The organism is Candidatus Planktophila sp. (assembly GCF_036734405.1).
GTDB lineage: Bacteria > Actinomycetota > Actinomycetes > Nanopelagicales > Nanopelagicaceae > Planktophila.
On sequence record NZ_DAIMYR010000001.1, the window covers coordinates 1 to 57,671 of the forward strand.

The 57,671-nt window shown below is 45.6% G+C and carries 52 protein-coding genes, 2 tRNA genes and 1 pseudogene (1 of these 55 running past the window's edge); 17 read left to right on the forward strand and 38 right to left on the reverse strand.

The window, feature by feature from the left end:
- The first annotated feature begins 144 nt into the window (after window positions 1–144).
- On the forward strand, window positions 145–597 hold the full coding sequence (locus tag AC9UC2_RS00005; protein ID WP_509523740.1) for a DinB family protein: 453 nt from the start codon (window positions 145–147) through the stop codon (window positions 595–597).
- On the opposite strand, the gene AC9UC2_RS00010 is transcribed toward AC9UC2_RS00005, so the two are convergent.
- The 8 genes from AC9UC2_RS00010 to mfd form a co-directional block, all read right to left on the reverse strand.
- Window positions 590–1,291, reverse strand: a complete 702-nt coding sequence (locus AC9UC2_RS00010; RefSeq protein WP_509523743.1) for a uracil-DNA glycosylase — start codon at window positions 1,289–1,291, stop codon at window positions 590–592. The genes AC9UC2_RS00005 and AC9UC2_RS00010 overlap by 8 nt on opposite strands.
- The gene (locus AC9UC2_RS00015) at window positions 1,278–2,192 is read right to left on the reverse strand and encodes a Ppx/GppA phosphatase family protein (RefSeq protein WP_509524708.1); all 915 of its coding nucleotides are present in this window, start codon (window positions 2,190–2,192) and stop codon (window positions 1,278–1,280) included. Before AC9UC2_RS00015 ends, AC9UC2_RS00010 begins: the two co-directional genes overlap by 14 nt.
- On the reverse strand, window positions 2,183–2,671 hold the full coding sequence (locus AC9UC2_RS00020; RefSeq protein ID WP_509523746.1) for a DUF501 domain-containing protein: 489 nt from the start codon (window positions 2,669–2,671) through the stop codon (window positions 2,183–2,185). The genes AC9UC2_RS00015 and AC9UC2_RS00020 overlap by 10 nt, the downstream gene beginning before the upstream one ends.
- The gene (locus AC9UC2_RS00025) at window positions 2,671–3,072 is read right to left on the reverse strand and encodes an FtsB family cell division protein (RefSeq protein WP_509523748.1); all 402 of its coding nucleotides are present in this window, start codon (window positions 3,070–3,072) and stop codon (window positions 2,671–2,673) included. The genes AC9UC2_RS00020 and AC9UC2_RS00025 overlap by 1 nt, the downstream gene beginning before the upstream one ends.
- Before the next feature lie 9 nt (window positions 3,073–3,081).
- Window positions 3,082–4,359, reverse strand: a complete 1,278-nt coding sequence (eno, locus tag AC9UC2_RS00030) for a phosphopyruvate hydratase (RefSeq protein WP_509523750.1) — start codon at window positions 4,357–4,359, stop codon at window positions 3,082–3,084.
- A 126-nt stretch (window positions 4,360–4,485) separates the two neighbouring features.
- A complete protein-coding gene (locus AC9UC2_RS00035) occupies window positions 4,486–5,124 on the reverse strand; it encodes a nucleoside triphosphate pyrophosphohydrolase (RefSeq protein ID WP_509523752.1) in 639 nt (212 codons plus the stop codon).
- Window positions 5,125–5,135: 11 nt separating this feature from the next.
- Window positions 5,136–5,741: a SurA N-terminal domain-containing protein gene (locus AC9UC2_RS00040; protein WP_509523754.1), complete on the reverse strand. Its 606-nt coding sequence runs from the start codon at window positions 5,739–5,741 to the stop codon at window positions 5,136–5,138.
- The gene (gene mfd / locus AC9UC2_RS00045; protein WP_509523756.1) at window positions 5,738–9,103 is read right to left on the reverse strand and encodes a transcription-repair coupling factor; all 3,366 of its coding nucleotides are present in this window, start codon (window positions 9,101–9,103) and stop codon (window positions 5,738–5,740) included. The genes AC9UC2_RS00040 and mfd overlap by 4 nt, the downstream gene beginning before the upstream one ends.
- Before the next feature lie 212 nt (window positions 9,104–9,315).
- Here mfd and ppc point away from each other — a divergent pair, with 212 nt between their 5' ends.
- Complete coding sequence (gene ppc / locus AC9UC2_RS00050; protein ID WP_509523759.1) at window positions 9,316–12,024, forward strand: phosphoenolpyruvate carboxylase; 2,709 nt, start codon at window positions 9,316–9,318, stop codon at window positions 12,022–12,024.
- Between the two features lie 15 nt (window positions 12,025–12,039).
- Here ppc and pth read toward each other — a convergent pair whose 3' ends face one another.
- The 10 genes from pth to rsmI all read right to left on the reverse strand — a co-directional run bounded on the left by pth (window position 12,040) and on the right by rsmI (window position 21,029).
- Window positions 12,040–12,609: an aminoacyl-tRNA hydrolase gene (pth, locus tag AC9UC2_RS00055; RefSeq protein WP_509523762.1), complete on the reverse strand. Its 570-nt coding sequence runs from the start codon at window positions 12,607–12,609 to the stop codon at window positions 12,040–12,042.
- A gap of 18 nt (window positions 12,610–12,627) precedes the next feature.
- Entirely contained in the window at window positions 12,628–13,245 is a 618-nt protein-coding gene (locus AC9UC2_RS00060) for a 50S ribosomal protein L25/general stress protein Ctc (protein ID WP_509523764.1), read from the reverse strand.
- A gap of 155 nt (window positions 13,246–13,400) precedes the next feature.
- Window positions 13,401–14,381 (reverse strand): ribose-phosphate diphosphokinase, encoded by a 981-nt coding sequence (locus AC9UC2_RS00065; protein ID WP_509523766.1) that lies wholly within the window; start codon window positions 14,379–14,381, stop codon window positions 13,401–13,403.
- Between the two features lie 4 nt (window positions 14,382–14,385).
- The gene (gene glmU / locus AC9UC2_RS00070) at window positions 14,386–15,795 is read right to left on the reverse strand and encodes a bifunctional UDP-N-acetylglucosamine diphosphorylase/glucosamine-1-phosphate N-acetyltransferase GlmU (RefSeq protein WP_509523768.1); all 1,410 of its coding nucleotides are present in this window, start codon (window positions 15,793–15,795) and stop codon (window positions 14,386–14,388) included.
- A gap of 40 nt (window positions 15,796–15,835) precedes the next feature.
- A tRNA-Gln gene (locus AC9UC2_RS00075) sits at window positions 15,836–15,910 on the reverse strand.
- Window positions 15,911–15,982: 72 nt separating this feature from the next.
- The gene (locus tag AC9UC2_RS00080; RefSeq protein ID WP_509523771.1) at window positions 15,983–16,897 is read right to left on the reverse strand and encodes a 4-(cytidine 5'-diphospho)-2-C-methyl-D-erythritol kinase; all 915 of its coding nucleotides are present in this window, start codon (window positions 16,895–16,897) and stop codon (window positions 15,983–15,985) included.
- 21 nt (window positions 16,898–16,918) lie between these two features.
- On the reverse strand, window positions 16,919–17,761 hold the full coding sequence (rsmA, locus tag AC9UC2_RS00085) for a 16S rRNA (adenine(1518)-N(6)/adenine(1519)-N(6))-dimethyltransferase RsmA (RefSeq protein WP_509523774.1): 843 nt from the start codon (window positions 17,759–17,761) through the stop codon (window positions 16,919–16,921).
- Entirely contained in the window at window positions 17,758–18,618 is an 861-nt protein-coding gene (locus tag AC9UC2_RS00090) for a TatD family hydrolase (RefSeq protein WP_509523777.1), read from the reverse strand. Before AC9UC2_RS00090 ends, rsmA begins: the two co-directional genes overlap by 4 nt.
- Window positions 18,619–18,621: 3 nt before the next feature.
- The gene (gene metG / locus AC9UC2_RS00095; protein WP_509523779.1) at window positions 18,622–20,190 is read right to left on the reverse strand and encodes a methionine--tRNA ligase; all 1,569 of its coding nucleotides are present in this window, start codon (window positions 20,188–20,190) and stop codon (window positions 18,622–18,624) included.
- Complete coding sequence (gene rsmI, locus AC9UC2_RS00100; protein WP_509523781.1) at window positions 20,187–21,029, reverse strand: 16S rRNA (cytidine(1402)-2'-O)-methyltransferase; 843 nt, start codon at window positions 21,027–21,029, stop codon at window positions 20,187–20,189. Before rsmI ends, metG begins: the two co-directional genes overlap by 4 nt.
- Before the next feature lie 48 nt (window positions 21,030–21,077).
- Between rsmI and AC9UC2_RS00105 the strand changes: the two genes are divergently transcribed.
- A complete protein-coding gene (locus AC9UC2_RS00105) occupies window positions 21,078–22,352 on the forward strand; it encodes a dolichyl-phosphate-mannose--protein mannosyltransferase (protein WP_509523783.1) in 1,275 nt (424 codons plus the stop codon).
- Here AC9UC2_RS00105 and AC9UC2_RS00110 read toward each other — a convergent pair whose 3' ends face one another.
- Genes AC9UC2_RS00110 through AC9UC2_RS00120 form a run of 3 tightly spaced genes read right to left on the reverse strand, consistent with a single transcriptional unit; the run spans window position 22,353 to window position 24,666 of the window.
- On the reverse strand, window positions 22,353–23,129 hold the full coding sequence (locus tag AC9UC2_RS00110; RefSeq protein WP_509523786.1) for a SepX/GlpR family protein: 777 nt from the start codon (window positions 23,127–23,129) through the stop codon (window positions 22,353–22,355). It abuts the gene before it with no gap.
- Window positions 23,130–23,177: 48 nt separating this feature from the next.
- Window positions 23,178–23,747 (reverse strand): GNAT family N-acetyltransferase, encoded by a 570-nt coding sequence (locus tag AC9UC2_RS00115; RefSeq protein ID WP_509523788.1) that lies wholly within the window; start codon window positions 23,745–23,747, stop codon window positions 23,178–23,180.
- Between the two features lie 4 nt (window positions 23,748–23,751).
- Complete coding sequence (locus tag AC9UC2_RS00120) at window positions 23,752–24,666, reverse strand: molybdopterin-binding protein (RefSeq protein ID WP_509523790.1); 915 nt, start codon at window positions 24,664–24,666, stop codon at window positions 23,752–23,754.
- A 55-nt stretch (window positions 24,667–24,721) separates the two neighbouring features.
- On the opposite strand from AC9UC2_RS00120, the gene AC9UC2_RS00125 reads away from it, so the two are divergent.
- Window positions 24,722–25,264 carry a 5-formyltetrahydrofolate cyclo-ligase gene (locus AC9UC2_RS00125; protein WP_509523792.1) on the forward strand — a complete coding sequence of 181 codons (543 nt, stop codon included), beginning with the start codon at window positions 24,722–24,724 and terminating at the stop codon, window positions 25,262–25,264.
- A 3-nt stretch (window positions 25,265–25,267) separates the two neighbouring features.
- Here the strand turns inward: AC9UC2_RS00125 and AC9UC2_RS00130 are convergent, their stop codons facing one another.
- Genes AC9UC2_RS00130 through AC9UC2_RS00140 form a run of 3 tightly spaced genes read right to left on the reverse strand, consistent with a single transcriptional unit; the run spans window position 25,268 to window position 28,780 of the window.
- On the reverse strand, window positions 25,268–26,413 hold the full coding sequence (locus AC9UC2_RS00130) for an acyl-CoA dehydrogenase family protein (RefSeq protein WP_509523795.1): 1,146 nt from the start codon (window positions 26,411–26,413) through the stop codon (window positions 25,268–25,270).
- Window positions 26,406–28,259: a bifunctional copper resistance protein CopD/cytochrome c oxidase assembly protein gene (locus tag AC9UC2_RS00135; protein ID WP_509523797.1), complete on the reverse strand. Its 1,854-nt coding sequence runs from the start codon at window positions 28,257–28,259 to the stop codon at window positions 26,406–26,408. Before AC9UC2_RS00135 ends, AC9UC2_RS00130 begins: the two co-directional genes overlap by 8 nt.
- Window positions 28,256–28,780 carry a copper resistance CopC family protein gene (locus AC9UC2_RS00140; RefSeq protein WP_509523799.1) on the reverse strand — a complete coding sequence of 175 codons (525 nt, stop codon included), beginning with the start codon at window positions 28,778–28,780 and terminating at the stop codon, window positions 28,256–28,258. Before AC9UC2_RS00140 ends, AC9UC2_RS00135 begins: the two co-directional genes overlap by 4 nt.
- Window positions 28,781–28,906: 126 nt before the next feature.
- Here AC9UC2_RS00140 and AC9UC2_RS00145 point away from each other — a divergent pair.
- From AC9UC2_RS00145 to purU, 3 genes and pseudogenes are all read left to right on the forward strand, one after another.
- Window positions 28,907–29,131: pseudogene (locus AC9UC2_RS00145) on the forward strand (FmdB family zinc ribbon protein); the annotation flags it as partial.
- A gap of 173 nt (window positions 29,132–29,304) precedes the next feature.
- Window positions 29,305–31,410, forward strand: coding sequence for an MMPL family transporter (locus tag AC9UC2_RS00150; protein ID WP_509523802.1), 2,106 nt, complete (start codon window positions 29,305–29,307; stop codon window positions 31,408–31,410).
- 19 nt (window positions 31,411–31,429) lie between these two features.
- Window positions 31,430–32,269 (forward strand): formyltetrahydrofolate deformylase, encoded by an 840-nt coding sequence (gene purU, locus AC9UC2_RS00155; protein ID WP_509523805.1) that lies wholly within the window; start codon window positions 31,430–31,432, stop codon window positions 32,267–32,269.
- Between the two features lie 13 nt (window positions 32,270–32,282).
- Here the strand turns inward: purU and AC9UC2_RS00160 are convergent.
- A tRNA-Arg gene (locus AC9UC2_RS00160) sits at window positions 32,283–32,355 on the reverse strand.
- Between the two features lie 111 nt (window positions 32,356–32,466).
- On the opposite strand from AC9UC2_RS00160, the gene AC9UC2_RS00165 reads away from it, so the two are divergent.
- The 5 genes from AC9UC2_RS00165 to AC9UC2_RS00185 all read left to right on the forward strand — a co-directional run bounded on the left by AC9UC2_RS00165 (window position 32,467) and on the right by AC9UC2_RS00185 (window position 38,343).
- The gene (locus AC9UC2_RS00165; protein ID WP_509523808.1) at window positions 32,467–33,693 is read left to right on the forward strand and encodes a saccharopine dehydrogenase family protein; all 1,227 of its coding nucleotides are present in this window, start codon (window positions 32,467–32,469) and stop codon (window positions 33,691–33,693) included.
- A gap of 4 nt (window positions 33,694–33,697) precedes the next feature.
- Complete coding sequence (locus AC9UC2_RS00170; RefSeq protein ID WP_509523810.1) at window positions 33,698–35,374, forward strand: GMC family oxidoreductase N-terminal domain-containing protein; 1,677 nt, start codon at window positions 33,698–33,700, stop codon at window positions 35,372–35,374.
- Between the two features lie 8 nt (window positions 35,375–35,382).
- Window positions 35,383–36,150: an SDR family NAD(P)-dependent oxidoreductase gene (locus AC9UC2_RS00175; protein WP_509523813.1), complete on the forward strand. Its 768-nt coding sequence runs from the start codon at window positions 35,383–35,385 to the stop codon at window positions 36,148–36,150.
- Window positions 36,151–36,240: 90 nt separating this feature from the next.
- On the forward strand, window positions 36,241–36,852 hold the full coding sequence (locus tag AC9UC2_RS00180; RefSeq protein WP_509523815.1) for a hypothetical protein: 612 nt from the start codon (window positions 36,241–36,243) through the stop codon (window positions 36,850–36,852).
- Window positions 36,853–36,987: 135 nt separating this feature from the next.
- Window positions 36,988–38,343: a GGDEF domain-containing protein gene (locus AC9UC2_RS00185; RefSeq protein ID WP_509523817.1), complete on the forward strand. Its 1,356-nt coding sequence runs from the start codon at window positions 36,988–36,990 to the stop codon at window positions 38,341–38,343.
- Here the strand turns inward: AC9UC2_RS00185 and AC9UC2_RS00190 are convergent.
- Window positions 38,309–39,679 (reverse strand): cryptochrome/photolyase family protein, encoded by a 1,371-nt coding sequence (locus AC9UC2_RS00190; RefSeq protein WP_509523820.1) that lies wholly within the window; start codon window positions 39,677–39,679, stop codon window positions 38,309–38,311. The two genes, AC9UC2_RS00185 and AC9UC2_RS00190, sit on opposite strands and share 35 nt — an antisense overlap.
- Before the next feature lie 17 nt (window positions 39,680–39,696).
- On the opposite strand from AC9UC2_RS00190, the gene AC9UC2_RS00195 reads away from it, so the two are divergent.
- Window positions 39,697–40,497: an alpha/beta hydrolase gene (locus AC9UC2_RS00195; protein ID WP_509523822.1), complete on the forward strand. Its 801-nt coding sequence runs from the start codon at window positions 39,697–39,699 to the stop codon at window positions 40,495–40,497.
- Here the strand turns inward: AC9UC2_RS00195 and AC9UC2_RS00200 are convergent.
- The 5 genes from AC9UC2_RS00200 to AC9UC2_RS00220 form a co-directional block, all read right to left on the reverse strand.
- Entirely contained in the window at window positions 40,487–42,313 is a 1,827-nt protein-coding gene (locus tag AC9UC2_RS00200; RefSeq protein ID WP_509523825.1) for a glycoside hydrolase family 13 protein, read from the reverse strand. The genes AC9UC2_RS00195 and AC9UC2_RS00200 overlap by 11 nt on opposite strands.
- A complete protein-coding gene (locus AC9UC2_RS00205) occupies window positions 42,273–44,231 on the reverse strand; it encodes an alpha-amylase family glycosyl hydrolase (RefSeq protein WP_509523828.1) in 1,959 nt (652 codons plus the stop codon). The genes AC9UC2_RS00200 and AC9UC2_RS00205 overlap by 41 nt, the downstream gene beginning before the upstream one ends.
- Window positions 44,231–45,082, reverse strand: coding sequence for a sugar ABC transporter permease (locus AC9UC2_RS00210; RefSeq protein WP_509523830.1), 852 nt, complete (start codon window positions 45,080–45,082; stop codon window positions 44,231–44,233). The genes AC9UC2_RS00205 and AC9UC2_RS00210 overlap by 1 nt, the downstream gene beginning before the upstream one ends.
- Window positions 45,079–46,617 carry an ABC transporter permease subunit gene (locus AC9UC2_RS00215; RefSeq protein WP_509523833.1) on the reverse strand — a complete coding sequence of 513 codons (1,539 nt, stop codon included), beginning with the start codon at window positions 46,615–46,617 and terminating at the stop codon, window positions 45,079–45,081. Before AC9UC2_RS00215 ends, AC9UC2_RS00210 begins: the two co-directional genes overlap by 4 nt.
- Window positions 46,618–46,732: 115 nt before the next feature.
- Window positions 46,733–47,992 carry a sugar ABC transporter substrate-binding protein gene (locus AC9UC2_RS00220; RefSeq protein WP_509523835.1) on the reverse strand — a complete coding sequence of 420 codons (1,260 nt, stop codon included), beginning with the start codon at window positions 47,990–47,992 and terminating at the stop codon, window positions 46,733–46,735.
- 214 nt (window positions 47,993–48,206) lie between these two features.
- Between AC9UC2_RS00220 and pdxH the strand changes: the two genes are divergently transcribed.
- From pdxH to AC9UC2_RS00235, 3 genes are read left to right on the forward strand one after another with little or no spacing between them, the layout of a single operon-like run.
- On the forward strand, window positions 48,207–48,872 hold the full coding sequence (gene pdxH, locus AC9UC2_RS00225; RefSeq protein WP_509523837.1) for a pyridoxamine 5'-phosphate oxidase: 666 nt from the start codon (window positions 48,207–48,209) through the stop codon (window positions 48,870–48,872).
- A 9-nt stretch (window positions 48,873–48,881) separates the two neighbouring features.
- On the forward strand, window positions 48,882–49,994 hold the full coding sequence (gene serC, locus AC9UC2_RS00230) for a phosphoserine transaminase (protein ID WP_509523839.1): 1,113 nt from the start codon (window positions 48,882–48,884) through the stop codon (window positions 49,992–49,994).
- A gap of 15 nt (window positions 49,995–50,009) precedes the next feature.
- Entirely contained in the window at window positions 50,010–51,167 is a 1,158-nt protein-coding gene (locus tag AC9UC2_RS00235) for an MFS transporter (protein ID WP_509523841.1), read from the forward strand.
- A gap of 47 nt (window positions 51,168–51,214) precedes the next feature.
- Here the strand turns inward: AC9UC2_RS00235 and AC9UC2_RS00240 are convergent, their stop codons facing one another.
- A complete protein-coding gene (locus tag AC9UC2_RS00240) occupies window positions 51,215–52,489 on the reverse strand; it encodes an MFS transporter (protein ID WP_509523844.1) in 1,275 nt (424 codons plus the stop codon).
- A 12-nt stretch (window positions 52,490–52,501) separates the two neighbouring features.
- Between AC9UC2_RS00240 and AC9UC2_RS00245 the strand changes: the two genes are divergently transcribed.
- Window positions 52,502–52,690 carry a DUF2530 domain-containing protein gene (locus AC9UC2_RS00245; RefSeq protein WP_509523847.1) on the forward strand — a complete coding sequence of 63 codons (189 nt, stop codon included), beginning with the start codon at window positions 52,502–52,504 and terminating at the stop codon, window positions 52,688–52,690.
- A gap of 45 nt (window positions 52,691–52,735) precedes the next feature.
- Here AC9UC2_RS00245 and AC9UC2_RS00250 read toward each other — a convergent pair whose 3' ends face one another.
- The 6 genes from AC9UC2_RS00250 to AC9UC2_RS00275 all read right to left on the reverse strand — a co-directional run.
- On the reverse strand, window positions 52,736–53,119 hold the full coding sequence (locus AC9UC2_RS00250) for a cold-shock protein (protein ID WP_509523851.1): 384 nt from the start codon (window positions 53,117–53,119) through the stop codon (window positions 52,736–52,738).
- A gap of 68 nt (window positions 53,120–53,187) precedes the next feature.
- Window positions 53,188–53,889 (reverse strand): DUF3027 domain-containing protein, encoded by a 702-nt coding sequence (locus AC9UC2_RS00255; protein WP_509523853.1) that lies wholly within the window; start codon window positions 53,887–53,889, stop codon window positions 53,188–53,190.
- A 69-nt stretch (window positions 53,890–53,958) separates the two neighbouring features.
- Window positions 53,959–55,578 carry a chaperonin GroEL gene (gene groL, locus AC9UC2_RS00260; RefSeq protein WP_509523856.1) on the reverse strand — a complete coding sequence of 540 codons (1,620 nt, stop codon included), beginning with the start codon at window positions 55,576–55,578 and terminating at the stop codon, window positions 53,959–53,961.
- 124 nt (window positions 55,579–55,702) lie between these two features.
- Window positions 55,703–55,966, reverse strand: a complete 264-nt coding sequence (locus AC9UC2_RS00265; protein WP_509523859.1) for a DUF3263 domain-containing protein — start codon at window positions 55,964–55,966, stop codon at window positions 55,703–55,705.
- 39 nt (window positions 55,967–56,005) lie between these two features.
- Entirely contained in the window at window positions 56,006–57,352 is a 1,347-nt protein-coding gene (locus AC9UC2_RS00270; RefSeq protein WP_509523861.1) for a pyridoxal phosphate-dependent decarboxylase family protein, read from the reverse strand.
- A protein-coding gene (locus tag AC9UC2_RS00275) for an SDR family oxidoreductase (protein ID WP_509523863.1) crosses the window boundary here: on the reverse strand, window positions 57,345–57,671 show its final stretch. The gene runs 1,155 nt beyond the window's last position; only the last 327 of its 1,482 coding nucleotides appear in the window; its start codon lies off the right edge, out of view; it ends in the stop codon at window positions 57,345–57,347. Before AC9UC2_RS00275 ends, AC9UC2_RS00270 begins: the two co-directional genes overlap by 8 nt.

Sequence of the window (57,671 nt, forward strand, 5' to 3'; positions counted from 1 at the left end):
CCGACACTGGAAGGATTTTAAGTCCTCTGTCTCTGCCATTGGACTACGGGGGCCACAAGCAAGTTCTGCGGAAGTTTACTTGATGAGGGGCTTTTGCTGAAACTGAGCCTTAAATATCGTAAATAACACGGTTACGATAAAGCCATGGACCATAACGAAATTCTTTCGAAGTATCACTCATCTGCAATCTCATTTGTTGAAGAAGGCAAGAAGATTTCAGCTGATGCCCTGAATAAATCAAAGGATGGCGAATGGTCTGCGGCATTTGTTATTCACCATATTGCAGATGCTGAAATTCAATTTGGTGTCAGATATGCAAACGCGCTGTGTGAAGACAATCCCACGATTGTTCCATTTGATGAAGAAAAATTTCCAACTGGGCTGCAGTACGGCAATCGTTCAGTAGCTATTTCGCTTCAATCGCTGGCAGCAACACACGCGATGAATTATGAGATCTTGAAGAACGCATCAGCTGCTGACTGGGATCGAATCTCTACTCATCCCCAACGCGGAGCCGTGACGCTTTTACAACTTGTGACGCTTTCTGCCAATCACATTGAAAGCCACATCGACCAATTAAAGAAAGCTGCTATTTAAAACTCTTTGCCTTCTTAAAAATTGAGTTAAGCATGGGCTCGGTAAGTTTTCCGGTAAATGTGTTTTGCTGACTTGGGTGATAACTACCAATGAATAAGCGCTTGATTCCATCCGGTGCGACCCAAGTAAAGCTTTCGCCATGGCCAAACTTTGGTGTGGGTGAAGTAATTTCATGATCAAGTGCGCGCAGGCTTTTGATAATGGCGCTCCAGGCAAAACTACCCAGGGCAACAAAGGTGCGCGCTGTTGGCAGTAGAAGTTCCAGTTCGTTTACTAGGTAATCAGAGCATTCGATTTTTTCTTCAGTCGATGGTTTGTTATCAGGTGGCGCACATCGAACGGCGCAGGTGATTCGCGTATCGATAAGTTCCTGTCCATCATCTGCTGATGTGCTTGTCGGAATTTTTGCTAGGCCATTCTTATGAAGTGCTTTATAGAGCCAATCCCCCGATGAATCTCCGGTAAAAATTCGACCAGTTCTGTTTGCACCGTGCGCACCTGGTGCCAAACCAACGATCACAATTCGCGCATCAGCTGGGCCAAAGCCAGGTACAGGTTTACCCCAGTACTTTTCATTTTCATAGGATTTGCGCTTTACAACCGCGACTTCTTCACGCCATTGCACCAATCGTGGGCACTTTCTACAAGCAACAATCTTTTGATCAAGCAGCTTTATAGATTTAATTGCGGGCAAGAGAAAATGCCATTCCATCCAAAATATCTGATTCAGATGCCACGAATTCAGTAGCCCCTGTGGCCTTCATGATCTCTGAAAGAACTAGCGATCCGGCTGCAATCACATCAACTCGACCTGGGTGCATATAACCCAAAGCTAAACGTTGTTCGCGTTGGCTTGTGGCAAACATGGTGGCCGCATCATGGGTTTGCTGTGCGCTAATTCTGGACAAGTGAATCGCATATCGATCGTATTCAGGTAGCGCTAATGCTGCGGCGGCAACTGTGGTCGCAGTACCTGCAACTGCAACCAAGGTTTTGGCTTTGGTAATGGGTACAACGGAGGCGGCTTGGGCAATTGCAGCTTGGATATCGCTACGGGCTAATTCGATTTGTTCTGGTGTTGCAGGATCTGAAGCAAAGTGGCGTTCAGTCATACGTACACAACCGATATTGACGCTTCGGGCTGCTTCTACTTTTGATGTTCCAAAGACAAATTCGGTTGATCCGCCACCAATATCAACAACTAAGAATGGGCCATTAGATGGATCTAAATCCTTAATCGCACCTGCAAATGAAAGCGCTGCTTCTTCTTCACCTGTTATTACTTCTAGTTCGATACCTAAACGTTCACGAACCCCATCAACAAACAAGTGGCGATTAGTTGCATCGCGGGTAGCACTAGTTGCACAAAAGCGAATCTTTTCAACGCCGCGCTTGGCAATCTCTAGTGCAAACTTATCGACCGCAGCTAATGTTCGAGCAATTGCATCGGGGTGGAATTGTCCTGTTTGGTCAACACCTTGGCCTAAGCGAACGATTTCCATATCGCGCACAACTTCACGAAAGTTGTTGCCATCAATATCTGCAACAAGTAAACGAATTGAATTAGTTCCACAATCAATTGCTGCTACTCGCATGGGCTGTTTTTCCACCATTCAGGCAGCTTTGCAAGCGCTTCATCTCCTAAGGGATTGACATCTGGGCCAGCCGAAAGTGAATGAGCAACGAGTGAATGTAAGCACTTAACGCGAGTTGGCATTCCTCCTGCTGAAACATCATCAACTTCTGGAACATCTACGCCCAGTGCCGAACGAGATGCAATGTAATCATCATGTGCTGCGTGATATGCCCCAGCTAATTCAGGATCATTTTCTAGACGCTCATTCATCTCGCCCATCAGCCCAGTTGTTTCAAGGGTTGAAATCACGGCAGTTAAGCGGGGGCACGTTGCATAGTAGAAGGTTGGAAAAGGTGTTCCGTCTTCTAATCGTGGTGGAGTTTCAACAACGGCCGGCTTGCCGCATGGGCATCGGTATGCGATTGCATGTACATCTCTCGGAGTCCGACCTAGTTGACTTTGAATGCAATCTAGATCTGCTTGAGTAACTTCACGCATTAATTGCCGGTTTCGCTAATTGATGCAATCAATCGTGAATACCACGGTTGTCCATCAGCTAAAGAGCTTGCAATCTTTGTTGTGCTTTGTTGATTACCTGTTGTATCACCTTCGGTAACGATATATTGACGCTCTCCTGGCAAAACAAAGTGCAGACGTTCACGTGCTTGCGACTTTACAAATTCTGGGTCTCGCCACAGTAACAACTCTTCGCGAGCATTCTGTAAAGCGGTGTTATCTGCAGAAAGCTGTGCCTTGAGTGCACTGATTTGCGCACGTTGCGTGAAGTAATGCTTCACGGGAGGAGCGATTGTCAATGCAAGAATAAAGAAAATAACCGACAGTGCTAAAACACGATTAGAGGTACGGCGGCGACCAAAGCGCAGTTGTCGACGTGCCATGGCTAATTCTTACCCCTTGAAACGTGGGAAAGCGTCACGACCCGCGTAACGACCACCCTCTGCTAGCTCTTCTTCAATACGAAGAAGTTGGTTGTACTTAGCAACTCGTTCTGTACGTGCAGGTGCACCTGTCTTGATCTGACCACAGTTAAGTGCAACAGCTAAATCAGCAATTGTTGTGTCTTCGGTTTCACCTGAACGGTGGCTCATCATGCTGCGGTAGTTTGCACGGTGTGCCATTTCAACAGCATCAATTGTCTCTGTAAGAGTTCCAATCTGATTTACCTTTACAAGAAGTGCATTCGCTGTGTTTCCCGCGATTCCCTTAGCTAAACGCTCTGGGTTAGTAACAAAAAGGTCATCTCCAACGATCTGGATGCGAGAACCAAGTTCCTTAGTCATCTGTGTCCAGCCAGCCCAGTCTTCTTCATTTAAAGGGTCTTCAATAGAAACGATTGGGTAAGCATCAACCAAAGAGGTGTAATACGCGATCATTTCATCAGATGTCTTTAATGCACCTTCAAATTTGTACTTTCCGTTTTCGTGGAATTCAGTTGCAGCAACATCCATGGCAAGCGCGATTTCGCTACCTGGCTTAAATCCTGCAGCTTCAATAGCTTCAAGGATCAAATCAAGTGCGGCACGGTTGCTATCAAGGTTTGGAGCAAATCCACCTTCGTCGCCAACAGATGTAGCAAGACCACGCTTTTTTAGAACTGATTTCAGTGCGTGATAAATTTCTGCACCCCAGCGAACTGATTCGCGGAATGTTGGTGCACCAATTGGTGCGATCATGAATTCTTGAATATCAACATTTGTATCTGCGTGTGCGCCACCATTGAGAATGTTCATCATTGGGACTGGCAGCAGATGCGCATTTGGTCCACCTAAGTAGCGGAACAGTGAAAGATCTGATGAATCTGCAGATGCCTTTGCAACTGCTAGTGATGCACCAAGAATTGCATTTGCACCAAGACGTGACTTGTTCTTTGTGCCATCTAGTTCAATCATTGCAACATCGATTAGGCGCTGATCCTGTGAATCAAAACCAATAATTTCAGGTGCGATTTCATCATTTACAAAAGCAACTGCTTTTTCAACACCTTTACCTAAGTAGCGCTTGCCACCATCGCGAAGTTCAGCGGCTTCAAAAGCACCAGTAGAGGCACCGCTTGGAACTGCTGCGCGTGCTTGTGTGCCATCTTCTAATTGGATTTCAACTTCAACCGTTGGATTTCCACGGGAGTCAAGAATTTCACGGGCACCTAATGCTTCGATAATCGCCATTGCGTTTCTCCTCAAACTAATTAAAGGTCTGGTGTATTAAAGGTCTGGCTCTTAAGTTGTTGCCGACCTCAACGCTGAAATGGCACCTTCTTCAATAATCACAGTCTACCGCGAACCTAAAGAAGACTATGCGGGCTTAATTTCTTGGCTAATCCGCATGGCTTCCTTGCGCAGGGCAGCTTCTGCATCGATTCCGTTGGCATGGGCCCACGCAATAACGGCCACAAGGGCTTGTCCTACAGCGCTTTCATCGGCGGGCCCATCAATCGATACCGAGTCCGGAGTTTTCACTTCGACATTGTATTTTTCAGCGCGATACAACAGCTTTTCAATCAATGGAAGTGCTGGTTGCGACATTGCAACCCCATCTAATGGTGAGGTGCGACCTTTTTCCTTTTTCTTAAGCTCTTCCCAATTTTCAAGAACTTCTTGCGAATCGCGGACTTCGACACCTGCAAACACATGCGGGTGTCTGCGAATTAACTTATCCGCAATTCCTTGCGCAACATCTTCGATTGAAAATGGATCTGTTGGATGCTCCTGCGCCATCCGTGCATGGAAGTAAACCTGTAGCAGGACATCGCCAAGTTCTTCGCGCATATCAATGCGATTGTCGGCTTGAACAGCATCAACAAATTCGTATGACTCTTCCAGCAAATACTTTAAGAGGGACTCATGGGTTTGTTCTGCATCCCATGGGCAGCCACCAGGCGAACGCAAAGTATTCATGACTTCAACAAGTCGTTGAAGCTGAGATCCTTGCATATTCTTAAATGCTATTTTTCTGTAGGAGTTACAGCTGATTCAGCAGAATCTGCAGGAACTACATCAGCAGTGGTTGGATCCCACTTGCCGTAGCGAGGGTTAACAGTTACGCCGATTTCTTTAGACTTAGCAACAACGAGCTTTTGAATCTCTGTGCCAAGTTGGTCTTCGGCAACACCTGCTGCAACTAGCTTCTGACTGATTTTGTCAGAGTACGCAATTGCTTCGATGTAGCGATCTAGATCCTGAGGCGCGATTCCGGCATTAACGAGAGCGCTAGGAAGAGCTGCTTCGCCACCAACTTGTTCCAGAATACTTGCACGACGTGAATCAATTTCAGCCTTTGTGACGTTTAGCTTTAGCTCTTGACCAAGTTCGCGTAGCAAAGTTCCTAGAAGATGGAAACGAAGCTGTGAAACATTAAGAGTTGCACCAGTTTCAAGCTGCATCTGTGAGGTATCGACCTTTGAGCGCTCAGAAAGAATTGCGTCAACACTGTCTTGAACAAGGGCTTGCGTGATCTTTGTATCGCCAACCGTTGCTGCTGCACCTATTTGAGAGCATCCCGCCAATAGAAAGGTTGCTGCTACTACGGTGATTGCCAGGATCTTCTTCATTCTGTACTCGCTTTCGGTGCATCGCTTAATTGATGTACGGCCTCAATGACCCAGGCCAGAAGAGAAGTATCCACTATTTCAGGCGCATTCTGTGACGGATTCCAAGAGGTGGCCTTCGGTAGAGCCACCAAAACCGTGCTTGCTGCACCCTTATACAGAGAGCCTGGGTATAAACGTGTCAAACGTAACTGACGTGATTCAGGTAAAACTAACGGTGCAAGACGAAGGAACTTTCCTTGAACTACAACTTCAGTCAACTTCGCAGCCTTTGCTTGTGCTCGTAACGCTGCAACGCCTAATAACGCTTTAGCTTCTTCAGGTAAATCACCAAATCGATCAAGTAATTCTGCCTCGATTGATGCAACATCACTTGGTGCCTTTACATCAGCCAGACGTCGATAAAGATCTAACCGCAGGCGCTCGCCTGGAACATATTCGGCAGACAAGTGAGCGTTGATTGGTAATTCGACTTTGCATTCCGAAACCTTTTCTTCGGTTTCGATGATTCCAGATTTGTACTCTTGAACCGCTTCACCAACCATGCGCATGTACAAATCAAATCCCACATCTGCAATGTGTCCTGATTGTTCCCCGCCCAAGAGATTGCCGGCACCACGTATTTCTAGATCTTTCAGCGCAACCCGCATACCTGAACCTAAATCAGTGTTGGTCGCAATTGTCTTTAACCTTTCGTGGGCAAGTTCAGATAATGGTTCATCACTTGAATACAAGAAGTATGCATATGCTCTTTCTCGCCCACGTCCAACACGACCTCGCAACTGATGAAGTTGTGACAAACCGAAGCGATCTGCTCGTTCAACAATTAATGTGTTGGCATTTTGAATATCTAAACCACTTTCAACAATTGTCGTGCAAACCAGCACATCAAAATCACGGTTCCAAAAAGCCAGAATTACATCTTCTAGTTCACCCTCTGACATTTGCCCATGGGCAATTCGAATTCTTGCTTCGGGTACTAATTCTTTAAGCCGGATTGCCGTCTTATCAATTGTGTCGACCCGATTGTGTAAGTAAAAGATCTGCCCATCTCGTAATAATTCACGGTGAATAGCGGCGGTAATTTGTGCCTCTTCTGCCGGGCCCACGTAGGTAAGAATTGGATGGCGCTCTTCTGGTGGTGTTGTGATGGTCGACATTTCGCGAATGCCCGTCACTGCCATTTCAAGGGTGCGTGGAATAGGTGTTGCAGACATAGCAAGTACATCAACTGTTGTGCGTAACTTCTTGAGTGACTCCTTCTGTTCAACACCAAATCGCTGTTCCTCATCGACAACAACTAGGCCAAGATCCTTGAACTGAACATCGTTAGACAAGATTCTGTGGGTACCAATAACGACATCAACGCTTCCTGCAGCTAATTGCTCAAGGATTTCCTTGCTCTCTTTTGCTGTATTAAATCGCGACAAACCCGCAACCTTCAGGGGAAATCCGGCATAGCGTTCTGCAAAAGTCTTTGTGTGTTGTTGCACCAAGAGCGTTGTCGGAACCAACACCGCCACTTGTTTTCCATCTTGAACCGCTTTAAATGCGGCGCGAATCGCGATCTCAGTTTTTCCATAACCGACATCGCCACAAATGATTCGATCCATCGGGTAAGGGCGTTCCATATCTTGCTTAACGTCATTGATTGTTGAAAGCTGATCTGGCGTTTCGATGTAGGAAAAAGAATCTTCTAGTTCGCGTTGCCATGGAGTATCTGGCGAGAAAGCAAAACCTGGCGAACTTGTGCGCGCTGCATAAAGGCGAATCAGTTCTCCAGCAATTTGGCGAACCGCTTTACGTGCTCGACCTTTTGCCTTTTGCCATTCACCGCTACCGATTCGGTGCACGGTAGGTGTTTCGCCACCAACATATTTGGATACTTGTTCCAAGGTATCGGTAGGGACAAAAATTCTATCTCCGGGTTGACCACGCTTTGCTGGTGCGTATTCAATGATTAAGTATTCGCGAGTAAGACCTGCAACTGTTCGTTGCAATAACTCTACGTATCGACCGATTCCGTGTTGCTCGTGGACAACATAATCACCTGCAGTAAGTTCTAAAGGATCAATGGCTTGTTTTCGCTTTGAAGGTAAACGCTCAGTATCTTTCACGCTTCCCTTGCTGCCGGTTAAGTCGCGCTCGGTCATGAAGAAAATCTGATCGGTAGCGCTTTCAAAACCATGAGCAATAACCGAGATTGTTAAGTGAATACTTCCCTTTGCGGCAATGTCAGAGAGTTGTTCTGATACGTGAACCGGTAAATCTGCCCCGCGCAGAATCCCTGCATACCGTTCCAACATTCCATGCCCATGTGTTGCAAAGACAACGGTGCGATGTTCTTGAAGTGCATGTCGCAGCGCATCAATTGCACGTTCAACATCACCACGCATGGGATCGATTGCTGCAAAATCTAAGAATGTTGTTTCAGGATCGAGATCGGTACCAAATGGACTGAGCTCTTTAGCGCTCATGCCGGCCTTGGCTATCTCTTCAAAAAGTTCTTCCCAGTCCATGTATGTGCCGGCACCATCATGAATAGGCGCACTTGCACCCAGTGCGGCATTAGACCAAGAGGCGTTAAGAAATTCCTCATTGGTTGCCAGTAAATCTGCCGCCCGAGACTTAATCCGCTGCTCATCTATAAAAATGATTTGAGTGTTTTTCGGCATTCGGGTCAGCAGGCTTTCCGTCTCATCAATTAACAACGGAATCAGCGACTCCATACCGTCAAAAGTCATTCCTTCAGCAATCTTGTTTAACATTTCAGCTGCAGCAGGATATTGATCAGTAATTTCAAGTGCGCGATGTTTGGTTTCATTTGTTAGCAATAGTTCTCGGCATGGATAGATATCAACGCTGCCAACAACTGTTTGAAAAGTTCGTTGATCTGAAACTTCAAAGTAACTTAAATCTTCTATCTCGTCGCCAAAGAAATCAATACGAATTGGATGATGACTAAGTGGTAAAAACAAATCAACGATTCCACCACGAACAGCAAATTCGCCGCGGCGTTCAACTAAGTCGGTTCTGATGTAAGCCAATGATGAAAGGTGTCGTACTAATTCATCTAGTGATTGTTCTTGGCCGATCTGTAATTGAAGAAGTGGCAACTTTCCAAGCTGACTAATTATTCGATGGATAGCACCACGAACCGGTGTAACCACAATTGGATTAACACTGTGATTTTGTTTGAGTGCATAGAGCGTTTGAATTCTTCGAGCGACAGTGTCGCTTCTGGGGCTTAAGCGCTCATGGGGCAGAGTTTCCCAAGCCGGAAATTCAAGAACATTGTCATAGAGCTCTCGTAACTCATTGACGAGATCTTCAGAGCTGCGACTAGAACTTGTGACGACTAACAAAGGGTGATTCTGCGCTCTGGCCGCCACAAGAAAGGGGTAGAGCGATTGGGGTGCCACGATATGAGATGCATCGGAATTAAGTGGCAAGGCCGGAATTAACCCGCGCATAATTACTCTCCAATGCAGTTAGGCCCCAACTCCAAAGGAGGGGGGCTGAATGCGATGAGTGTAATTTAGTTTTGGAACAAGGTGTTACCTGAGAGGATTGCCCAATGAGCCAGAGCCCGATAGCTGCAGATGATGCAGAACTTCGTAGCGATGTGCGTCGTCTTGGCGATCTTTTGGGACAAACCCTTGTCCGTCAAGAAGGTCCAGAACTTTTAGCCCTTGTTGAAGAGGTTCGTAAAGCAGTTCGTGAAGGTAGCGGCGAAGAAATTCTTGGGCAGCTATCGGTTGAAGACTCAGTTCAACTTGTTCGTGCATTTAGTACATATTTCCACTTAGCAAATGTGGCAGAGCAGGTACACCGTGCACGCGTTTTGGCAGATGCACGTGCCACCGGTGGTTCATGGCTTGCTCGCGCAGTAGATCGAATCGAAGCTGCGCTGAAAGCCCAAACACCTGGACATGAATTAACTAAAGAAGAAATTACCCAATGGGTGAGTGCAATGTCGGTACGTCCTGTCTTTACTGCGCACCCAACCGAAGCTGCACGTAGATCAGTTCTAAACAAACTGGGCAGCATTGCAGATTTACTTGATGATCCGCGTAATCCTTCGCAACAGGAACGACTTGCCGAAACCGTTGATTTGTTATGGCAAACCGATGAGCTGCGTTTAGGACGGCCTGAACCGCTAGATGAAGCACTTAATGCTTTGTATTACTTAGATGATTTGTTTACGGAAACTGTTCCTGAAGTGTTAAATGATTTTGCTAAAGAGATGAAGCGAATCGATGTTGAGGTTCCAATTACCGCTCGTCCGCTTTCTTTTGGTAACTGGATCGGTGGCGATCGAGATGGAAATCCAAACATCACAGCTCAGGTAACAACCGATGCGATGGTGCTTCAGGTTGGACATGCAATCCGTGTGACTATCGCAGCCATGAACGCATTACGTCAGATGTTGTCAGTTTCCACCAAGATTGTTGGCGCAACTCCTGAACTGTCTGCTTCAGTTGAGAAAGATTTGAAGCATATTCCAGAGTTTGAACCACGATTCTTACGTCTTAATGCTGAAGAGCCTTACCGCCTAAAGGCGACTGCAATAGTTCACCGCTTAGCCTTTACTCGCGATCGCCATGCAAAGAGTGCGCCACACGTTCCAAACCGCGATTATGCAAACACTGCAGAGCTATTAGCCGACTTAGTTTTGATGCGTGATTCACTATTGGCTCACCGCGGTGAACTGATTGCCACAGGCTTGCTTGAGCGCACTATCCGCACGGTCGCAGCCTTTGGAATCACACACGCAACAATGGATGTTCGCGAGCATTCCGATGCCCACCACAATGTTTTGAATCAGATCATCGGTGTTGATGGATATTTAGCAAAGTCCCACGATGAAAAGTTTGAGCTACTAACCAAAGCACTTGCTGACACAACAATGTATAACACATCAAAATTGGACTCTTTAGGCAAGAAAACCCTAGCTACCTTTGGTGCAATCAATGACCTAGTAGATCGATTTGGACCAGAAGCAATTGAAACCTATATCGTTTCAATGACTAAGGGTGCAGATGATCTAGTTGCAGCAGTTGTCATCGCACAGCATGCTGGCCTTGTTTCACTGAAAGAAAAGAAAGCTGTCATCGGGTTTGCGCCTTTGCTTGAAACTGTTGCTGAACTGCGTTCGGCGGGTGAAATTCTTGAAAAACTATTGAGCAACCCTGCCTATCGTTCTGTTGTTGCACTGCGTGGTGATGTGCAAGAGGTAATGCTTGGATATTCAGATTCCAATAAAGATGCCGGCATTGCGACGAGCCAATGGGAGATTCATAGAGCTCAACGCTCGTTGCGCGATGTTGCTCTCAAGCATGGCGTGAAGTTGTGTTTATTCCATGGTCGCGGTGGCTCAGTTGGCCGCGGTGGTGGACCAACATATGAAGCATTAATTGCCTTGCCATGGGGTTCTGTTGACGGGCAAATCAAGATGACTGAACAAGGTGAAGTAATCAGTGATAAGTACGCCCTCGCATCTCTTGCTCGCGAAAACGTTGAGTTAACTCTGGCTGCATCTTTAGAAGCCACGGTTTTGAATCGTGGTCCACGACAGACTCCTGCAGAACTTAAATCCTGGGGCGATTGCATGCAACTACTCAGCGACGCTTCATTCAAGCAATACCGATCATTGATTGATCAACCAGATTTGCCGGCCTACTTCTATGCATCTACTCCAGTTGAGCAACTGGGAGATATGTTCCTGGGCTCACGTCCATCACGTCGCCCAGATGCTGCAAGTGGTCTTGATTCATTACGTGCGATTCCATGGGTATTTGGCTGGACTCAATCGCGCCAGATTGTGCCTGGTTGGTTTGGTGTGGGATCGGGACTTAAAGCTGCGCGTGAAGCTGGGCATTCAGATCTTTTGGCTCAGATGCTCAAAGAATGGCACTTCTTTACTACCTTCATTAGTAACGTTGAAATGACACTTGCAAAGACAGATTTAGTTCTAGCAAAGCGTTATGTAGAAACACTTGTTCCTGTAGAACTCCATCACTTCTTGGATGAAATTCAAGCAGAATTTGTGTTAACTGTTGAAGAGATCTTGAAACTTACGCACAAGAAAGCTTTACTTGGCGATCAAGAGATCTTAGCCAGAACATTACAAGTCCGTGATGCCTATCTCTCACCAATACATTTATTGCAAATTAACCTGCTTAAGCGAGTTCGCGATGCTGGTGATTCAGCAGATCCAGTACTGCGCCGTGCGCTGTTATTGACTATTAATGGTGTTGCAGCAGGACTTCGTAATACTGGTTGATTAACTGTTCTAGTTTTAGCTATTGAAGGCAGATTGTGTTGCTTCTAGACCTTTTGTAATCAAAGATTCCACAACATCTGCCCCACGATCAATAAATTCTGCTAAATCTTTTTGTTCAACCTTTGAGAAAGCTTTCAATACAAAATCGGCAGGATCTTGCTGACCCATAGGCCGACCAATACCTAAGCGAACGCGGAAGTATTCAGGCCCATTAAATGATGAGGTCATTGATTTCAAACCATTATGGCCGTTGTCTCCACCTGCAAACTTGGTGCGAATTGCAGCAAATGGAATATCTAATTCGTCATGCAAGGCAATTATGTTCGCGGCTTCTACTGAATAGAAATTAGCAAGTGCCTTAATTGGCCCACCTGTTTCATTCATATAGCTCTTTGATTTTGCCAGAATTACAGAATGTGTACCGGCAGCTAACTTATAAGCCGCGATATCAGTGCGTGATTTGTGCGAAGAAAATTTTAAAGAATGGCGACGAGCAAGTTCATCAATCACCATCTGGCCGATGTTATGACGTGTGGCAGCGTATTGATCTCCTGGATTACCCAGTCCCACTACCAACCACGTCATAACAACAAAGCCTAAGGGTTAAGCGTCCTTCTTCTCTGCATCTGCTGCAGGAGCTGCTGCATCTGTTGCTGCTGGTGCTGCTACTTCTTCTGCTGCTGCAGTCGACTTCTCTGACAAGTGAACAACGATCATCTTTGGATCTGATACGAGTTCGACGCCTGCTGGAAGTACAACATCTGCTGCGTACTTTGAAGAACCTGATGCAAGACCTTGAATATCTACTTCTAGGAAGTTTGGAATTGCTGACGCATCAACGCTAACTTCGATTGAGTTGTGTACGTGCTCAAGAATTCCATCACGATCATGCTCACCAACTGAGTGAACAGGAACTGAAACAACAACCTTCTCGCCGCGACGAACCAAAACTAGGTCAACGTGCTCAAGGATCTGCTTTAGGAAATCGCGAACAATTACCTTTGGAAGTGTTAGCTCGTTCTTGCCATCAATTGTGATGTCCAAAAGAACGTTTGACTGCTTCAGCGCAACGCCAAGTTCCTTTGCAGGAAGTGTGATGTGTAGCGGCTTTTCTCCGTGACCATAGATAACTGCAGGAACTAAACCATCGCGACGTGCACGACGTGATGCGCCCTTACCAAATTCAGTACGAGTGGTTCCGACGATCTTTACTTCTGCCATTTTTTATCTCCTAGTTATTCATGGTTCTTCGGTGCGTACACAAAGTTCCAGCAGGAGAGAAATACCTGACCCGTCGATAACGGAAAGCTATTCGCTACCCTCGCCGGAACAGGTGGAACAGTATCTTTTGAGGCCGCTAAGAGGCAAATTCAGGCTTAGGAATGACCATCAAACAGGCTTGTTACCGATCCATCTTCAAAGACCTCGCGGATTGCGCGGCCCAGAAGTGGGGCGATTGAAAGCACTGTCAGATTGTCGAACTTCTGATCTTCCGAGATCGGCAAGGTATTTGTAATAACAACTTCTGATGCGCGGCAGTTCTTCAAGCGATCCACAGCAGGACCACTAAACACCGCATGTGTAGCAGCAATAATTACATCGGCAGCGCCTGCATCAAACAAAGCCTCGACCGCCTTTGTAATTGTGCCTGCCGTATCGATCATGTCATCAATAACTACGCAGGTTTGTCCAACAACATCACCAACAACGCGACCTGTAATCGATTCATTAGGAACACGTGGGTCACGAGTTTTATGAATAAATGCAATGGGGCAACCACCCAATAAATCTGACCAACGTTCTGCAACGCGTACTCGACCTGAGTCAGGGGAAACAATTGTTAAACGTGTGCGGTCTACCTTGCTGCCAACATAATTTGCAAGCATTGGCAGTGCAAACAAGTGATCAACTGGACCATCGAAAAAGCCCTGGATTTGCGAAGTGTGAAGATCAACGGCCATCAAACGATCTGCGCCAGCGGTCTTGAAAAGATCTGCCATTAGTCGAGCAGTAATTGGCTCGCGACCACGACTCTTCTTGTCTTGACGTGCATAACCATAAAAAGGTGTAACCACTGTGATGCGCTTTGCAGAAGCACGCTTCAAAGCATCGACCATGATTAGTTGTTCCATGATCTGCTTGTTGACTGGATTTGTGTGGCTTTGAATTACAAATGCATCACAACCACGAACTGATTCTTCAAAGCGAACAAAAATTTCACCATTAGCAAAGTCATAAGCTGATGTTGGTGTGAGAGGAATACCTAACTCGGTTGCAACCTCTTCGGCTAGCTCCGGAAATCCGCGGCCTGCAAATAGGCGTAATCTCTTTTCAGAAGATAAACGGATCTCGCTCATATATCTAGCCCTTCTTCTCTGCGGCGATTGCGGACTTACTACCTGGGCGCTTGCGCAGAACCCAATCTAATACATTTCTCTGCTTTGCTCTGCCAACACCAATAGCTCCTGCCGGAACATCTTCAGTAATTACAGAACCAGCCGCTGTATATGCACCGTCACCAATAGTTACAGGGGCTACAAGCATTGTGTCACTACCGATTCGTACGTGATCACCCACTGTTGTGTGATGTTTCTCGACACCATCGTAATTTACAAAAATTGTTGCAGCGCCAATATTGCTGCCTTCACCAATCGTCGCATCGCCTACATATGAAAGATGTGGAACCTTTGATCCATTTCCGAGAATAGAATTCTTCATTTCAACAAATGCTCCAGCCTTTGCTGAATCACCAAGTTGAGTTCCGGCACGCAAGTAAGTAAATGGGCCAACTGTGGCGCCTTCGCCAATAATTGTTTGCATGGCAATGGATTCCAGCACAGCTGCGCCTTCTTTTACGATGCAATCAGTCAACGTTGTTCTGGGCCCAATAACAGCGCCAGTTGCCACCTTTGTTGAACCAAGCAACGCGGTACCTGGATGAAGAGTTACATCATTTGAAATTTCAACTGTTGAATCGATCCAGGTTGTTGTTGGGTCGATGATAGTTACGCCGGCACGCATCCATTGATCGTTGATGCGATCGCGAAGCATTGCGGCACTTTCTGCCAACTGAACTCGGTCATTGACTCCAAGAGTTTCGGTGAAGTCATCAATCATGATCGCGGCAATTGATTCACCTGCCGACTTTAGGATTCCAATAACATCTGTTAAATACAGTTCACCTTGGGCGTTGGCATTGGTGAGCTTTCCAATGGATGCAGCAAGCTTTGCGCCATCAAATGCATACACGCCGCTGTTAATTTCAAAAACAAACTTTTCATCATCTGTTGCATCTTTTTCTTCAACGATGCGTAGCAGTTCGTCGCGGTCATCACGGATGATGCGCCCATATCCAGTTGGATCTGGATGTTCGGCGGTCAAAACAGATGCTGCGAACTTTCCTGCTGAATGTGCGGCAACAAACTGGGCTAATGAATCACCAGATAACAACGGAGTATCTCCGGCGAGAATTAGAACGGTTCCTTGTGGAGCCATACCGGCGAGCGCTAACTGCGTTGCATGCCCTGTACCACCGCGATTTTCCTGAAAGATTGTTGTGGCTTTGGGAGCAATGTGTGCGATGTGGGTTTCAACTGCTTCACGTCCTGAGCCGACAACGATGCGAAGTTCTTTAGGAGAAAGTTGATTAACCGCGTGCAGTACATGTCCAAGTAAGGAACGACCTGCAACGCTGTGAAGGACCTTAGGTGTTGCCGATTTCATTCGTGTGCCTTCACCGGCGGCGAGGACGATCACGGTTTGTACGGTCACGAGTGAACTCTATCGGAGATGAAAAACCTGGTGATAGTGGTGGCTCCGCCACCAGGTATCGATCCTGGACCCTGGGCTTCAAAGGCCCATGTGCTAGCCACTACACAATGGCGGAACGCATATTCTCCCTCATAAACAGTGGTGCTGGCGACCATTGACCATCAAAAGGGACACAAATGGAATGAAATTACGAGATTACCTTTGCCCCAGCCACAGGCCCATACGCACGTGCAACGCTGCCAACTACCCCGCTTGAGGTTAAAGCAACCGCTAAATCAAGGCCCGCCTCTTCATCTGCCACTAAAAATGCAACTGTGGGACCTGATCCGGAAACGATTGCGCCAAGTGCCCCGTATTCCTGGCCAACATCTAAAACCAAGCGAAGTGCGGGTCGCAAAGAACAAGCTGCGGCTTGTAAATCATTAACCAGGCAAGCGCCAACAGTGGGTGCATCTGCGGCAAGCAATGCCTGCATAAGACCTTCATGTGTTTGTGGTTCGACAATTTCTAATTCAGCTCGTAAGCGATCGCATTCGGCATACACCGCAGGAGTTGATAAGCCAACCGTCGAAAGTGCAAGTACCCAGTGATACGTTCCGCGCGAAAGTGCTGCAGTTAATTGATCGCCATGTCCACGTCCAATTGCAGTTCCGCCACTGAGCATGAATGGAACATCGCTACCTAGTTGAGATGCGATTTCAAACATTTCTTCTCTAGACATCCCCAATGAATACAAATAATCAATTCCAACAATTGTTGCTGCAGCATCTGCGCTGCCTCCGGCCATTCCACCTGCTACCGGGATTGATTTCTTAATTTCAATATGTGCATCAACGGTTAAGTCATACTCTTTTGAGATCAGCGCAACTGCTTTAGCTGCCAAGTTATTGGCATCTCCAGGAACACCATGAGTTTGCTCGCCTGAAATTGAAATGGTCAAGCCCGCACCAGGTTCAGCTAACTTAATTGTTACATCATCAAAAATAGAGATGGCCTGAAAAACTGATACTAAATTGTGATAACCATCTGACTCTTTGGGCCCAACAGATAACTGCAGGTTGACCTTTGCAGGTACGCGCACGGTCACACTTTTTACAGGCATGCGGTGACCCTATAACTGCCGTTAGAAAATGTCAGGTGCAACGGCTGCTATCTGACAAAAAGATTTCACTTCAAGGGCTTCGCCTCGCAAAGTTGGATCAATGCCAGCCTTTATCAAGATTTCTTCTGCGGCAGCTGATGAGCCGTACAAACTAGAAAGGGCTGATCTGAGCATCTTTCTGCGCTGGGCAAAGGCTGCGTCAATGATTGTGAAAACTTTTTCGCGCATTTCTTCGCTGCCAGCAGTTTCTCGACGGGTAAAGCCAACCAACTTTGAATCAACGTTTGGTGCTGGCCAGAAGATTGACCGTGAAACTGTTCCTACATTTTTTACATCGGCCCACCATGCAGCTTTGACACTTGGAATTCCATACTCTTTGCCTCCAGGTTTTGCAGCCAAGCGATCTGCGACCTCTGCTTGAACCATGACAACGCCTGTGCGGATAGTTGGAAATTTTTCGAGCAAGTGCAGTAGAACCGGTACTGAAACGTTGTATGGCAAGTTAGCGACCAAAACCGTAGGAGCAACTGGTAAATCATTGACTGCCAGTGCATCTTTATTGATAACAGTTAAATTTTCAGGATGAGCAAAGTGTTCAGCAACAGTAAGAGGAAGCTGCTGTGCAAGACGTGGATCAATTTCAACTGCAATGACAGATTTTGCTGCATCCAACATGGCAAGAGTTAATGAGCCAAGACCTGGACCAATTTCTAGTGCGATATCTGCTGCCGTTACTCCTGCGGTACGTACGATTTTTGTACAAACATTTGAATCAATAACAAAGTTTTGTCCCAAAGATTTAGATGGCTTCAAATCAAGCTGTGCTGCAAGTTCGCGGATCTGTGCCGCACCGAGCAATGTCATGAGGCGAAAGATCCAAAGATTCGTTCTGCGTTGACACTAAGGGCAGTTGCAAGCTCTGCTACATCTTGATTTCTTTCTATCGCCATTGCACGAACAATGGTTGCAATCTGGGCAGGCGTATTTCCAGCCCCACGATGAGGCGATGGTGCCAAGAAAGGTGAATCTGTTTCTACGAGTAGCTGATCAAGAGGGACCAGTTTGACCGCATCGCGAAGTTCAGGCGCGTTTTTAAAGGTTAAGGTGCCGGCAAAAGACAAGATATAGCCACGTTCAATACAGAGCTTGGCCATGGCAACATCGCCTGAAAAACAGTGAAAGACAGTATTTTTTGGCGCGCCAACTTCGAGCAAGACAGACAAAACATCATCGTGTGAATCACGGTCATGAATCACTAGTGCTTTATCTGTTTTCTTTGCTAATTCAATGTGCCACTTAAATGAATCTTGTTGACGCTTACGAAGCTCTGGTGGCGTTCTAAAGTAATCCAAACCAGTTTCACCGATTGCGCGCACGCGTGGGTGTTGTGCCAGCTCTTCAATTATCTTTAAATCAGCCGGTAAATCTGGAACAACCGGTGCTTCATTGGGATGCAATGCCACAGCTGCAAGTACCGATGTATTCCATTTTTCCGCAGCAGCAACACACCATTTAGATTGTTCTGCTGAATACCCAACTTGAACGATTCGATCTACATTTACTGATTTAGCCTCGGCAATGACATCTGCAACTTCTTGGGAATCAAAAGCTGCATCGGTCACGATCTCCATATGGGCATGTGCATCAACTGTTGGAACCGGTAAGGGTTCTGGAAGTGGTGCGCGAGGTCGATCGATATCGCGGTTGTGGCGATCAGCCATTTTTTAGGAAGCAGGAGTTTCTAAACGAGGGAACAAAACCGGAGTCTTTGTAACTGTTGCACCTTGTGGAAGCTGTCCCCAAGTGGCCACATCTGAAATCTTTTGTGCAGCTAAATCTCCCAGAGCTTTTTGTGCGCCAAGGCTTTCCCACAAAATCTGGCACGTGTGTGGCATCACTGGATGCAACAGCACTGCAAGTGCACGAAGTGATTCTGCGGTGTTATACAAAACTTCTTCAAGTACGGCTTGGTTGGCTGGATCTTTCGCAAGAATCCATGGCTCTTTAATCGTCACATAACCATTTACTTGTTTGCAGAAATCCATGATTGCCATGATTCCGCCTTGAAAATCAAGTGCACACATCGCAGCATCAGCCTTTGCAACTGTTTCTTTAAGTGCTGTTTCTAATCCAGCATCATGGCTGAGCGCTGGAAGTGAACCCGCACAGTACTTTTCAACCATTGCTGCGCTGCGAGAGGCTAGATTTCCAAAGTCATTTGCTAACTCTGATGTGTAACGCGCACTCATGTCTTCCCATGAGAAGGAGCCATCTGTGCCAAATGGAATCGCACGTAAGAAGTAGTAACGGAAAGCATCGATTCCAAAGTGATCAGTGATGTCCTTTGGTGCAATTCCGGTCAACTTACTCTTGCTCATCTTTTCGCCGCCAACTAACAACCAGCCGTGGGCAAAGACTTTCTTAGGGACTTCAAGTCCGGCAGCCATCAACATCGCTGGCCAGATAACTGCATGGAAACGCAAAATATCTTTTCCAACCAAGTGCACATCTGCTGGCCAAGTTTGCGCAAACATCTTGCCGCCTTCAGAATCTGGTGCATCGGTTAAACCAACCGCAGTTGCATAATTTAGTAGCGCATCAAACCAGACATACACAACTTGCTCGGTGTCCCATGGAACCGGGATACCCCAATCAAATGTTGAGCGAGAGATTGAAAGATCAGAAACACCACCTTCAAGAAATGAGACAACTTCGTTGCGCGCACTTTCTGGTTGGCATGCATCAGGGTTATTTTTGTAATGTGCGATTAATGGCTCCACAAAAGCTGAAAGTTTGAAGAACCAATTGTTTTCATTTACTAATTCAATTGGCTTGCTATGGATTGGGCAGCACTTAGCGCCATCGATTTCGATCAAATCGCCAGGAAGCTTAAACTCTTCACAACCAACGCAATATGGGCCTTCATATTTACCAGCATAGATATGGCCTGAATCCTTTAGTGATTGTAAGAATTTTTGCACGCGTTCGGTATGGCGCTTTTCTGTCGTACGAATAAAGTCATCATTTGCAATATTGAGATGCTCCCAATTTGGCTTCCAGGCCTCTGCAACTAATTTATCTACCCACGCTTGAGGCGCAGCATTGTTGGCTTCTGCAGTGCGCATAACTTTTTGTCCATGCTCATCTGTTCCAGTTAAGAACCAGACTGATTCACCTTTTTGGCGGTGCCAACGGGTCAGCACATCTCCGGCAACGGTTGTGTAGGCATGCCCAATATGAGGGGCATCGTTGACGTAATAGATCGGCGTCGTTAAATAGAAAGACTTAGTCACTGGCTCATCTTATTCGCATCGACCACAGCGGCATAAACCAAGCGTTTCGCAATCCCAAATTCATCAGCCACAGTTGCAATTGCAGCCTTTCGATCCATTCCAGCCGCCTCAAATTCGCGGACGCGAGCCACCATATCTGCTGCTGTCAGTGATGCCGAGTCAATTGCAGCTCCGGCAATCACGATAGTGATTTCACCTAAAACTTCATTGTTGGTAGACCATGTGGCCAATTGCGCCAAAGTTCCACGAATTGTTTCTTCGTAACGCTTGGTCATTTCACGACAAATCGCTCCTTGACGATCTGCTCCAAAAACATTTACACAGTCTGCTAAAGAATCTACAAGTCTGTGTGGTGCTTCAAAGAAAACCATTGTTCGCTCTTCAAAGCGAAGTTTTTCAAATGTCGCAAGCCGCGCACCCGCAGTACGTGGTGGAAAACCTTCAAAAGAAAAACGATCGGTCGGTAGTCCAGAGAGCGCAACCGCCATTGTGACCGCACTTGGTCCAGGGATTACAGAAACTTCAACGCCTTCGGCAATTGCATCGCGCATAAGACGAAACCCTGGATCGCTGATGGTTGGCATCCCTGCATCCGATACAACTAGTACCGTTGAGCCACTTTTGAGTTCAGCTAATAATTCTCGGCTTCGTTCTTCTTCATTGCCTTCAAAGAAAGACAGGACCCGAGCGGTAAAGGTGACTTCGATATCTGCACACAAGCGATGGAATCGGCGTGAATCTTCGGCAGCAATAATCGATGCGTTCTCAATCGCGCTCTTCAGGCGGGTGCTTGCATCCCCGGGATTACCCAAAGGAGTTGCAGCCAAGATAAGCGTCATGGCCTAATCCTCTCAGTAAATAGCAGCAAACGCGCATACTCTTACGCCATGGCCGCTGCAGTTGCTCCGATACTGATCGCACTAGCCTCATTTGTTTTGCGTTTGATAAACCTTGGATCCACTAAAGGTTACATATTCGATGAGGTGTACTACGTCGATGGTGCCCGTGATCTACTGAAATACGGCGTTGAAGTCAGCGGCAGCAACCCTGAATTTATTGTTCATCCCCCTGTTGGAAAATGGCTAATAGGAGCAGGAATAGCCATCTTTGGAGACAACGAATTTGGTTGGCGTTTTGCTACAGCGTTAATTGGAACGTTGCTCATATTAGTTTTTGCTCGCTTAGTCCATGTGCTTTTCTATTCACCACTGTTAACTGGTCTTGGCGCGGCTTTAATGGCATTGGATGGTTTGCTTTTGGTGCATTCCAGAACTGCTTTACTAGATTTATTCCTAACATTTTTTATTCTAGTTGCAATATTGCTGTGGCACAGAGGTCGACATTGGTGGGCAGGTCTTGCATTTGGATTAGCTCTTGGTTGTAAATGGAGTGCGATTTACTTTATTGCAGTGATTGCTTTGGTGTCGTTGTATCGAATCTTGGTGAGTATGGATATTCGAGATTCATTTAGATTGATTGCCAAAAAGTTTACACAGTATGGATTGCTTCCAATTGGCGTGTATCTGATTAGCTGGACAGGTTGGTTTTTATCTGATCGTGGTTGGGATCGACAATCGTCAGCCAATCCATTGATCGCTTGGTTGAACTATCACTCTTCGATGCTTAATTTTCATACCGGCTTAACCGAGAAGCATCCATACCAAGCAAACCCATGGAGCTGGCTTGTCATGGGAAGACCAACTTCCTTCTTCTATGATTCACCTAATGATTGTGGTGCAAAGAATTGTGCCCGAGAAGTATTAGCTCTTGGAACGCCTCTTCTTTGGTGGGTAGGCACAATTGCAATTGCAGTTGTGATTGGCTTTTGGGTTAAATCACTGGTAAATCGAACTATTGATTCAGCAGCAAAAATAGTTTCAATTGGAATCATTGCTGGGTACTTGCCGTGGTTTGCCATGCAGCAGCGCACCATGTTCTCTTTTTACGCAATAATTCTTGTGCCTTTTATGATTCTGGCGATCGTTTATTGTGCAAAGTTATTGCTAGATAGTGGGCTAAAGCCAGTGGTTTCCCAAACAATTGTTGGTGGGTTGTTCGCACTTGTGCTGCTGTGCTTTATCTATTTTTTACCTTTATATACCGGTCAAACCATCACATATGATCAATGGAAAATGCGAATGTGGTTTGACTCGTGGATCTAATTATTGGTTAGAGGCACGCGCTTGATTGAGTCGCTCAACTGCTTCATCGGCTAGCTGCTGATCAAAGATTTCATCCCGTGATGGAGATACTGCAGCAAGTGCTTCACGTTCAAGACGTTCTTGTTCTTCGCTCCACTGTCCAGGAGTTGTCAGATCAATAACACGCTTTGGTACGACAGCTTTTGGAGCATTCACATAGGTTGGCACTGGAACTTCAGTTGGCTCCCATGCGTTACGAACTGCCGCTGTACCTTGAGGAAGAATAACTACACCCTTTAGTTCACGCTCTGACAATGGAATCCAATGTTCAGTACTTGGTTTAGGTTGAACTACTTCTGCAAGATTTGTATTTGAGACACCAGAATTTTGTCGATGAAGTTGTTGCACACGACGCTTTTGCAGTTGGTCACCAATCACATGACGTCGTACACTTGCAATATAAATGAGTAAACCAGATGCTGGAACAAGTGCGTAAATAAATGGCATCGTATTCATGGCTCCACCTATAACTGTCGTGATCAACGTAAATGCAATTAGTAAAAATGTAATTCTGCGGCGCAGTAAAGTTTGGCGATCCTTCGCTTCTTGATCTAAATCAATATGGATTGCACCACCACTAGTTGTTCCGTTAGGTGTTTGATTCGCAACTACCCGCAGTGCGCCTTTAAAACGTTCAACAGATTTTCCGGAGAACTCATTGCGGTCATGGATCCAGCGGGGCGCAAAATATGCGACCCACATTCCAATAATCGCAATGTAGATAAGTCCCGAAGTCATGATGGATAAATCTAAAGGAAGGGGTGATGTTTTTCGGGGATTTAAGCGCTACTTGATTGCAGAATTTTCCTTAACAAATGTGATGTGGTCCCGCCAATGTCCATCGATGTGTAGATACCGCGGACGCTCGCCTTCAAAAATATATCCCGCTTTCTCGGCAACTCTTCGGGAAGCGGCATTTTCAGGGCGCAAATTAATCTCAAGGCGATGCAGTTTCAGCTCCTTAAACCCATACTGCGTAAGAAGTTCAACGGCTTGCGTGGTGTAGCCACGATTGGCAAAGTTTCGATCTATCCAATACCCAATGTGCCCACCGCGCATCGCGCCGTACATGACCCCGCCTAAAGTAATTTGGCCGATTAGTTGTGCCTGATTCCAGATCGCAAATGAAAAAGAACGGCCATGTCGTGCCTCGTGATTGAGGATTTTCACCATCTCAAAAAATGATGGCAATTCTTTATAACTTTCATCGCCAGTAAGGGGAATAGTGGCCTCCCATTGTGAAAGCCAGTCTCTGTTTTCAACTCTAACTTGATTCCATTTGGCCCTATCTCTGAACCGCAAAGGCCGAAGCGCAATGCCTTCACCTTTAATCTCGATCGGCCAAGAGCTATTCATGAAACTAGATGTAGCGACGCTCTAGAACTACTACGGTTACTTGGTCACCAGTTTTTAAGGAAGTCTCACCTTCAGAAATTGCAATAAATGCATTTGCATCTGAAAGTGTGGATTGTTCATCTTGATTTTCAAGAGGTACAACTGACTTTCCATCTTCAGCCAATACTCCGCGGATGTATGAACGGACGCCGTCGCTAGATGCAATTGGCTTTTCCAGCGCGGCTTTAACTGATGGTCGATGGATAGTTGCTGCACCTAGCATTGTTCGAATCATCGGGCGCACAAAGAGTTCAAATGAAATATAGGCGGCGATTGGATCACCAGGCAGAGTAACGACAGGTGTCTTATCTGGGCCGATTGTTCCGAAATTATGGCGACCACTTGCTTCGATCGCTAAATCAACCGTTGTGATGTCACCTAATCCCGACAAAGTGCGTGTGATCAAATCAAATGAGTCATCATGGCGTTCACCGCTAACAATAATTAAATCGGCCCGTACTAGTTGATCTTCAATAACTTTTTGCAGTTGCTCCTCGTTATCTGGAATTGAGTGCACCCGGTATGCAACAGCTCCGACTTCGCGAACAGCTGTTGTTAGCAACCATGAATTTGTTTCAAACTCATCACTTGCATTTTTTAAAGGCTGGCCGGGCTCAACTAAGTCTGGTCCTGCCGAAAGCACTACGACACGTGGGTGTGGTCGGGTTGGCAAATGATCGCGACCAATCGATGCTGCTAAACCAATTTGAGTCGAACGAATACGAGTGTCTTCGCGAAGTACTAAGCGATCTCCAGCATAAATATCTGCCGCAAGGGTCGCACCATGCGCATCGAGCAAGGGCATTTCAAATGCATCAAGGGGTTTGCAGATGGCAAGAAGAGAGGTGAGAAACTCATCTACCCGAGTGTGTTCTGACATAATCGAACCCTACTTGTTGAACAGTTTGATCTTTGGGATTTCACGGGAGATTTAAATGACAGATCAAAAAGCCACACTACGGGATCGTGCCCGCCGAGAACGTTCTCAGAAGTTCATTCCTTCTAATTTTAATGTCATTCTGAGAGCGCCTGAAATTGAGTCAGCGACAACAATTGCTTCATATATCTCTTATGAGTACGAGCCAAGTACTGTCGAAATCAATGAAGCTTTCCTGAGAAGCGGGAAGGTCTTAGTTCTTCCTCGAATTAATGGAGATCAATTGGAATGGGTTAAATGGGATGGTGACCCTGCTAATTTGTTAACAAAGAAAAAGATTTCAGAACCTGTTGGTCAAGCACTCACTGATCTATCGCAGATTCAAGCGGTGATTGTGCCGGCCTTAAGAATTGATCAATCAGGATTTAGGTTGGGCCAAGGCGGAGGATATTACGATCGCGCACTTGTACATGTGACGGCATGGAAGATTGGTTTGGTCCATGCAGGCGAGTTATCAAGTGAAGTCTTGCCACATGAACCTCATGACGTCCCACTTGATGCTGCCGCTACACCATCAATTGTTGTGCGCTTTAAACGATAACAATTAGCTGTTAGGAAGATTACGCGCCATCACGATTCGCTGAATCTGATTAGTGCCCTCATAAATTTGAGTTAGCTTTGAATCGCGCATCATTCGTTCAACTGGGTAATCACTGACATATCCGTATCCACCAAGAACTTGAATCGCATCCTGCGTTACTTTCATGGCCATGTCACTGGCTAAACACTTACTTGCTGCTGAAAAGAAAGTTAAATCCTTCTCATTATTTTCGCTTTTTACTGCAGCGGCGTAAGTAAGAAGGCGTGCAGCTTCAATATTCATTGCCATATCTGCAAGCATGAATTGAATCGCCTGGAAATCAAAGATTGGCTTACCAAATTGCTGGCGCTCATGTGCATACTTTGTTGCGACATCAAATGCGCCTTGCGCTAAACCAATTGCTTGTGCCGCAATCGTGATTCGCGTGTGATCCAGTGTGGCCATTGCAAGAGCAAAGCCTTGTCCAACTTCGCTAATACGACGATCATCGCTTAGCTGAACATTGTCGAAATAAACTTCGCGAGTTGGAGATCCGCGCATACCCATCTTCTTTTCAGGTGCTCCAAAAGAGACGCCTGGATCAGATTTTTCAACAACAAAGGCGGTCATTCCCTTTGTTCTAAGCGTTGGGTCGCCTTGTGCGATTACTGAATAAAACTCGGATTCTCCGGCGTTAGTGATCCATTTTTTGCTTCCATTAAGAACCCAGCCATCGCCAGAACGTTCAACTTTTGTTCGTAGTGCCGCTGCATCAGATCCAGCTTCAGATTCAGATAAGCAATATGAAAATCCTTCGCCCTTTGCCAAACGTGGAAGCCAACGCTTCTTCTGCTCTTCATTGCCACCTAGAAGCAATGGCACTGAACCAAGTTTGTTTACCGCTGGAATAAGTGATGATGAACCACAAGATCGTGCAACTTCTTCAATAATAATTACAGCAGCGAGAGCATCTGCGCCATCTCCACCAAATTCAGTTGGCACGTGTGCTGCAAACAAACCATTTTTTACAAGCGCTGCTTTGGCTTCGCTAGGAAAACGATGTTCTTCATCGACCGCTTGTGCATATGGTGCAATCTCTTTTTCAGCAAGCGCGCGAACGCTCGTACGCAGCTCTTTGTACTCTGCGGGTAAATCGAAAACATTATCCATTCGGGCTTTTCCTATCGCGCTCTGCTAGTTCTTGAAGATACTGATTGTAGTTGGCTAGATCATCTGGCTGACCCATGGCCGCTTGGCGAGCGGTATTGCGATCAATTCTCTTTGCCTCGCGCGAATCATCTCGCATCCAATTGATAAATGTCGCGACCAAAGCAATAAGGATTGGAATCTCCCCCATAGCCCAACCAATAGAGCCACCCAGTTTTTGGTCAGCAAGTGGATCACCAAGCCAAGGGGTTTGCAACGAAGCGTAGAAACCGGCGTCAATAAGTGTTGTGGTGGACATCAGCGCAACTGAGAAGAAGGCATGAATACTCATAGCTGCAAAGAGAATGACAATCTGCACCAAGTGGTGAACTCTGCGAGGGTTTGGATCAACACCAATAATGATGAAGAAGAATAAGAAACCTGTCGCTAAGAAGTGAAGACTCATAAACAGATGGCCAACGTGACTCTGCATAAGTACTGCAAATAAATCGGTGAAGTACAGCGCAAATAAAGAGCCATCAAAAATTGCTAAGGCAACGATTGGGTTTGTGTAGATAACTCCGACCTTGGAATGCAACGCAGCTAGCAAGGATCCTCGAACTCCACGTTCATCACTATTTCTACCTTGCGGCAAAGTTCGCAGCGCTAATGTCATTGGTGCACCGAGCACCAAACCAATTGGTGCAATCATTCCTAGAACCATGTGCGACATCATGTGATAAGAAAACGAGAACTGAGCGTACAAACCTAAGCCACCACTTGTTGCAAAATTAGTTGCAGCAATACCTAAGGCAAATGCAATCGTTCGCCCAACAGGCCACTTGTCTCCACGTTTAGTCAGAACGACAACACCTTTGACGTACAAGGCGACCATTAAAGCTAAAACACCAATCATTAGAGCATTTGGTTCGTAGCTAAACAAGACGCGTGACAAAGTAGGTTCAGGTGGCGTTGGAATTCCAACAATTGAAAGTGCTGGACTGAACTCTTGAACACCTGGTCGATCAGGTGATGCACTGGCTGATAACCAGGTTCCCATCAAAACAGTAACAACCATGATTGCCGCTTCGATTGACAGAATTTTTGTAAAACCAACCCAATTAATTGAATCCTTGTTTGAAAGCGTTTTGCGATGTAAATAGCCAATCCATACCAAAATTACTGTGGCAAAAATCTTGCCAAGAACAATGAATCCATATGAAGAATTCCAGGCATCTACAAAATTTAATCGGGCCCACGCATTCACAGTTCCGCTAGCAACAACAGCAATTGCCGCCCATAAAGCCATTTGGCTGAAGCGAGGAACAGCGGTTGGGCGGTCTTTGGCTGAAAGCGTTCCCAAAGCAATGACTCCACCAACCCACAAAGAAAGAGCTATCACGTGAATCACTAGCGAACCAATGACAAGTGAGTGAGAGCCACTTGATGCCGCGTGGCTTTCAAAGACTGGTGCAACTAGGCCCGCGATAGTTAAAGCCAACAAGATGATTAGTGATTCAATCTTCTTTGTTGTGAAAGAAAATATAAGAACGATCGCTGCCATGAGCGCTTGGAAAGCTAAATACTTTCCAAGTGATATCTGCGTAATAAATGAGCGAATAACCGTCGGATCCAAAGCATCGGAAAGCGTTGTTCCTAAGATCTGCGCCAAGGTGAAGATGATTGTTCCAAAAGCTCCGACTACCCAAATTGTTGAACTGATCTTAAGTAGACCACGAACTTTTTCACCTGATGTGGTTAAGAATCCATCCTTATTGATGACAAGAAATGCCATGGACAACAAAGCACCTACTGCAGCAAAGCCACCAAGTAAATTGAGAAACTTAAATGCAGTTGTTAGGAGATTCATCGATTGTTAAATAGTTTGCGGGCATAGAGCGATAAACCAACTGTTACTGCCACGGCCATTGCAAGAAGAAAAATCACAAAGACATTTGTGGCCCAACTACTACTGGCTGGTGCTTGTGTTTCTGTTGGTTGTGGAGTTGGATTCTCTGGAGCGATGGTGCTCGGTGCTTGATATTTAAATCGGTAGCTACCTTCCAGTGGTGCATCTGCTTCTGCATACAAAAGATAAGTAACTGTGTAAAAACCTGATTCAGTAAGCGGCATCAATCCAACAGTCACACTGACATCATTAACCATGATGGTTCCGTCATCGACGCGAACTCCATTTGGATCTGTCACTGAAATTTCATTGGCTTCTGGCAAGAGAGGCAATTGGCCTGTGACTGTCACACTGGTTGGCGAAACTGACAATGTTGATCCACTAATTGGTGAAGTGCTGACAAGCGAATTTGCGAATGTCGCAGTTGTTCCCAATAAAGTAAATAGAAGTACTAGAGTGCTACGGGCTGCGAACTTCCTCACATTTGCCTTTCGAGAGGCGCCAGGAAAGTGCCTCAATTCGCGCCAATCTTCTCACTTCTTTAGACTGAGCACATAGTCGCCGGCCATATTAAGCCAGCGGGATTTTTAGCCAGAAATGGAGTCGCGATGCCTACATATCAATATGCATGCACCGCGTGCGAGCACCAATTCGAAGCAATTCAATCCTTCTCAGATGACTCCCTGACTATTTGCCCTGAATGTAAAGGTGAAATCCGTAAGGTGTACACCGCGGTTGGAGTGGTATTTAAAGGTTCGGGATTTTATAAAACAGATTCTGCAAAAAAAGACTCGACACCGAGTACGCCTGCTTCGGCACCTGCGCCGAAAGCAGATTAACCCTCGTGATGTGGTGGGCGATCTGACTTTAACTCTTCTTCGCGCTTAGCTTGTTCGGAGGCAGCATCGAGATCAATTTCATCGGATGTCACTTTCGGAAAGAGATCGCTCATAACTTTGATTCTACTACTGCTTTAAATCTTTAACTACAAGGAAAAGAGATAGAAATGTTTGAAAAGCTTGGCCACGTAATCTTCAAGCGCAGAAAGAGCGCAGTAATTCTATTTATTGTTGGAATTCTGGTCGCAGGTGGCTTTGGCTCATTAGCTTTTAGTCGTCTTGATTCAGGTGGGTATAGCGATCCAAATAGTGACTCTTACAAGGTCTACACATACTTAACTGAAGAGTTAAAACTTTCTGACCCTGCAGTTGTCATCATTGTTGACTCAGGATCAACTGATGTCACTGATCCCATAGTTGCACAAAAAGGTATTGCGCTAGAAAAGAAAATTGCTCAAGAAGAGGGTGTTACAAAAACTCTTTCTTATTGGACTAGCGGTGGCGAAGCAACCTTAAAGTCCAGTGACGGTAAAGCTGCATACATCCTTGTCTATGGAGAAGGCGAAGCGTTTACGCCAGAGAGCCAAAAACTCGGAAAAGTCATGCAGGAAAAATATGATGGATCCTACGAAGGTTTAACTCTTTATGCCGGCGGCGTGGGGGTAGTGGGCCATGCGATCACCAAAAAGATTTCAGATGATCTAAAGATCGCCGAGCTGATTTCAATTCCATTAACCTTTATTTTGCTGGTTCTTGTATTTGGAGCTTTAGCTGCTTCGGCCATGCCGCTGATTGTTGGAGTTGCTGCGATTTTGGGTGCTTTCTTTATCCTGTATCTCTTCACATTATTTACAACTGTCAGTATTTACGCCCTTAACCTGACCACAGGTATGGGACTGGGCTTAGGTATCGACTATGCATTGTTAATGGTTAACCGATTCCGCGAAGAGTTACATCGCGGAAAAAGTGTTGAGGATTCCATAGTCACAACAATGGCTACCGCAGGTAAAACTGTCTTTTATTCGGGAATGACGGTTTTGGTAACACTGTTATCGCTCACCTTCTTCCCGCTACCTTTCTTACAGTCATTTGGTTATGCAGGTGTTTCAGTTGTTGCACTTGCAGTAATCGGTGCACTATTTGGTTTGCCTCCGATCATGGCTTTGCTTGGCGACCGAATCGACAAGGGAGTTGTTCGTAAGTCTGCAATTACTCCAAAAGAAGATGGTCGTTGGGCAAAAACTGCACGCTTGGTTATGAAGCGTCCGGTAAGTGCGGTTGTTTTGTCTCTGGTGATTCTTGGAATCATGGCAGCACCAATTACAAACATTAAATTCTCACAAGGTGATTCTCGAATGTTGCCAGCAGATAACAAGGCAGCGTTTGCAACGGCGCTACAAGCTGAGCGTTTTCCGGGACAAACAGGTACTCCAATTGAAGTCATCATCAAAGACGGGGCAAACAAGACTGAAGAAATTAACACTTACACTTCTAAATTGCGACAGGTTTCAGGAATTGTTGCCGTGCTTCCACCTCAAACAATTGGAAATGATGTTCGCGTAATTGCTTATCAAGAGATGTTGCCTCGCACTCCTGAATCCCAAGAGTTGATTCACAATGTTCGAAACGTTGATTCACCTGAGGGAACTTTGGTAGGTGGAGTTGCAGCTGACTACACGGATTCTCAAGATGGAATTTCTCGCACATTGCCATGGGCACTTGCTTGGATCATCTTGAGCGTTCTGGTTTTAATCTTTGTCTTTACGGGATCAATTATTCTTCCGATTAAGGCTGTGATTCTAAACTTCCTTTCACTTGGTGCAACTATGGGAGCACTTACGTGGATATTTGTTGACGGAAATATGCAATGGCTGGTTGGTTCATTTACGGTAACCGGAACTCTTGATACCTCAATTGTTATCTTGATTGCGGTAGTCGTGTTTGGTCTTTCGATGGACTACGAACTGTTCTTACTTTCACGCATCCGTGAAGAGCACCTGTCAGGCAAAACAAATGTTGAATCAGTTGCGATTGGTCTTCAGAGATCAGCGCGAATTATCACTGCTGCCGCAGTCTTGTTAGCTGTGGTATTCGGAGCATTTGTTACGAGCGGTGTTACATCAATTAAGACAATGGGATTTGGTGTTGCTTTAGCGGTTATGTTGGATGCAACCATTGTTCGCGGCCTCTTAGTTCCAGCTTTGATGCGTCTATTTGGCGAGAACAACTGGTGGGCACCTAAGTCAATGCAGCGATTTACCTTGCGCCACTAATCTCGCGTACCCTTAGGCCATGGATTTAATCGCTTCCCTGCAATGTGCAGATCAGCCTGGCATCGTTCATGCCATGACTTCTGCTGTTCTTAACTGTGGTGGAAACATTATCGAAAACCAGCAGTTCACTGATCCAACAACTAATCAGTTTGTTATGCGTACCCGTTTTGAAACCTCACAAGGAATCGATGGCGCGCGCAAGAGTTTGAATGAGGGACTATCAAAATTTAGCCCTTCTTTGCATATTCGACCAACCGCACAAAAGCCACGCGCCTTAGTAATGGTTACAACTGAAAGTCACTGCTTGCGTGATCTGTTGTATTTAGAAGAGCTAGGCGAACTTAACGTTGAAATTCCATTGGTTATTTCAAACCGCGAAGAGCTACGCTCTTTAGTTGAATCCCATGGAGTTAAGTTTCTATTTTTACCAATTACTGCAGATACAAAAGCATCTCAAGAAGCAGAAATATTGAAAAAGATCGAAGAGTTACAGATCGATTTTGTTGTTCTGGCTCGCTACATGCAGATTCTTTCCGCGGATTTTTGCAACACCATGCCTGGAAAAATTATCAATATTCACCACTCCTTCTTGCCTGGATTTAAGGGCGCTAAGCCTTATCACCAAGCGCATGAGCGCGGCGTAAAAATCATCGGCGCATCCGCACACTTTGTAACTAGTGATTTAGATGAAGGTCCAATTATTGAGCAAGATGTAGCGCATGTAACCCACAACGCATCTGCTGAAGAATTAATCGCAATTGGTCGTGATATCGAACGTCGTGTATTGGCAAAAGCAGTGAAGTTATACGCTGATGACAAAATCTTTATTGTTGGAAAAAGAACAGTAGTTTTTTCTTAAACTGCATTAGGGGTGTCCCCGGCGGGAGTTGAACCTGCGACCTACCGCTTAGGAGGCGGTTGCTCTATCCACTGAGCTACGGGGACCTATCGTTACTAATTATCAAGTAATAATGCCCAATCTTGTCATGAATAAAGGTCACGGGTAGACTGCGCAATCTAACGAAAAGGAAGTTATTCCCTCATGAGAGGCCAACAATGAAGGCGCTAGTTATAGGCGCGGGCGGAGTTGGCAGAGCTATCGTCAATATCGCATCACGTAAACCATTTATTTCTTCAATGGTCGTCGCTGATCGAACTCTGTCACGCGCGGAAGATGCAGTTACCCGAGTCAAGGATTCACGATTTTCTGCAGCGGAGGTGAATGCTGCCGAACTGGAAGACATCCGTGCGTTGATTCGTAAGGTAAAGCCTGATGTCGTTGTTAATGCTGTTGATCCACGTTTTGTTATGCCAATTTTCTTAGCTTGTGAAATTGAAAACACAAATTACATTGATATGGCGATGTCACTATCAAGGCCACATCCTCATTACCCAAACTCTGAAACCGGCGTAAAGCTTGGTGATGAACAGTTTGCACGTGACTGGAACTGGGGAGAGCGCCAGATTTACGCGCTTGTCGGAATGGGAATCGAGCCAGGTATGAGCGATGTCTTTGCGCGTTATGCCGAAGATCATTTGTTTAGCCGAATCGATTCATTCACTATCTTTGATGGTTCTAACTTAACTGTTGAGGGATACGACTTTGCTCCATCATTTTCTATCTGGACAACTATCGAAGAGTGCTTAAACCCACCTTTGGTCTGGGAAGACGGTCGTGGTTGGTACACAACCGAACCGTTTAGCGAGATCGAAGTTTTTGATTTCCCTGAAGGAATTGGACCTGTTGAGTGCGTCAATGTTGAGCATGAAGAGGTTGTATTAATTCCACAAAAAGTTGATGCAAAAAAGGTTAATTTTAAGTATGGTCTTGGAGCTCAGTTCATTACAACATTGAAGACAATTCATATGTTGGGAATGGATCGCAAAGACCATGTAGATGTTCAAGGTATACAGGTGTCACCTCGTGACCTATTGGCAGCAGCATTGCCAGATCCTGCAACGCTTGGTTCGCGCATGAAGGGAAAAACTTGTGCAGGCGCACTTGTTAAGGGCCTTAATAAAGAAGGTAAGCCTTACGCTTGTTACATGTACAACGTTGTAGACAATGAATGGTCTATGGCCGAATACGGTGATCAAGCAGTTGTTTGGCAAACTGCAGTTAATCCAGTTATCGCGATGGAACTGATCCATAAGGGTATTTGGAAGCCAGAAGGTGTTGTTGGGCCAGAATGGTTTGACGCTAAGCCTTTCTTGGATCTATTGCCTTCATATGGAACTGAATGGAAGATTCGCGAAGAAGACCCATCAGGGATCATTGTGTAATTAAATGAATAATTCATTCGATGTCGTGGTGATCGGATCAGGTTTTGGTGGTTCGGTCTCCGCGCTTCGATTGCGCGAAAAGGGTTATTCAGTTGCAGTACTTGAAGCAGGTCGTCGCTTTGAAGATAAAGATTTTCCAAAGACTTCATGGCGATTAAATAAGTTTCTCTTTGCTCCGAAACTTGGTTTGTACGGGATCCAACGTATTCATGTCTTGCCCGATGTTTTGATATTAAGCGGTGCAGGTGTTGGCGGTGGATCACTGGTTTATGCCAATACCTTGTATCAACCTGGTGATGATTACTTCAATGATAAGCAGTGGGCAGCAATCACAGATTGGAAGAAAGAACTCGAACCTTGGTTTGATCAAGCCCGTCGCATGTTAGGCGTGACTGAAAATCCATACTTTTCAAATAGTGATCAAGCAATGAAAGATGCCGCCCACGAAATGGGCGTTGGTCATACCTTTCAAATGGCACCACTTGGAGTTTTCTTTGGCGAAGGAAGAGGAATCGTTTCTAAAGATCCATTCTTCGGTGGAGTTGGCCCTGATCGAAGTGGGTGTCAGCAATGTGGATCTTGTATGACCGGCTGTCTGTTTAATGCAAAAAATACTTTGCCCAAGAATTATTTAGGTCTAGCCGAATCTGCAGGTGCGAAAGTTTTCCCGATGACTACGGCAACCAAAATTGAACAAGTTGAAGATGGGCGTTGGAAGATAACAACAGTTAAAACCGGTGATCCATTTGGATCAAGAGGGAAGAGCTTCTACGCCAATGAGGTAATTGTTGCTGCAGGTACGTACAACACCCAGAAACTGCTGCATAAAATGAAGGACTCCAAGGTATTGCCTCTACTGTCAGATCGATTGGGTGATCTTTCACGTACAAATAGCGAAGCGCTCACTGGAGCGCTCATGAAAAATACTGATATTGACTTTAGTCAAGGTAGCGCAATCACTTCTTCATTCTTCCCTGATGAACATACTCATATTGAACCTGTTCGTTATGGCAAGGGCAGTAACTTAATGGGATTGCTGCAAACAATTATGACTGACGGCAGTTCATCAAAAATGCGCCGTAAGCAATGGTGGAAAGCCTTTTTTGCAAACCCATATCTTTTAAAGAGAATCCTGGATGTTCGCAAATGGAGTGAGCGGACAGTAATTGCGCTAACCATGCAAAATGTTGATTCTTATATCTCTGTTAAGCCAAAACGCAGTTGGTTTGGTTGGCATTTAACTTCGACAAATGATCCTGACCACCCCAACGCAACGTATATCCCTGCTGCAAATGAAGTTGTCCGCCGGATTGCGCAAAAACATGGTGGAATAGCAGGGGGACATGTTGGAGATTTAATTGATGCGCCATTTACAGCTCACTTTGTTGGCGGATGTGTAATTGGTCAAGATGCTCTGCAAGGCGTTGTTGATCCATACCATCGAGCGTGGAATTATCCAACGCTTCATATTGTTGATGGCTCAACCATCACCGCAAATCTTGGTGTCAATCCATCGCTAACAATTACAGCACAAGCCGAGCGCGCATTATCTTTATGGCCAAATAAAGGTGAGAAAGATCTTCGCCCATTACAGGGTGCACAGTATGAAATACTTCGACCAATCGCACCTCATTCACCATTTGTGCCAAAGGGTGCAATTGGTGAACTTACTGTTTCATAGGAGGCCAAATGAACTCATGGGCGCTAGTTACGGGGGCGACAGCTGGTATTGGCGAGAGTTTCTCGCGTTTGCTCGCTGGCAATAATTACAACATCGTTCTAGTAGCCCGTGATCTGCCAAGACTTCATGAACGTGCAGCTGCACTTGAAGCAAAGTTTGGAATCAAAACTCATGTGATCCAAGCAGATCTTGCGACAGATGAAGGATGTCTTCGCATTGAAAAGTACATTCTTGAAAATCAGATTGATGTCTTGATCAATAATGCTGGTTTTGGGACCAACAAAGCTTTCACCATGTCGACTTTAGAAGTTGAGCAGCAATTACTGGATGTCTTGGTTCGAACTCCGATGCGTTTGATGCATGTTGCACTGCCTCTGATGAAAACGCGCAATAAGGGAATCATCATCAATGTTTCATCTGTGGCTGGTTACATCGCAGGTGGTACCTACAGCGCATCCAAGTCATATCTGACGGTTCTTTCTGAGTCGCTCAACACAGAGTTGTCTGCAACGAATGTGAAGGTCAGCGCTTTGTGTCCTGGCTTTACCCGCACCGAATTTCATCAGCGTGGAAAGATGTCGATGAAGGGGCTGCCTAACTTTTTGTGGCTCAACCCAGATCGATTAGTTGAACAATCGTGGCGTGATGCGCTCAAAGGTAAAGCGGTCAGCATTCCGGGGTGGCAATACAAGCTCTTGGTCTTGATTGTGGAAACCATGCCGCGTTCTATTGTTAGAAAAGTTGGCATGAACATGAGGGCGAAGCAACGAAAGTAACGGTCATACTTATCGGACTCACGGCGGGTTTTCAGCCTTCTTTAAGTGCCTAATCGGTAGTATTGCGTCATTACTACGAAAGGCACATATATGTTCCGCAAGATCGCATCACTTTCTGTAGCGCTCGTGGTCGCCGGTGGCGTCATGATTGCAGTACCTGCAGATGCAGCCGTAAAGATTTCTAATGGCGTTGCATGCAAGAAGTCAGGTCAGACAACTAAGACAAGTGGCGGAACCTACCGTTGTACTAAAAATCCTTTGTCTACAAGCAAGAAACTGACATGGTTATCACTAGACTGCGTAACAGCGGCAAGAGATGCAGTTGCTGCACGAACAAAGTCAACCAAGACTCTTGCTGACTTTAAGGCACAAATTCCAGTGATTGATCTAGGAATTACTACTGAAACTGCAAACAAGGCAGAGATTCAAGCCAAGTTGGATGAAGCAACAAAACGTCAAGTTGCAGCACAAGCAAAGTTAGCTGCAGCAACAACTGATGCGGACAAAAAGATTTTGACTACAGCGGTTGCTTCATGGACATCTGCAACACGCGCCTATGCAAGCAAGATTCGCAATATCGACATCACCATTCGCAGATTAGAGGCTGCAAAGCTTGTAGCAACAAACAAGCCGGCAGAACTTTCAGCCAATGTTGCAGAAGCTCGCGCGAGTGCAAATCTAATTTGTACCAAGGGCTTCTAGGGCACGGCGCTTCTAGGACACGGCGCTTCTAAGACACAAAGCTTCACAAAACCCCGCTGCCATACAGGTAGCGGGGTTTTTGCATCTAAGGGAACCCCTATCCCCTTACCGGCACAGTGTTCCTACCCTTAATGCATGCGCGCATTGCGTTTCCTGGCCCCGGTATTGTTTGGGATCGCATTAGTTGTGCATCAAAGCTTTCAGGGTATCTGGCTTGATTTGTTTCTCTTTAATGCAATTCCGATTGCTTGTTTGATTTCTATACTAATTGCGCCACGGATCAGCAATAAATGGGCTCAGCCATTAACCGCTTTAGCAATCTTGAGCTGGAGCCTAGGTTCAATTGCCGCAACTACTAGCTCATATGTGGATCTCTCAGCCTTTCTGACAAACAGTTCTGACGCGCTGTACCTACTTTTCTATCCGCTTGCACTCCTTGGCATGCAGTTTCTGATTTCGATACGGCAAAGGTTCACAATTCTTGAACTAGTTGACGCATCAATTGTTGGGTTGGGCTTAAGTACTTTAGGCGCCGCCTTTGCGCTACAACCCGTGCTTCCCCACTTTGATGGTAATTTAAATCAATCCTTTCTAGCCATCATCTATCCCGTCGCAGATTTAGTCTTATTGTGTTTCATCATCGCTACAGTGGTGATGCAGGGTTTTTCCATGCGTGGTTTGCTTTTAACTATCGGAGTTTGTATTTACGCTGCAGCAGATTTTCTTTTCTTATGGCAAAACCTGAATCTGAATTACGTTTTCGGATCTTTGGTTGACTACGGATGGTTGCTTGGGTTCATTGTTATCTCTGAAAGTGTGTGGCATTCGGGCACTGATAACTCAGCGCAAAATGGTGTAAGCCCAATTTTGATTACAATCTCTGTTTTCTTAAGTGCAACTCTGCTGGCTCTACTTGCTATTGCACCTGAGAAATTTCCACATTTCATTTTGATTCCTGCAATTGGAACTTTGGCATTAGCTTTTATAAGAATGAGCATTGCATTAAGCCAGGCACGCAGTATCGGTCATGAAAGAGTTCTTGCAAGAACAGATGATTTAACTACTCTTCCCAATAGAAGGCGTTTGATTTCAGAAATTCAAAGTTTTGCTACACGCAAGGGATCGCTGCTATTGCTTGATCTGGATGGATTTAAACCAGTAAACGATAGCTATGGCCATCAAGTTGGAGACAAGGTCTTGCAACAAGTAGCTCAACGTTTTTTACGGGCATTGCCAAGTAGCGCGCTACTTGCCCGGTTGGGGGGTGATGAATTTGGAATATTGGTTGATGGGTCAAATGAATCAGTAATGGAAATTGCCTTGGCCTTGCGCGGCACGCTCTCTTATCCATTTATCATCGATGGCCACGAAATAACTATCGGAGTCAGTATCGGTATTGCAGATAATGATGGGGCAGCTGATTTATTGCAACGCGCAGATAATGCGATGTATTCGGCTAAGCGCCAGGCATTGGGGGTTTGTCAGCTTTAATTTCCTGTAAACGCGCAAGGGCTTCATGACGTTCAACTGCGTGATCGACAAGGCGCTCGGAATATCCCTTGCTGTAGCCATCTAGAAACAACCAGGGCTCGTGAATTTCAGATGCCGACAAATGCGCTAGTTCTGGAACATATCTACGGATGTAATCGCCATTTTCATCAAAACGTCGGCCTTGTTCAATTGGATTAAAGACTCGGTAATAAGGCGATGCATCAGTTCCACACCCTGCAGTCCATTGCCAACCATGCGCATTGGATGCAACATCGTAATCAACTAAATGTTCGGCAAAGAATCTTTCGCCAAGTTGCCATTCCAGGTGCAAATCCTTCACTAAGAATGAAGCGACAACCATGCGTGTTCGATTGTGCATCCATCCTTCAAGCACAAGTTGACGCATAGCAGCATCCACAAATGGGTACCCGGTCTTGCCTTCACACCAAGCCTGAAACTGCTTGCCAGGTTTGTCATAACGCATTTCTGCAAACTTTGGTGCGTAGTATTCAATATCGGTCATTGGGTTGTTAAACAAAACATCGGCATAAAATTCACGCCAAGCAATTTCTTTTCTAAAAGTGTCATGGGCTTTACTTTCTCCAAGATTTTGGAGCAGTGTGCGTGGATGAATTTCACCAAACTTTAGGTACGAACTCATTTTCGAAGTTCCATCAATAGCTGCAAAATTTCTATTCTCGTCGTAAGAATCTAAACCTTTATTGGTGAACTCTTTGAATCGCTTCAGCGCTGCCGCTTCTCCGGCTTCAATCACAGAAACGCCTTCAGGCATAGGGAAATCAGGAAAAGCGCGATATTGCGCCGTTGGCTCTACGCAGTTGAATTTCTTTGGCGTAACCGCAGGAGCACGCCAGCCATGTGTTCTCCAGCCTTTATAGAAAGGTGTGTACACCTTGTAAGGCGTTGCATCAGATGGTTTTAAGACGCGACCTGGCGCAACTGCGTAGGGACTTCCAGTTCTAATCAAGGTAATCCCGGCAGCTTCAACCTTGGCATCTCGTGCTGCGCCATATCTTTCATACTCTGCCGATATATGAACTTGTTCTACGCCATACTTTTTAATTAATGCTGTGAGAACTTCTACTTGGTCCCCTTCAATAATGTGAAGTTTATTTCCAAGGGACTCATCTAAAGCCCTTAAGGATTGACCCATATATGCCAGCAGTTTTGCGCCGGCTTCTTTGATCTGCGCCTTGTCCAAAATAAAAAGTGGAATCACTTCATCTGATGATTCAATTGCAGCTAACAACGCTGGGTGATCATTTATCCGAAGGTCGCGACGAAACCAGATAATTGATGTTTTCGGCGTTGACATGGGATGATTAAATCATCATGCAGGAGATTAAGCGCTTTCAAATCCGAGGAGTTCCCGGCGAAGTTGTGCGCACCCGGTTTCAAGAGCGCACCGTTGATTACTGGACGCCCCGCGGAGGCAGCGACCATCTGCTGATTGCCCATGATGGTCAGAATGTCTTTGATGGCACAACCAGTACCCATCACCGACAAACCTGGAAAATGGCGCAATCTGCAATCGATGTTGCTCATGAGGCAGGAATCAAACCCCCAACAATTATCGGGGTATGGCATAGCGCAACTAAGAACAATCCTTGGGGCCGGGCAAAGGATTTAGCACCTGAAAAGTTCTTCACATCCGGTGCTTATGTAGATCCGCGTTGGACAATCAACGATCCAAAAATCAAAATTCATTCAGATTCGTACTTGAATCAGATTTTTAACGAGATTGTTCCTGCAATTGTTGGTACTCACTCCCCTGAAAAAACCGCAGTTATTGGCTCAAGTATGGGCGGTTTGGCGACTTTGTATGCAGCAATCCAGCATCCTGAAAAGTTTTCTACTGCACTTGCTTTATCGCCACATTGGATAATTAGCGATCAAAACTTTGCTCGATCAATGGTTGAAGCATTGCCTTTGACACATAAGGTTTGGATGAGCCGTGGCGATAAAGGTTTAGATAAAGAGTATCCACCTTTGCAAAACTTTGTGGATACCCTGATGCGAGAACGTGGATTTACTAATAACTTTGAAACAAAGGTGTACAAGCGAAGCGGCCACAATGAACGTTCATGGGCCAAATATTTAAATGACCCACTTCGATTTTGGCTTAAATCTTAACTTCCCAAATCGCTTGAACCGCAGCTTTTGATTTAACTGCAAACTTTGTACCGCTGGCAGCTTGTCCGTAGAGCGTCTTTGAAACCTTATAACCCAAATCCTCAAGGTCTATTTTCACATTTACTGCTGTGCGTGACACAAAAACCAGAACTGATTGCTTTTTGGATTCACGTAAGTAGAGAATGAAATCTTTTTCAGCAGCAACCCAACGCAAGCCACCGTTTACCAAGGCATCATTACTCTTTCGAATAGAAACCAGTGTTCGAACTTGAGCCAAAAATTCGTGATCCCACTGCGTACGATCCTCCCAATTAATCGTGCGTCGACCATCTTCTCCCCACGAACCTTCAAGACCAATTTCATCGCCGGCAAAAATTGAAGGCACACCTGGATATGTAAGAACCATAGTCATGGCTGATAGATGTGAAGCAACATCGCCCTTTACGACTGTGCGAAAACGCGCAGTGTCATGACTATCTAGCAGCACCATGCTGGCAGTAACGCTTCTCCATGGAACAGATGCATTGAACTGCTTCATACTATTAATTAGTTGTGGACCTGAAATCTGTGGCATTGCGAAGGGAAGGCCTTGAAAGCCTCCGCCAATTTCGGAATTTCTGTTAAGCCAGTTCCAAACAGGGCGCATAAAGCCCTGATAATTCATTGCTCCATGCCACCCAAGGCCATTGAGATCACTAGCAACAAAGTCACCATTTTCTGCAACGAGCCAAGCATCGGGATTAGTTTCATCCATGGCCTGGCGAATCCCGTGCATCACATCATCGTGCAGATCATCTGCACCAAGTCGACCTGTCATGTTTCCAACATCAATGCGCCAACCAGACATTCCAAACTGCGGCGAAATCCATCTACGCACAATTGAATTTTTACCTTTGTACATCTCATTTTTTAATGCAGCTGAATTGAAGTTAAGTTTTGGTAGCGAAGCCAATCCCCACCAGCCAACATAACCATGCTTGACTGATTTATCCCAATAAAAATAAGTTCGCTCTTTTGCAGTTTTGCTCTTCTTGGCTTTTGCTAACCAAGAATGCCCAGCACCGCAGTGATTAGAAGTCAGATCACCCATGACGCGAATACCAAGCTGGCTTGCTTTTTTCACAAGTGAAAACAAAGCCTTGTTACCACCAAGAATTGGATCCACTTCAGTAAAGCTACTTGCGTCATAACGGTGATTAGAACGTGATGGGAAAAATGGCGTGAAGTAGATTCCGGTTACGCCTAAATCATGAATGTGGTCTAAATGTTCTTCAACTCCGGGAATGTCTCCCCCATACAGCTCGCTGCTTGTGAACTCACTTCGACCACGTGGAAGCTCATTCCAATCACGTGGATGTGCCCAATCAGGGGTTGGGTACACATTTTTAGACTTAGCAAAGCGATCTGGAAATACTTGGTAGAAAACCGAAGCCTTAATCCATTCAGGGTTGGCTGGTACTGCAACGATTTGAAAGTCATTATTTGTATGGACATCGTGATCAGTTAAGCCAAAAGCATTAAGCCAGTCATATTTGTCTCGAGAAACAAAAACAAAACGATACAAGGTGTGGGTGTTGATGATTGGAACTTCAACTTGGTACCAATTCTCGGAAGCAGCCTTACTTGCTAAAGCCAGCTCATAGCTGCGTGGTTCACCATCTTCATAGATACGAACAAAGCTCTTTTCAAAAGAATAGGAATGCGGAACGCGCACCTTTAAGAAAACTTTCTGCCCAATTTTTGGCGCGGCATTACTTACATACAGCTCGCTTCCATCATGGTGCGGGAATAAGGATGGATGTACTTGGTAACTCATACTTGACCCCCTTTGAATTTGTGGCGGTGGCCTTGATTTCAACTCGCTTACCTTCAAAATCCATCGGATCTACATATACAGAATAAGGCGCATTGGTATCTGTTCCGAGCGAGCTCCATGGTTGATCAGCAGCTGTTCGGATAAAGAAAGTTACCTTAGCCATATCTTGAGTCACAACCGATGCTTTGGTTTCATAGTAACCACTAAGGAAATCTAGTTTAGATGAAATCTTTCCTACCTTTACATTGGTCTTATCAATCTTTTGATTGGCTTTTAAGACAATGGTGGAAAGTGCAGGAACTGTAATGGTTACCTTTTCTGCAGTTGCCTTGATAGAAGTTTTACCCATAAGCAACTTCCAGCCACCTTTGGATGTAGCGGTGCTGATTGTTGCTTTAATTGCTTTGTTGGAATTATTGAATGCCACAAGGTATTCGCGGTTTTCTGCATCATCCTTCTTTGAAATTGCCAAAAGATAATCCTTGGCATATCTGATCTGCATCGATGAATTAGCTAGGGCTGGATTTGCAGCACGCAGGTTAGCCAGAACCTTTAGATGATTTGCAATGGGATGTTTATCGGTTATGTCAAAGGAATTACCGGTGCCAATAGGTGCGGAGCCAATGCGCTTTTCAGTTTTCCAGATATTTACTTTTGTCGAAAACATGTCCTGGCGGGCTAATTGATCACTGCCAGATCCAGTCCCAGTCATACCGACTTCATCACCATAGTAAACAGAAGGAATTCCACGGGTTAAATACATCAAAGAATGACCCAAAAGCATTCGAGGCAACAGCTCATTTGCTGGATTTATACGCTTGGATTCAATGATCTTTCCAGCTCTACCCATGTCATGGTTACCCAAGAAAATAACCATGTTTGATGCGTTAGTAGTAGCTGTCGTATACAAGTCATCATAATTAAACAGATTTTCAATTGTGGCTGCATCGGAATACCCAGATGCGAATTCAGCAGCCGACCTTTGGAAAGGAAAGTCCAATACCGTTTGGATCTTATTGCGACGAATGTAGTTCATTAAATTGATCGGATTAACATCCCAGACTTCACCAAAAATAGTGAAGTTATCGATTCCCACAGACTTTGCAGCTGCATCTATTTGTGGTGACCAATTCTTAAAGAAATTGTCATCTACATGTCGAGCGGTATCTACTCGAAATCCCGAAAGGCCATAATCTTTAATCCACTTGCCATAGAGATCGGCCCAACCGTTATAAACAACTGGCTTTTCGGTAGCAATGTCATCAAGACCATAGAAATCACCCAGTTGCATACAAGAGCCTTCGCCCCAACAGCTATTCATATCGCCAACGTTGTGATAATTGCTTAAATCATTAAGCCACGCTGGACTCTTTGCATTAGCTAAATCAGCTGGAATAAAAGCTTCTTTATCTTTATAAGCAATTACATCTCCAGTATGATTTGTTACGACATCTAAAACCAACTTAAGTCCTAGCTTCTTTGCACATTCTGAAAATGCTAACAAATCTGCTTTGGTTCCAAGATGAGGATCTACATCTAGAAAATCAACACCCCAATATCCGTGGTATCCCGCACCGTATGGCGTTGGTTTTTGCTGAACAACGAGAGGTGTTACCCACACCGCAGTAAATCCCAACTTCTTAATGCGCGCTAAACCATTGTCACCGGCAGCGCAGTTTCCTGTTAAGCCTTTCAGATCCCCACCATGAAAAAAAGCGGTGTCTTTAGGGTCATAGCCTGGATATTCATCGTTACTGGGATCACCATTGAGATAACGATCAGGAAAGACAAAGTAAATAAGGTCTTTTGATAGCCCAACTCGATCTTCAGGTATTGATGGTGAAGCGGCAACTGCACTGGTTGCAAAAACTAAACATGCAAAGGTTGCTACGACAGAGCTGATTCTCTTAGTGAGCATTAGCCCTTAACCGAACCTGCCGTTAATCCACTAACGATGTATTTCTGCAATGACAAGAAGATAATGACAATTGGAATCGAAGCCAGAATTGAACCTGCCGCAAAAGGGCCCCAGTTCTGTGAATATTGGCCACCAATAAACTGTTGCAAACCAACTGCAACCGTTCTGCTTTCCATATCAACTAAGAACAAGCGAGCCAAAATGAATTCGTTAAAGGTTCCGATGAAGCTAAGCAACGCAACAACTGCTAATACCGGAGAAGCAAGTGGTACGAAAATCAACCAAAAAGTCTGGACTTCAGATGCACCGTCGATTTTTGCCGCTTCATCTAGTTCAGAGGGAATTGAATCCACAAAACCCTTAAGCAACCAAATATTTACACCCATGGCACCACCCAGATACACCAACAACAGACCTGGTTGTGTACCTAAACCAATTTCGGGAGCAAATTTGTAGACGCGCTCCATGATGACGTACACGGCAGAAATTGCCAGAATTGCTGGGAACATCTGCACCAAAAGCAATAGTTGAATACCAAGCTTGCGTCCCTTGAATTTCAAGCGACTAAAGGCAAACGCCGAAGCTGTTCCAATCATCACCGAGAACACCGCAACAGAACCAGCAATCAGCAATGAGTTTTTGACCCACGTTAAATACGGAATCGTTGGATCATTAAACAGCTTGTTGTAGTTTGCAAAAGAGATCTCGCGCGGCAGGAAGGAGCTCAACTGCAGACTTCCGGAAGAGCTAAAGGATGAAATAATCACCAAATACAGTGGGAAAAGCGCAAACAAACAGATTGCGATACCTACAAGGTGTCGCCACAAATCATCTCTTAGCCACTTGTTCATGCGAAAGTCTCCAATACTTTGGACTTTCTCAAGCTGTACAAGGAAATAGATGCGACCAGAATAAAGATGATCAGCGAGATTGCACTAGCTAGACCAAGGTCCTGAGTACCTGAACCAAAAGCAATTTTGTAGGTATAGCTAATCAAAATATCGGTGGCACCAGCGATTTCGCCATCAAGTTCATTTCGTGGCCCACCACCAGTAAGCAAGAAAATCAGATTGAAGTTATTAAAGTTAAATGCAAATGACGCAATCAATAGTGGTGAAAGAATCTGAAGTAACAATGGCAAAGTTATCTTACGGAATATCTGGCGAGGGTTAGCCCCATCAATAGCGGCAGCTTCTAGCAATTCACTTGGGATCGCTTGCAATGAACCACTTGAGATTAAGTAAAAGTATGGGAAGCCAAGCCACAGGTTTACCAAAATGACGGCAACGCGTGCGAAGTTGGGATCTGAGAACCAGGCAATATCGCTTCCGAGTAAGGCGTTAATCGCACCAAATTCGGTGTTAAACATTCCACCCCAGATCAAAATACTCATAACGCTGGGCATCGCATATGGAAGCACCAAGATTGAGCGATAAATGCGACGACCATGAATTGGTTTATTGAGCGCTAAGGCCAACAAAAGTCCCAAAGCAAAAGTTGTAAGCACCGTCAAGAAAGCAAAGGCCACTGTCCAAATAAAGACTCGAATCAATGGTTCGCGAACACGTGGATCGCTGACGATATTTACATAATTTTCAAACCAAATAGGTGCGCGCCAACCAGGTTCTAGAATCGCACTTTGATCATCTGCCATTGCGTAATTTCCGCGCCCATTATCTGTGTAAATAGCCCCATTTAATAGGTTTCTGAACTGATCAGTTTCAGGAATGAACTCTAAGACTTGCTGAGAAACAATACCGGCCTCAAAGCCTTCTAGGGCGATGAAGTATTGATCATCAAATACAAAGCGCGTCCCAGTAAATTCTTTATCGGCGGTTGCAAATTCAGACTCGTTGAGCGGAGTGAAATTCGGTGCCTCAACCGCTACACCGTACTCATTTAGCGTTAATGAGGATGCAACTAAAGGAATTCGTGAATCAACGGTTGAAATAAAGTATTCAGGGGTATTGATATCCGAAGCCAAGATTGCAGGCTTTCCGTCGTATCTACCTAACTTAACATCAAAGCTAAGCCCAGAGGGCGCTGATTCAATCGCGCGCACCTTGATCTGAACGATTGCTTCTTCTTTGGAAATTATGTTTCCGGTCTTGTAATTGAAACCTGACATTGTCACCGTATACAAAATTGGAGCAATGACAAATGCGGTCAACAAGAGAATTCCTGGAATAAAGAATTTAAGCGGAATTGAAATCTTACTTAAGTACGTCAAAGCAAGAAGCAGAACTGATATTGCTAAAAAGCCTGAGATTACATACTCGCGTTGGGCAAAAGCACTCTGTGCAAGTAAAAGGAGGATCGAAGCAATCAGGGTCACAACAATTACTTTTATAAAGAGGGCAACTTTGCCTCTTATTAAGTAAGTCATGTGAGTTCCTGTCGTTAATTGTTACGTGTTAGGAAATGAGTGATGCGGGCGGTATTACCGCCCGCATCACTCATTTCACCCTCTTGTAGAACTTAACTTGAATAAATCAAATTAATTAGAGATCGCCCTTGCCACCATCGGTGTTAGCGCGCCAGATTGATGCAAGCTTTGATGCTTCACGAACTGCATCCTTGCCATCAATTAAAACAGCTGTCCAGTAAGCAGGTGCCGAATCCCAGTAGTTAGCGCCACCCTTGTTGCTGTTTAGGAATGCGCCGATCTGAGGAATTCCAGCTAGCGATGCGGCTGAACCGAATCCACGCTGTGCAGCTGACACTGTTGAGTCTGCTTGTGCGCCCTTTTCTGCAGGTGGACGCTTTTCAATTGCCTGGTAACGGACCTGGCCATCAGTTGATGCAAAGAAGTTAGTTAGAAGTGACTTTGCACCTGATTCGACACCATGCTTTGCAGCAAATGTAGTTAGGAGCGCACCGCTAACAGATCCGAACATCTTTCCGTAAGTTCCTTCTCTTACACCTGGAACTGGCATTAGGTTCATTGTGAATCCCTTTGCTACGTAATCTGCCCATTCCCAGTTACCAATAACTGCGTAAGGAACAGTTCCTGCAAGGAAGTTGTCCTTGCAACCGGTATCAGTTGCTGGGAAGAAACCATTGCTCTTCTTGCCATCCATTAGGTAAGTACGAACATTCTTACCAAATGTTGTTGCGCTGAATGCACGGCCGTAAACAATTCCACCACGTGAGTTGAATTGGTATGCATCTGCACCGAGTGCTGAGAAGACTGAGTGAGCTCCCCATGACATTCCGCCGCCTGCAATACATAGACCAGCCTTCAAGCCCTTAGATGCCTTGAGAGACTTGTAGTTTGAAACCATTTCACCAAATGTCTTTGGTGCTGATGAAACAAGCTTGGTGTTGTAGATCATTGCAACGTTGTTGATATCTACAGGCACTCCGTACAGCTTGCCCTTGTATGTAAGGTCAACGAACTGAGTCTGGTTGAAGCGAGCCTTTACAGCCGCTGTAAGTGTCAATGGAGCAAGCTTTCCGCTCTTTGCACCTGTTGGTACCCAGTCATTTCCGCCAACAACAATATCTGGACCTGATGCATCAGTTGCCTTATCAAAAGCATCCTTGAGTGCATCAAAGCTTGAGAATGTGACTACCTTTACTGTGTAACCAGAAACCCAGTCACCCTTTGCTGCAATTACCTTTGCAAGGTTTGGCCCGCGAGATTCATCTGCCCACACCACGATTTCTGTGGTTGCGCTAGCACTTGGTGCTACGAGAGTTGAAACTGCAAGCGCGAATGCTGCAATAACGCCAGCAAATCCGAAACGCTTTGTATTCATGTATTTCCTCCATGGATGGAATTTGCACATACGAGGGCATGCGCTGTTGGGGTAATTCCACTCTTTTAGGGGTCGGTAAGCAAACTAAACACATGATTTTCTCCTTATTTAGCCAGTCATTTATCCGATTGTTATAAATCGCGCCCCTTACATAAGCCGTTGCAGAGAGGGCTGAAAACTCGCTCGAGGACCCAAAGTGGGGTTCGATAGGGGTATGACTGAAGAGATCGTTACCCGCGATGAGATCCGTGCGATGCGTCGTTCGTATAGCGATGCCGGTTTAGAAACTCTGCCTAGCAATCCTTTTGAAGCTTTTGCTGTGTGGTTAAAGGATGCACATGAAAATCCAGTAATCGTTGAAGCAAATGCAATGGTGTTATCAACAGTAACTGCGGATTCGCAAATCAATACACGTACTGTTTTATTAAAAGATATTTCTGACGGTGGCTTTACTTTTTTCACAAATTATCAATCACGCAAAGCACATGGAATTGAATTAAATCCAAATGTTTCATTGCTCTTTCCTTGGTATGCCATGGAACGCCAAGTTTCAATTAGTGGTGTTGCTGAAAAAGTATCTGAACAAGAATCAGATGATTACTTTGCAACCAGACCTTGGGGTTCACAAATTGGTGCATGGGCAAGTGCGCAGTCTTCACACCTTGCATCGCGCGAAGAGTTAGAGCAACGTTTTGCAGGTGCTGCACAAAAGTGGCCCGAAGGAAGCGCGGTTCCACGTCCTGCACATTGGGGCGGATATCGCGTGACACCTCTTCATATCGAATTTTGGCAGGGCCGATACTCACGCCTGCATGATCGCTTGCGTTATGAGAGGACCGCCACAACCGGTGATTGGGAACTCTCTCGGTACTACCCGTAGTCTTAGCCCATGAGCATCATCATTCCTTCAGAGTTAAAGCCAGTAGATGGACGTTTTGGTTGCGGTCCATCAAAGATTCGTCCCGAAGCATTAGCTGCATTGTCAGCAAGTGGAAATTCGATACTGGGAACTTCGCACCGACAAAAGCCGGTCAAGAATGTTGTAAAGCGAGTTCGTGAAGGTCTTACATCTCTCTTTAGTCTTCCAGAAGGCTACGAAGTAGTTCTTGGTAATGGTGGCTCAACTGCGTTTTGGGATATCGCAACTTTTGGGCTTATCGAAGATCGTTCACAGCACCTTGTATTCGGCGAGTTTTCTTCAAAGTTTGCCGCAGCTTCAAAAGAAGCTCCTTTCTTAGGCGAGCCAACAGTTATCAAGGCAGAACCTGGTTCACACCCAGTTGCTGTTCAAGAGGCTGGAATAGATGTTTACGCATTAACGCACAATGAAACAAGCACCGGAGTTGCAATGCCAATTCTGCGTCCAGCAGAAACCGATGGCGCACTTGTTCTAGTTGATGCAACATCTGCAGCTGGTGGATTAATGGTTGATGCAAAAGAGTTTGATACTTATTACTTTGCGCCTCAGAAATCTTTCGCATCTGATGGTGGTCTTTGGATTGCAATAATGTCTCCTGCAGCGATCGCTCGCGCAGAAAAGATCAAAGCAAGTGGCCGCTGGGTTCCAGCCTTCTTTGATTTAGGGATCGCAATTGAGAATTCACGTTTAGATCAGACCTACAACACTCCTGCCCTGGTTACTTTGATGTTGTTGGCAGAACAAATCGAATGGATGAATGCCAATGGCGGACTTTCATTTGCCGCAGGTCGCAGCGCTAAATCTTCTGACATTTTGTATTCATGGGCAGAAAAGACCAGCTACACAACTCCCTTTGTAACTGATGCTGCGATGCGTTCTAAAGTAGTTGGAACAATCAACTTTGATGACGCCATCGATGCGACCAAGATTTCAGCTGCGCTACGCGAGAACGGAATTGTTGATACTGAGCCTTATCGCAAGCTTGGTAAGAACCAGCTTCGTATCGGCATGTTCCCAGCAGTTGATCCAAGTGATGTTGAAGCACTAACTAAGTGCATTGATCACGTTGTTGCTGCCCTGTAATGAGCCTCTTCTCTAATGAGTAAGGGCTTTCATCGCGATCGTTTCTTCTGGGTAGTAGCGGTTCAAACCGCAATCGTTAACTTCTATCTTGGAGGCTTTGGTCCCGCACAATCTTTATTGCGTGCAGATCAAGGCACATCGCTGACAATCGCTGGTTTGCATGGAACCGCCATGGGAGTTGCATCAATCTTTGCTGGTTGGGCTAATCCGCGTATCGCGCACAGATATGGAAGAAATCGCGCCAGTTGGATCGGTTTGTCCATTTTTATTGCTGGTCTAACTTTGTTTGTGATCTCTCCACCCGTGTATCTCACTTTGCCCGCAACATTTATAACCGGACTTGGTACATCAATTGTTATCAATACGATGCTTACAAAAATGTCATCGCATTACGGCAAGGCCGCTGAAGTTGCGATCCCCCAAGCAAATGGAATTGCATCGGTTGGCTTTGTTACAGGTACCGCGTTAATTGGAACGATCGCAATTGTATATCCTGGCCTGTGGCGTTTAGGTTTGTTGCTAGCGATTCCAGTTGCACTGATCCTATTTTTTGTTGGGCGTGAAAAAGATGCTGAAGAACATGTTCCTGATGAGCATGGCCCACAAGGTGGAAAGCTGTCACTAAAGTTCTGGATTGCTTGGTTTGGTTTTGTTGCTTGTATTTCCAGTGAGTTCGCAACATCTTTCTGGGCGGCGGCACTTTTGAAAGAACGTGTTGGATCAACTGCAGCAATTTCAACAGTTGCCATCGTTGCACTTGGCACCGGTATGGGAATAGGACGTTGGTACGGCGGTTTAGTCTTGAAGCGCTTTGCGCTAGATACCCAACTATTGGCAATCATCGCTTTGCAATTCCTTGGATTCTTAGGTTTCTGGCTGTCGCACAGCATGGTGCTTTCTCTTATTTGCTTACTGGTAGTTGGTTTAGGAATTTCCATGCAGTTTGCACTTTCTTCTATTCGTTTAATCGGATTAAGCGATGGGCGTCCAGATCTAGCAATCGGTCGAGCATCATTAGCAGCAGGCATTGCTATTGCCGGAGCCCCATTCTTGCTGGGCTTACTAGGAGATAGCTTTGGTATTTCCCGCGCCTACATCATGGTCTTTGTGTTGATTGGTATTGCTTTCATAATCGTGAGAGTGATCCCTTCGAATGTGAAGGAATCAGCATGAGCTACAAAACCAGACGTTTAATTACGCTGTTGACACTGGTTGGACTGCTAATCCTTATTGCGATTAACAGTCTTTAAGACTGCAGCGACTGAAATATCTGCAGGTGGCTGCACCCGGTTCTTGTAGCGGAACCAAATGAACAAAGATGCGGCTAATGAGATTCCACCGCATAAGGCAATTGTTGGACGGATTCCCAGCAGTTCAGTTGTTGTTCCAATCAATGGTGAACCAAAAGGTGTTCCACCCATAAAGATAAGTAAGTAAACACCGGTCACACGACCTCTGATTGCTGAATCAGTGCTGGTCTGAACAATTGAATTAGCAGATACCAAAGTTGTTAAAGCTGTAACGCCACAAATTGGTAACCAAAATAGGTATGAGGTATAGCTTGGAAGAATGGCTAAGACCATAATTGAAATTGAAAAAACTATTCCACCCTTAATGACAAACTTTGTGCTTCTAAAGCGTTCTAGGCGGGCTGAACCAATTGCACCCGACAGTGAACCAATAGCAATAAAGGTTCCCATCAAACCAAAGCTTGCAGGTCCTAACCCAAACTCTTGGGTTGCCATGAGCGCGTTAAAGATCTGAAAGTTCAATCCAAAGGTGGCAAGGAAGAAGACCATCAACATAACAACGTAAATATCTGGTCGCGCCTTAGCGTAGGCGATTCCTTCGCGGATACTTCCATCTGATTTTGGTCGATCTTGATGGAAAAAAGCTTTTTCATTTAAATTCATCAACGCAACAATTACAAACAAGTATGAAAGCCCGTTAACGATAAATGAAGGCCCAGTACCAAAGGCTGCAATCAAACCACCTGAAATTGCTGGCCCAATTAAGCGCCCAGCATTGAAATTAGCTGAGTTTAAGGAAACCGCATTTGGAAGATCATTCTGACCTACAACTTCGGTTGTAAATGATTGGCGAACAGGCGCATCGATTGCGGTTGAAATACCCAAAACCGCAGCTAAAGCGAATACGTGCCATAGGACAACGAGATTAGTCATCACCAAAATACCCAAGGCAAGGGATGCCGCACCACCAATAACATTTGTGAGGATCAAAACTTTTCTCTTGTTAAAGCGATCAGCCAACTTTCCGCCATGTAAAGAGAAGAACAAAACTGGAGCAAATTGAACCGCGGTCACCAAACCTAGATAAGTTCCATTGTTGTTAGTTAGCTCAAGGACTAACCAATCCTGTGCGATGCGCTGGGCCCAACTGCCGATATTGGAAACTGCGTTGGCAGGAAAGAGGATTCGGTAATTACGGTGGCGAAATGAACGCCAATTACCATCATCTTTTACCGATAAACGCATTACTCTTGCCCCATGACTACTCGACTACGCAATGCAGTAACTCTAGTCGCAATTGGAACGATGTGCTGGGTAATTGCTGGGGTGATTGCACTTGCAACCAACGCAGAAGCCAAAGTTATCTGGACATGCGTAATGGGCGCAGCATTAGGTCTAGTAGGTATTCGCTACACAATCCGCCGCAATAGACGCAGCGGAATTTAATTTTCGAAAGTACTACGCACCCTAGTTTTTTAAGCGCGCTAGTTTTTAAGCACCCAAAGCTGTTGCGATACCGCGCAACACGCGACCAAGACGATCAGCTTCTTGTGCATTTGGGTGGCGTCCATGGCGCAAACCATTTCCAACCTTGTCCAACATCTTGATTGTGTCTTCAATCATTGCAGCAAGATCATCACTGTTAACACGTGAGTTTTCTACTAGTGATGGTGGAGCATCAATGATGTGTACAGATAATGCTTGTGGGCCTTTACGGCTGTCAGCAATAGAAAATTCAAGCTTTGTTCCAGGCTTAACTGTTGCAACACCTTCAGGAAGTGAAGTTGCGGCTAGATAAACATCTTCGCCTTCATCATTTGCAATAAAGCCGAAACCTTTTTCTAATGAGAACCATTTAACGCGTCCTGTAGGCATGGGGAGGGCTCCTTGCTAGTTTTCTTTACTGGTATGTAAATATGTATCGCGGTTGCGATAGCAGGTGCTTAGTTTAACACCGGCTCTGTGAAGGTCGCTTCCGAATGTGCTCCGCAGCCATGGTCCACGCTCACTACGCGTGCATCATCGGGCGAGATCGCGTTTGCGCACACGCCAAAGGTTGCACGTAATGATCCAGCGATTGGAATAAAGAAGCCACAGCTATGACAAGGTTTTGGCGCTGACTGGGCAACAGGCGCGTTAGGTCCACGTTCGCCTTCATACCAACGCTTTGCTGCTTGATCGCGACCTTCAATTGAAAGAACGCGCGCACGACCTAAACCAAGTTCGATCGCCATCGCAGTATCTAAATCTTCATCCTGTGGCAACGCTTGTTGTCCTGGAACTAAACGTGTGTCATCAAGTGCGCTTGGAACAATATCGCCAACACCAACATCGCCTGGCAAAATTCGATCGCGGTATGGAATCCATTCAGGTGCGCGTAATGCATCCGGTCCTGGAAGAACAACTACATCGCAAATTGTTGGTTGCGCATCGGTGTCAACTTTTGCAATGGTGATGCACCAACGCCAACCTTTGTAACCGGCAAGGTTTGCTTCAAACAAATATGTAGCAACGCGGTTGTCATCATCAAAATCAACCGATACAAATCCACCAACTTGATCGTGCTTTTCTGCAACATCAAGGGCAGCATTGCGGGCAAGATCCTGTGCATCAAAAGCAACAACGGTGCTCTTCTTCTTGGCCATGGTCTAAGGGTAAAGCAGAACGCCGCCCCCGCGTTAATCGGAGACGGCGTTACGCTTAATAAATTGGCTTTAGAAGTCCATATCTCCGCCGCCTTGTGGGGCAGCAGGTGCCTTCTCTGGCTTATCTGCAATTACTGCTTCTGTTGTAATAAACAGTGCAGCAATTGATGCAGCGTTTTGTAGCGCAGAACGTGTCACCTTAGCTGGATCAATGATTCCAGCTTTAATCATGTCTACGTATTCGCCAGTTGCAGCATTTAAACCTTGTCCTGCTGGAAGGTGACGAACCTTTTCTACAACAACTCCGCCTTCGAGTCCTGCGTTAACTGCAATCTGCTTGATTGGAGCTTCGATTGCATATTCAACAATCTTTGCACCAGTTGCTTCATCGCCAGTTAAACCTGTTAGACGCTTGAACACTGCAGCACCTGCTTGTAGAAGTGCAACGCCACCACCGGCAACGATTCCTTCTTCTACTGCAGCCTTTGCATTGCGAACTGCGTCTTCAATGCGGTGCTTGCGCTCTTTGAGTTCTACCTCAGTTGCCGCACCTGCCTTGATAACAGCTACGCCACCAGCAAGCTTTGCAAGACGCTCTTGCAACTTCTCGCGGTCATAATCTGAATCAGAGGCTTCAATTTCATTACGGATCTGCTGAACGCGACCCTTGATCTGTGCATCATCGCCAGCGCCTTCAACGATTGTTGTCTCTTCCTTGCTGATAACAACCTTGCGAGCCTTACCCAAAAGATCAAGCTCTGCTGCATCTAGACGAAGTCCAACTTCTTCTGAAATAACTGTTGCACCTGTAAGGATTGCAATGTCTTGCAGCATGGCCTTGCGACGATCTCCAAAGCCTGGCGCCTTAACAGCTGCAGAACGGAAAGTTCCGCGAATCTTGTTAACAACTAGTGTTGCGAGCGCTTCGCCTTCGACATCTTCAGCAATGATGACAAGTGGCTTACCTGATTGCATTACCTTTTCTAGAATTGGTACTAGGTCCTTGATGTTTGCGATCTTTGAGTTAACGATCAAAACATAAGCATCTTCTAGAACAACTTCCATGCGATCCTGGTCAGTTACAAAGTATGGCGAGATGTAACCCTTATCAAAGCGCATACCTTCAGTGAGCTCTAGTTCCAGACCAAAAGTATTTGACTCTTCAACAGTGATGACGCCTTCTTTGCCAACCTTGTCCATCGCTTCAGCGATCATTTCACCGATAGTTGCATCGGCTGCTGAAATAGATGCAGTTGCTGCAATCTGTTCCTTGGAATCAACAGCCTTAGCCATTGATAGTAGCTCGGCAACAATTTCTGCCACAGCCTTTTCAATTCCACGCTTTAGTGCCATTGGGTTTGATCCGGCAGCAACGTTACGCAAACCTTCGCGTACTAGTGCTTGAGCCAAAACAGTTGCAGTTGTTGTTCCGTCACCGGCAACATCATCAGTCTTCTTAGCAACTTCCTTAACTAGCTCTGCGCCAATCTTTTCCCATGGATCATCGAGTTCAATTTCCTTTGCAATGGAAACGCCATCATTAGTAATTGTTGGGGCGCCCCACTTCTTCTCGAGAACGACGTTACGTCCACGAGGTCCAAGGGTTACCTTGACCGCATCAGCCAAGATATTCATGCCGCGCTCTAAACCGCGACGTGCTTCTTCATTAAAGGCAATCTGCTTTGCCATGAGTTGTGCTCCTTGTGCTAGTACTTCGTTAGGCGGGGGGCTTTATCACTCGCACCCCGAGAGTGCTAACGCCAAATCTAGAGCCTTTATTTCCGAGGCGCAAAACGAGAAGGAGGGTTAGTCGTTAGCGGGCAACGCGTGTGGCCATACGGGCCTCACGCAGGCGGCGAAGGCGCTTAACTAGCATTGGTGAGGCAGCTAGGGCGTCATCGCGGTCGATCAAATCATTTAATAGTTGGTAGTAACGCGGGGCGTTTAGGTCAAAGAGCTCCTTGATTGCAGCCTCTTTTGCGCCGGCATAACGCCACCAATTGCCTTCAAAATCCAGGATGCGAACTTCGAGGTCGCTCAGCCCAGTGTTGATTGCGGACTCTTCTTGCGCGGACATGGGAGAAATCTTACGACAGACTCAATAAAAGTGTGGGATTTAGAGCCGCTTTAGAATCAACTCGATATCTGTGATTTTCGTCCACGGATTAACGATTGCAAAGCGCAAAATTGGTTGGCCGTTATGCGATGACGGTGGAATAAATCCCACTTGATCTTCCAGTAATCGATCGCTCCAATCGTGATAGTCAGCCGCAGTCCATCCTTTTCGAGTGAAAGCAACAATAGAAAGTTCAGGTTCGCATAACAGTTCAAGGTTTGGATGATTGCGAACTAGTTCTGCGGCTTGTTGTGCAACAGTCAGAGTTTGTTCCATGGCTTCTGCATACGCATCGGTTCCGTTAGCAGCAAGTGAAAACCAGAAAGGCAAACCACGGGTTCTGCGCGTTAAGTTAATTGCATAATCAGATGGAGACCAGTTGTCATCTTTTAATGTATCCAAATAAGAAGCATGTTGTGAATGAGTTTGCTTAGCCAGATCAGGATTGCGATACACAAGTGCACAAGCATCGTAAGGAGCAAAGAGCCATTTGTGTGGATCAACGATAAATGAATCCGCGGCTTCGATGCCGTCAAAATCTTTTCGCACAGATGGTGCGCACAAGGCTGCTAAACCATAAGCGCCATCGACATGAAACCAAATGTCGCGATCATGCGCAGCTTTTCCAAGACCTTTTAGATCATCAATAATCCCGAGGTTTGTTGTGCCAGAAGTTGCAACTACTGCAAAGACTCGATTGTTAGTGGTTGCATGCAAGGTATCTATGGCATGGGCAACTGCTGCGCCTTGCAACTTTCCCTTTGCATCAACTGGAACCTTAAGAACATCAACATCCATAACATTTGCTGCCGATGCAATCGATGAATGTGCTTCTGCACTACAGGCAATAACCCAGCGGCCTGACGGTGTGTGTTTTTTGCGCGCTTGGGCACGGGCAACGACTAATGCTGAAAGATTTCCGATTGTTCCGCCTTGCACAAATACGCCACCGGCCGTTGCTGGTAATCCCGCTAAATCAATGAGCCACTGAATAGCTTGGTTTTCGGCAAAGACCGCACCCGCTCCTTCTTGCCACGATCCCCCGTATAACGCACTTGCACCGACAACTAAATCAAAAAGGTTTGCATACTCTGTTGGAGCCGATGGAATAAAAGCCAGATTGCGCGGGTGATCTGTTGAAATACAAGCTTTAGCTAAAACATTTGTGAAAACTGCAAGGGCGTCATGTCCGCCTAGACCCTTTGCGGTAATTGTATTGCCAACTTCCTTAAACAAATCTTCTGCAGAACGTGGACCATCTAATGGTGGATCATCTTTTAAACGTTCCAGGCTGTATTGCAAAATTTCCGCAGCCAAAGCTTCTACTTCGGGGGTGAACTCATGCATTAATTCTTGCCTTCTTCACAATATTTCTGATCATTGTTGGAAAGACAAATAAGTGCAATGGAGATATTGCATACCAATACAACTGGCCACCTAATCCACGTGGATTAAAAGTAGCCTCTTGAACAATCTTTGTTTTTCCGTTTTCGCGGGTAACTGTAAATTCAAGCCAGGCTTTACCGGGTAATACCATTTCTGCATACAGTTTTAATCTGCGACCTGGCTCTAGCTCTTCTACTCGCCAAAAATCTAAACTTTCACCAACACGCAAGAAATCAGGATCACGTCGACCACGACGTAAACCAACGCCACCGACTAAGAA

Coding starts and splice junctions, on each gene's coding strand:
- AC9UC2_RS00025 (WP_509523748.1), bottom strand. CDS start 3,072: ATGGCACGTCGACAACTGCGCTTTGGTCGCCGCCGTACCTCTAATCGT.
- AC9UC2_RS00245 (WP_509523847.1), top strand. CDS start 52,502: ATGACTACTCGACTACGCAATGCAGTAACTCTAGTCGCAATTGGAACG.
- AC9UC2_RS00165 (WP_509523808.1), top strand. CDS start 32,467: ATGAAGGCGCTAGTTATAGGCGCGGGCGGAGTTGGCAGAGCTATCGTC.
- rsmA (WP_509523774.1), bottom strand. CDS start 17,761: ATGACATTGCTCGGTGCGGCACAGATCCGCGAACTTGCAGCACAGCTT.
- AC9UC2_RS00015 (WP_509524708.1), bottom strand. CDS start 2,192: ATGCGAGTAGCAGCAATTGATTGTGGAACTAATTCAATTCGTTTACTT.
- pdxH (WP_509523837.1), top strand. CDS start 48,207: ATGACTGAAGAGATCGTTACCCGCGATGAGATCCGTGCGATGCGTCGT.
- AC9UC2_RS00170 (WP_509523810.1), top strand. CDS start 33,698: ATGAATAATTCATTCGATGTCGTGGTGATCGGATCAGGTTTTGGTGGT.
- AC9UC2_RS00175 (WP_509523813.1), top strand. CDS start 35,383: ATGAACTCATGGGCGCTAGTTACGGGGGCGACAGCTGGTATTGGCGAG.
- AC9UC2_RS00080 (WP_509523771.1), bottom strand. CDS start 16,897: ATGCCTGTAAAAAGTGTGACCGTGCGCGTACCTGCAAAGGTCAACCTG.
- eno (WP_509523750.1), bottom strand. CDS start 4,359: ATGGCGATTATCGAAGCATTAGGTGCCCGTGAAATTCTTGACTCCCGT.
- AC9UC2_RS00220 (WP_509523835.1), bottom strand. CDS start 47,992: ATGAATACAAAGCGTTTCGGATTTGCTGGCGTTATTGCAGCATTCGCG.
- purU (WP_509523805.1), top strand. CDS start 31,430: ATGGATTTAATCGCTTCCCTGCAATGTGCAGATCAGCCTGGCATCGTT.
- AC9UC2_RS00005 (WP_509523740.1), top strand. CDS start 145: ATGGACCATAACGAAATTCTTTCGAAGTATCACTCATCTGCAATCTCA.
- AC9UC2_RS00190 (WP_509523820.1), bottom strand. CDS start 39,679: ATGTCAACGCCGAAAACATCAATTATCTGGTTTCGTCGCGACCTTCGG.
- AC9UC2_RS00250 (WP_509523851.1), bottom strand. CDS start 53,119: ATGCCTACAGGACGCGTTAAATGGTTCTCATTAGAAAAAGGTTTCGGC.
- AC9UC2_RS00135 (WP_509523797.1), bottom strand. CDS start 28,259: ATGAATCTCCTAACAACTGCATTTAAGTTTCTCAATTTACTTGGTGGC.
- AC9UC2_RS00035 (WP_509523752.1), bottom strand. CDS start 5,124: ATGCAAGGATCTCAGCTTCAACGACTTGTTGAAGTCATGAATACTTTG.
- AC9UC2_RS00270 (WP_509523861.1), bottom strand. CDS start 57,352: ATGCATGAGTTCACCCCCGAAGTAGAAGCTTTGGCTGCGGAAATTTTG.
- AC9UC2_RS00125 (WP_509523792.1), top strand. CDS start 24,722: ATGACAGATCAAAAAGCCACACTACGGGATCGTGCCCGCCGAGAACGT.
- AC9UC2_RS00110 (WP_509523786.1), bottom strand. CDS start 23,129: ATGACTTCGGGACTTATCTACATTGCGATTATTGGAATGTGGGTCGCA.
- AC9UC2_RS00040 (WP_509523754.1), bottom strand. CDS start 5,741: ATGAAGAAGATCCTGGCAATCACCGTAGTAGCAGCAACCTTTCTATTG.
- AC9UC2_RS00210 (WP_509523830.1), bottom strand. CDS start 45,082: ATGAACAAGTGGCTAAGAGATGATTTGTGGCGACACCTTGTAGGTATC.
- AC9UC2_RS00150 (WP_509523802.1), top strand. CDS start 29,305: ATGTTTGAAAAGCTTGGCCACGTAATCTTCAAGCGCAGAAAGAGCGCA.
- AC9UC2_RS00255 (WP_509523853.1), bottom strand. CDS start 53,889: ATGGCCAAGAAGAAGAGCACCGTTGTTGCTTTTGATGCACAGGATCTT.
- AC9UC2_RS00240 (WP_509523844.1), bottom strand. CDS start 52,489: ATGCGTTTATCGGTAAAAGATGATGGTAATTGGCGTTCATTTCGCCAC.
- AC9UC2_RS00120 (WP_509523790.1), bottom strand. CDS start 24,666: ATGTCAGAACACACTCGGGTAGATGAGTTTCTCACCTCTCTTCTTGCC.
- ppc (WP_509523759.1), top strand. CDS start 9,316: ATGAGCCAGAGCCCGATAGCTGCAGATGATGCAGAACTTCGTAGCGAT.
- AC9UC2_RS00185 (WP_509523817.1), top strand. CDS start 36,988: ATGCGCGCATTGCGTTTCCTGGCCCCGGTATTGTTTGGGATCGCATTA.
- AC9UC2_RS00215 (WP_509523833.1), bottom strand. CDS start 46,617: ATGACTTACTTAATAAGAGGCAAAGTTGCCCTCTTTATAAAAGTAATT.
- AC9UC2_RS00090 (WP_509523777.1), bottom strand. CDS start 18,618: ATGGCTGATCGCCACAACCGCGATATCGATCGACCTCGCGCACCACTT.
- AC9UC2_RS00265 (WP_509523859.1), bottom strand. CDS start 55,966: ATGTCCGCGCAAGAAGAGTCCGCAATCAACACTGGGCTGAGCGACCTC.
- AC9UC2_RS00060 (WP_509523764.1), bottom strand. CDS start 13,245: ATGGCAGAAGTAAAGATCGTCGGAACCACTCGTACTGAATTTGGTAAG.
- AC9UC2_RS00180 (WP_509523815.1), top strand. CDS start 36,241: ATGTTCCGCAAGATCGCATCACTTTCTGTAGCGCTCGTGGTCGCCGGT.
- AC9UC2_RS00200 (WP_509523825.1), bottom strand. CDS start 42,313: ATGAGTTACCAAGTACATCCATCCTTATTCCCGCACCATGATGGAAGC.
- serC (WP_509523839.1), top strand. CDS start 48,882: ATGAGCATCATCATTCCTTCAGAGTTAAAGCCAGTAGATGGACGTTTT.
- AC9UC2_RS00065 (WP_509523766.1), bottom strand. CDS start 14,381: ATGAGCGAGATCCGTTTATCTTCTGAAAAGAGATTACGCCTATTTGCA.
- AC9UC2_RS00195 (WP_509523822.1), top strand. CDS start 39,697: ATGCAGGAGATTAAGCGCTTTCAAATCCGAGGAGTTCCCGGCGAAGTT.
- AC9UC2_RS00235 (WP_509523841.1), top strand. CDS start 50,010: ATGAGTAAGGGCTTTCATCGCGATCGTTTCTTCTGGGTAGTAGCGGTT.
- AC9UC2_RS00115 (WP_509523788.1), bottom strand. CDS start 23,747: ATGAATAGCTCTTGGCCGATCGAGATTAAAGGTGAAGGCATTGCGCTT.
- AC9UC2_RS00020 (WP_509523746.1), bottom strand. CDS start 2,671: ATGCGTGAAGTTACTCAAGCAGATCTAGATTGCATTCAAAGTCAACTA.
- rsmI (WP_509523781.1), bottom strand. CDS start 21,029: ATGACGCTTATCTTGGCTGCAACTCCTTTGGGTAATCCCGGGGATGCA.
- AC9UC2_RS00130 (WP_509523795.1), bottom strand. CDS start 26,413: ATGGATAATGTTTTCGATTTACCCGCAGAGTACAAAGAGCTGCGTACG.
- AC9UC2_RS00105 (WP_509523783.1), top strand. CDS start 21,078: ATGGCCGCTGCAGTTGCTCCGATACTGATCGCACTAGCCTCATTTGTT.
- pth (WP_509523762.1), bottom strand. CDS start 12,609: ATGACGTGGTTGGTAGTGGGACTGGGTAATCCAGGAGATCAATACGCT.
- AC9UC2_RS00205 (WP_509523828.1), bottom strand. CDS start 44,231: ATGCTCACTAAGAGAATCAGCTCTGTCGTAGCAACCTTTGCATGTTTA.
- groL (WP_509523856.1), bottom strand. CDS start 55,578: ATGGCAAAGCAGATTGCCTTTAATGAAGAAGCACGTCGCGGTTTAGAG.